Source organism: Actinoplanes sp. TFC3 (genome assembly GCF_001553785.1).
Taxonomy (GTDB): Bacteria; Actinomycetota; Actinomycetes; order Mycobacteriales; family Micromonosporaceae; genus Actinoplanes.
Genome location: NZ_LOJP01000001.1, coordinates 2,155,561 through 2,205,614, shown reverse-complemented (window position 1 = coordinate 2,205,614; position 50,054 = coordinate 2,155,561). Strand labels below are relative to the sequence as shown.

49 protein-coding genes and 3 pseudogenes are annotated in these 50,054 nt (G+C 69.0%); 25 read left to right on the top strand and 27 right to left on the bottom strand.

Translation table 11 applies throughout. From position 1 onward, the window contains the following. Positions 1-275: 275 nt before the first annotated feature. Positions 276-1,214, bottom strand: coding sequence for a carbohydrate kinase (locus tag TFC3_RS10125; RefSeq protein WP_067506374.1), 939 nt, complete (start codon positions 1,212-1,214; stop codon positions 276-278). A 108-nt stretch (positions 1,215-1,322) separates the two neighbouring features. Here TFC3_RS10125 and TFC3_RS10120 point away from each other — a divergent pair, with 108 nt between their 5' ends. The 3 genes from TFC3_RS10120 to TFC3_RS10110 all read left to right on the top strand — a co-directional run bounded on the left by TFC3_RS10120 (position 1,323) and on the right by TFC3_RS10110 (position 4,143). Next, a complete protein-coding gene (locus TFC3_RS10120; protein WP_236718057.1) occupies positions 1,323-1,997 on the top strand; it encodes a superoxide dismutase family protein in 675 nt (224 codons plus the stop codon). Positions 1,998-2,082: 85 nt separating this feature from the next. Beyond that, positions 2,083-3,552, top strand: coding sequence for an aminopeptidase P family protein (locus TFC3_RS10115; protein ID WP_067498568.1), 1,470 nt, complete (start codon positions 2,083-2,085; stop codon positions 3,550-3,552). 261 nt (positions 3,553-3,813) lie between these two features. Continuing rightward, the gene (locus tag TFC3_RS10110; protein ID WP_067498566.1) at positions 3,814-4,143 is read left to right on the top strand and encodes a hypothetical protein; all 330 of its coding nucleotides are present in this window, start codon (positions 3,814-3,816) and stop codon (positions 4,141-4,143) included. On the opposite strand, the gene TFC3_RS10105 is transcribed toward TFC3_RS10110, so the two are convergent. Beyond that, the gene (locus TFC3_RS10105; RefSeq protein WP_067498563.1) at positions 4,134-5,453 is read right to left on the bottom strand and encodes a serine/threonine-protein kinase; all 1,320 of its coding nucleotides are present in this window, start codon (positions 5,451-5,453) and stop codon (positions 4,134-4,136) included. The genes TFC3_RS10110 and TFC3_RS10105 overlap by 10 nt on opposite strands. Positions 5,454-5,482: 29 nt before the next feature. Between TFC3_RS10105 and TFC3_RS10100 the strand changes: the two genes are divergently transcribed. The 3 genes from TFC3_RS10100 to TFC3_RS10090 all read left to right on the top strand — a co-directional run bounded on the left by TFC3_RS10100 (position 5,483) and on the right by TFC3_RS10090 (position 7,170). Then, positions 5,483-6,028 carry an RNA polymerase sigma factor gene (locus tag TFC3_RS10100; protein ID WP_067498561.1) on the top strand — a complete coding sequence of 182 codons (546 nt, stop codon included), beginning with the start codon at positions 5,483-5,485 and terminating at the stop codon, positions 6,026-6,028. A gap of 187 nt (positions 6,029-6,215) precedes the next feature. Further along, a complete protein-coding gene (locus TFC3_RS10095; RefSeq protein ID WP_067498558.1) occupies positions 6,216-6,554 on the top strand; it encodes an MmcQ/YjbR family DNA-binding protein in 339 nt (112 codons plus the stop codon). A gap of 169 nt (positions 6,555-6,723) precedes the next feature. Further along, entirely contained in the window at positions 6,724-7,170 is a 447-nt protein-coding gene (locus TFC3_RS10090; protein ID WP_067506367.1) for a DUF6174 domain-containing protein, read from the top strand. Positions 7,171-7,336: 166 nt separating this feature from the next. Here TFC3_RS10090 and TFC3_RS10085 read toward each other — a convergent pair whose 3' ends face one another. From TFC3_RS10085 to TFC3_RS10075, 3 genes are all read right to left on the bottom strand, one after another. Next, on the bottom strand, positions 7,337-8,455 hold the full coding sequence (locus TFC3_RS10085; protein WP_067506364.1) for a permease: 1,119 nt from the start codon (positions 8,453-8,455) through the stop codon (positions 7,337-7,339). A gap of 74 nt (positions 8,456-8,529) precedes the next feature. Further along, the gene (gene pulA, locus TFC3_RS10080) at positions 8,530-11,649 is read right to left on the bottom strand and encodes a pullulanase-type alpha-1,6-glucosidase (protein WP_067498555.1); all 3,120 of its coding nucleotides are present in this window, start codon (positions 11,647-11,649) and stop codon (positions 8,530-8,532) included. A gap of 14 nt (positions 11,650-11,663) precedes the next feature. Then, a complete protein-coding gene (locus TFC3_RS10075; RefSeq protein ID WP_067506361.1) occupies positions 11,664-12,053 on the bottom strand; it encodes a hypothetical protein in 390 nt (129 codons plus the stop codon). 189 nt (positions 12,054-12,242) lie between these two features. Here TFC3_RS10075 and acnA point away from each other — a divergent pair, with 189 nt between their 5' ends. From acnA to TFC3_RS10060, 3 genes are all read left to right on the top strand, one after another. Then, the gene (gene acnA / locus TFC3_RS10070; RefSeq protein ID WP_067498553.1) at positions 12,243-15,017 is read left to right on the top strand and encodes an aconitate hydratase AcnA; all 2,775 of its coding nucleotides are present in this window, start codon (positions 12,243-12,245) and stop codon (positions 15,015-15,017) included. Between the two features lie 179 nt (positions 15,018-15,196). Further along, positions 15,197-16,822: an MFS transporter gene (locus TFC3_RS10065; protein ID WP_236718056.1), complete on the top strand. Its 1,626-nt coding sequence runs from the start codon at positions 15,197-15,199 to the stop codon at positions 16,820-16,822. A gap of 16 nt (positions 16,823-16,838) precedes the next feature. Then, complete coding sequence (locus TFC3_RS10060) at positions 16,839-17,396, top strand: hypothetical protein (RefSeq protein WP_067498550.1); 558 nt, start codon at positions 16,839-16,841, stop codon at positions 17,394-17,396. Here the strand turns inward: TFC3_RS10060 and TFC3_RS10055 are convergent. Then, positions 17,372-17,992, bottom strand: coding sequence for a maleylpyruvate isomerase N-terminal domain-containing protein (locus TFC3_RS10055; RefSeq protein ID WP_067498547.1), 621 nt, complete (start codon positions 17,990-17,992; stop codon positions 17,372-17,374). The genes TFC3_RS10060 and TFC3_RS10055 overlap by 25 nt on opposite strands. A 227-nt stretch (positions 17,993-18,219) precedes the next feature. Between TFC3_RS10055 and TFC3_RS10050 the strand changes: the two genes are divergently transcribed. Continuing rightward, positions 18,220-19,146 carry a serine protein kinase RIO gene (locus TFC3_RS10050; protein ID WP_067498544.1) on the top strand — a complete coding sequence of 309 codons (927 nt, stop codon included), beginning with the start codon at positions 18,220-18,222 and terminating at the stop codon, positions 19,144-19,146. Positions 19,147-19,195: 49 nt separating this feature from the next. Here TFC3_RS10050 and TFC3_RS10045 read toward each other — a convergent pair whose 3' ends face one another. From TFC3_RS10045 to TFC3_RS10035, 4 genes and pseudogenes are all read right to left on the bottom strand, one after another. Further along, entirely contained in the window at positions 19,196-19,441 is a 246-nt protein-coding gene (locus TFC3_RS10045; RefSeq protein WP_067498541.1) for a DUF2630 family protein, read from the bottom strand. A 46-nt stretch (positions 19,442-19,487) separates the two neighbouring features. Further along, positions 19,488-20,006 carry a redoxin family protein gene (locus TFC3_RS39195; protein WP_236718055.1) on the bottom strand — a complete coding sequence of 173 codons (519 nt, stop codon included), beginning with the start codon at positions 20,004-20,006 and terminating at the stop codon, positions 19,488-19,490. A gap of 259 nt (positions 20,007-20,265) precedes the next feature. Then, a pseudogene (locus TFC3_RS39190) lies at positions 20,266-20,388 on the bottom strand (MerR family DNA-binding transcriptional regulator); the annotation flags it as partial. Positions 20,389-20,428: 40 nt separating this feature from the next. Further along, positions 20,429-21,082, bottom strand: coding sequence for an HAD family hydrolase (locus TFC3_RS10035; RefSeq protein WP_067506355.1), 654 nt, complete (start codon positions 21,080-21,082; stop codon positions 20,429-20,431). Between the two features lie 152 nt (positions 21,083-21,234). Here TFC3_RS10035 and TFC3_RS10030 point away from each other — a divergent pair, with 152 nt between their 5' ends. The 7 genes from TFC3_RS10030 to TFC3_RS10000 are packed head-to-tail and all read left to right on the top strand — an operon-like array spanning position 21,235 to position 25,983. Next, complete coding sequence (locus tag TFC3_RS10030) at positions 21,235-21,810, top strand: TetR/AcrR family transcriptional regulator (RefSeq protein WP_067498537.1); 576 nt, start codon at positions 21,235-21,237, stop codon at positions 21,808-21,810. A gap of 33 nt (positions 21,811-21,843) precedes the next feature. After that, the gene (locus TFC3_RS10025; protein WP_067498535.1) at positions 21,844-22,755 is read left to right on the top strand and encodes a TIGR04222 domain-containing membrane protein; all 912 of its coding nucleotides are present in this window, start codon (positions 21,844-21,846) and stop codon (positions 22,753-22,755) included. Further along, a complete protein-coding gene (locus TFC3_RS10020) occupies positions 22,752-23,570 on the top strand; it encodes a DUF692 domain-containing protein (protein WP_067506352.1) in 819 nt (272 codons plus the stop codon). The genes TFC3_RS10025 and TFC3_RS10020 overlap by 4 nt, the downstream gene beginning before the upstream one ends. Further along, positions 23,567-23,959, top strand: a complete 393-nt coding sequence (locus TFC3_RS10015; RefSeq protein WP_067498532.1) for a hypothetical protein — start codon at positions 23,567-23,569, stop codon at positions 23,957-23,959. The genes TFC3_RS10020 and TFC3_RS10015 overlap by 4 nt, the downstream gene beginning before the upstream one ends. Before the next feature lie 10 nt (positions 23,960-23,969). Then, entirely contained in the window at positions 23,970-24,443 is a 474-nt protein-coding gene (locus TFC3_RS10010; protein ID WP_067498527.1) for a cupin domain-containing protein, read from the top strand. A gap of 6 nt (positions 24,444-24,449) precedes the next feature. After that, positions 24,450-25,208, top strand: a complete 759-nt coding sequence (locus TFC3_RS10005) for a helix-turn-helix domain-containing protein (RefSeq protein ID WP_067498519.1) — start codon at positions 24,450-24,452, stop codon at positions 25,206-25,208. Positions 25,209-25,224: 16 nt separating this feature from the next. Beyond that, a complete protein-coding gene (locus TFC3_RS10000; RefSeq protein WP_067498517.1) occupies positions 25,225-25,983 on the top strand; it encodes an SDR family oxidoreductase in 759 nt (252 codons plus the stop codon). 6 nt (positions 25,984-25,989) lie between these two features. Here the strand turns inward: TFC3_RS10000 and TFC3_RS39185 are convergent, their stop codons facing one another. Further along, positions 25,990-26,391, bottom strand: a complete 402-nt coding sequence (locus TFC3_RS39185) for an SDR family oxidoreductase (protein ID WP_236718054.1) — start codon at positions 26,389-26,391, stop codon at positions 25,990-25,992. Between TFC3_RS39185 and TFC3_RS39180 the strand changes: the two genes are divergently transcribed. Both TFC3_RS39180 and mug read left to right on the top strand, forming a co-directional pair. Beyond that, positions 26,377-26,931 (top strand): TetR/AcrR family transcriptional regulator, encoded by a 555-nt coding sequence (locus TFC3_RS39180; protein WP_236718053.1) that lies wholly within the window; start codon positions 26,377-26,379, stop codon positions 26,929-26,931. The genes TFC3_RS39185 and TFC3_RS39180 overlap by 15 nt on opposite strands. Before the next feature lie 26 nt (positions 26,932-26,957). Continuing rightward, positions 26,958-27,512, top strand: coding sequence for a G/U mismatch-specific DNA glycosylase (gene mug / locus TFC3_RS09985; RefSeq protein WP_067498512.1), 555 nt, complete (start codon positions 26,958-26,960; stop codon positions 27,510-27,512). Here the strand turns inward: mug and TFC3_RS09980 are convergent. After that, the gene (locus tag TFC3_RS09980) at positions 27,505-28,821 is read right to left on the bottom strand and encodes an extracellular solute-binding protein (protein WP_067498509.1); all 1,317 of its coding nucleotides are present in this window, start codon (positions 28,819-28,821) and stop codon (positions 27,505-27,507) included. The two genes, mug and TFC3_RS09980, sit on opposite strands and share 8 nt — an antisense overlap. Positions 28,822-28,947: 126 nt before the next feature. On the opposite strand from TFC3_RS09980, the gene TFC3_RS09975 reads away from it, so the two are divergent. After that, complete coding sequence (locus tag TFC3_RS09975; RefSeq protein WP_161952561.1) at positions 28,948-30,063, top strand: GGDEF domain-containing protein; 1,116 nt, start codon at positions 28,948-28,950, stop codon at positions 30,061-30,063. Between the two features lie 41 nt (positions 30,064-30,104). Beyond that, complete coding sequence (locus tag TFC3_RS09970) at positions 30,105-31,022, top strand: class I SAM-dependent methyltransferase (protein ID WP_082771952.1); 918 nt, start codon at positions 30,105-30,107, stop codon at positions 31,020-31,022. 133 nt (positions 31,023-31,155) lie between these two features. Here the strand turns inward: TFC3_RS09970 and TFC3_RS09965 are convergent, their stop codons facing one another. The 4 genes from TFC3_RS09965 to TFC3_RS09950 form a co-directional block, all read right to left on the bottom strand. Next, positions 31,156-33,087, bottom strand: coding sequence for an ABC transporter ATP-binding protein (locus TFC3_RS09965; protein WP_067498503.1), 1,932 nt, complete (start codon positions 33,085-33,087; stop codon positions 31,156-31,158). A 96-nt stretch (positions 33,088-33,183) separates the two neighbouring features. Then, on the bottom strand, positions 33,184-33,963 hold the full coding sequence (locus TFC3_RS09960; protein ID WP_067498501.1) for an enoyl-CoA hydratase/isomerase family protein: 780 nt from the start codon (positions 33,961-33,963) through the stop codon (positions 33,184-33,186). Beyond that, positions 33,960-34,187, bottom strand: coding sequence for a helix-turn-helix domain-containing protein (locus TFC3_RS09955; protein WP_015620263.1), 228 nt, complete (start codon positions 34,185-34,187; stop codon positions 33,960-33,962). Before TFC3_RS09955 ends, TFC3_RS09960 begins: the two co-directional genes overlap by 4 nt. Positions 34,188-34,688: 501 nt before the next feature. Further along, complete coding sequence (locus TFC3_RS09950) at positions 34,689-36,293, bottom strand: ABC-F family ATP-binding cassette domain-containing protein (protein WP_067498498.1); 1,605 nt, start codon at positions 36,291-36,293, stop codon at positions 34,689-34,691. 203 nt (positions 36,294-36,496) lie between these two features. On the opposite strand from TFC3_RS09950, the gene TFC3_RS09945 reads away from it, so the two are divergent. Together TFC3_RS09945 and TFC3_RS09940 are read left to right on the top strand one after the other, a co-directional pair. Next, a complete protein-coding gene (locus TFC3_RS09945; protein ID WP_067498496.1) occupies positions 36,497-37,387 on the top strand; it encodes a neutral zinc metallopeptidase in 891 nt (296 codons plus the stop codon). 157 nt (positions 37,388-37,544) lie between these two features. Continuing rightward, positions 37,545-38,138 (top strand): LysE family transporter, encoded by a 594-nt coding sequence (locus TFC3_RS09940; RefSeq protein ID WP_067498493.1) that lies wholly within the window; start codon positions 37,545-37,547, stop codon positions 38,136-38,138. Here the strand turns inward: TFC3_RS09940 and TFC3_RS09935 are convergent. Both TFC3_RS09935 and TFC3_RS09930 read right to left on the bottom strand, forming a co-directional pair. After that, complete coding sequence (locus tag TFC3_RS09935) at positions 38,127-38,819, bottom strand: histidine phosphatase family protein (protein WP_067498491.1); 693 nt, start codon at positions 38,817-38,819, stop codon at positions 38,127-38,129. The genes TFC3_RS09940 and TFC3_RS09935 overlap by 12 nt on opposite strands. Before the next feature lie 48 nt (positions 38,820-38,867). Further along, a pseudogene (locus TFC3_RS09930) lies at positions 38,868-39,517 on the bottom strand (acVLRF1 family peptidyl-tRNA hydrolase). Positions 39,518-39,547: 30 nt separating this feature from the next. Here TFC3_RS09930 and TFC3_RS09925 point away from each other — a divergent pair. Then, a complete protein-coding gene (locus TFC3_RS09925; protein WP_082771950.1) occupies positions 39,548-40,312 on the top strand; it encodes a DNA alkylation repair protein in 765 nt (254 codons plus the stop codon). Positions 40,313-40,370: 58 nt separating this feature from the next. On the opposite strand, the gene TFC3_RS09920 is transcribed toward TFC3_RS09925, so the two are convergent. From TFC3_RS09920 to TFC3_RS09880, 9 genes and pseudogenes are all read right to left on the bottom strand, one after another. Continuing rightward, on the bottom strand, positions 40,371-41,729 hold the full coding sequence (locus tag TFC3_RS09920; RefSeq protein WP_067498489.1) for a M20/M25/M40 family metallo-hydrolase: 1,359 nt from the start codon (positions 41,727-41,729) through the stop codon (positions 40,371-40,373). A 586-nt stretch (positions 41,730-42,315) separates the two neighbouring features. Further along, positions 42,316-42,702: pseudogene (locus tag TFC3_RS09915) on the bottom strand (metal-sulfur cluster assembly factor); the annotation flags it as partial. A gap of 170 nt (positions 42,703-42,872) precedes the next feature. Further along, positions 42,873-43,322 (bottom strand): Fe-S cluster assembly sulfur transfer protein SufU, encoded by a 450-nt coding sequence (gene sufU / locus TFC3_RS09910; RefSeq protein ID WP_067506345.1) that lies wholly within the window; start codon positions 43,320-43,322, stop codon positions 42,873-42,875. Then, the gene (locus TFC3_RS09905; protein ID WP_067498485.1) at positions 43,319-44,548 is read right to left on the bottom strand and encodes a cysteine desulfurase; all 1,230 of its coding nucleotides are present in this window, start codon (positions 44,546-44,548) and stop codon (positions 43,319-43,321) included. Before TFC3_RS09905 ends, sufU begins: the two co-directional genes overlap by 4 nt. A gap of 2 nt (positions 44,549-44,550) precedes the next feature. Then, the gene (gene sufC / locus TFC3_RS09900) at positions 44,551-45,315 is read right to left on the bottom strand and encodes a Fe-S cluster assembly ATPase SufC (RefSeq protein ID WP_067498483.1); all 765 of its coding nucleotides are present in this window, start codon (positions 45,313-45,315) and stop codon (positions 44,551-44,553) included. Continuing rightward, the gene (locus TFC3_RS09895) at positions 45,312-45,644 is read right to left on the bottom strand and encodes a non-heme iron oxygenase ferredoxin subunit (RefSeq protein ID WP_067498480.1); all 333 of its coding nucleotides are present in this window, start codon (positions 45,642-45,644) and stop codon (positions 45,312-45,314) included. Before TFC3_RS09895 ends, sufC begins: the two co-directional genes overlap by 4 nt. A 4-nt stretch (positions 45,645-45,648) precedes the next feature. Next, positions 45,649-46,782: a Fe-S cluster assembly protein SufD gene (gene sufD / locus TFC3_RS09890; RefSeq protein ID WP_067498474.1), complete on the bottom strand. Its 1,134-nt coding sequence runs from the start codon at positions 46,780-46,782 to the stop codon at positions 45,649-45,651. A 58-nt stretch (positions 46,783-46,840) separates the two neighbouring features. Beyond that, complete coding sequence (sufB, locus tag TFC3_RS09885) at positions 46,841-48,262, bottom strand: Fe-S cluster assembly protein SufB (RefSeq protein ID WP_067498471.1); 1,422 nt, start codon at positions 48,260-48,262, stop codon at positions 46,841-46,843. Further along, positions 48,259-48,990 (bottom strand): metalloregulator ArsR/SmtB family transcription factor, encoded by a 732-nt coding sequence (locus tag TFC3_RS09880; protein ID WP_067506342.1) that lies wholly within the window; start codon positions 48,988-48,990, stop codon positions 48,259-48,261. The genes sufB and TFC3_RS09880 overlap by 4 nt, the downstream gene beginning before the upstream one ends. Positions 48,991-49,139: 149 nt before the next feature. Here TFC3_RS09880 and TFC3_RS09875 point away from each other — a divergent pair. After that, the coding region (locus TFC3_RS09875) for a heme A synthase (RefSeq protein WP_236718052.1) at positions 49,140-50,054 on the top strand (915 nt) is incomplete at its 3' end.

Below are 50,054 nucleotides of genomic sequence, written 5' to 3'. Positions count from 1 at the left end.
AAAGCCATCCGATCAAGGTCGGTTTCCCGGTGTACCGGACGGCCGGAAGCTCCCCGCCGTACCGGGAAAGCGACCTTGATCGGATGGCTTTCGACCCCGAAGCGGCCGCCGCGCTGATCGGCCTGGCGCCCACCGCATCCTGGCGCCGCGGCGACCAGCTTGCCGGACGCCCCGGCCGCAGCGCTTCAGCACGTGGGACTTCGGCCTCCCCGCGCAGGAGACCTACGAGACCGAGGACGTCGTCGTTGCCCTGCTCGCTGGCATCGAGGGCTGAGTCAGACGAGCGCACCCCAGCGGGTGGTCAGCTCTTCCATGGTCGGCATCGCGACAGCACCACCGGGGCGCTCGCACACCAGCCCGGCTACGGCCAGCGCGAACGTCACGTACTTCTGCCAGCCGGCCAGGTCGGCCGGGACGCCGTCGGCGAGCAGGCGCCGCACCAGCGCGGCCATCACCGAGTCGCCGGCGCCGGTGGCGTCGATCGCGGCGACTGTGGGCGCCGGGAGCATGGTGGCACCCTCGGACGTGGCGACGTGGGCGCCCTTGGCGCCGCAGGTCACCACCACCGCGCGGGCACCGGTCTTGAGGATGTGCTCGGCGGCCGTGGCCGGGGTGGCGCCCTCCCAGAGGATTTCCGCATCGGCCGAGCTGAGCTTGACGAGGTCGGCGGTGGCGAAGAACTCCTCGACGAGGTCGCGCAGGTTGTTCACCGCTGCGGCGTCGGGGAGCAGCTTCGGACGTACATTCGGGTCGAAAACCCGCAGCGGGCCCGGCACCGACCAGGCAGCCTTGGCCGCGGCTTGGAACGGCTCGCGCATCAGGCTGATCGAGCCCGCGTAGAGCACCGCCGCGCCCGCTACCGCCTGCTTGTCAATGTCAGCGGGGGTGACCAGCGAATACGACGGGGGCTCGCCGTAGAACTGGAAGGTCGGCTCGGCGCCCTCGAACGTCGTCACCGCCAGCGTGGTCGGCACCGGCACGCGCAGGCTCGTGGCCATGCTGACGCCGGACTGGCGCAGGAACGCGGCAATGCGGTCACCGATGGTGTCGTTGCCCAGCGAACCCACATACTGCACTTCACCGCCGAGCCGGGTCGCGCCGACCGCCACGTTGAGCGGGGCACCTCCGATGGCCTGGCGATAGATCAACTCGCCGTCACGCTCGGCCTCCAGAAGGTCGACCAGCGCCTCTCCGAGCACCACCGCATAAGCCATCTTCCGCACCCCTCCCGGTCTTTTCCGCCAGCCTCGCGCCCGCCGAGCCAGAAAGCTAGCACTCCCCCGATGCTCGCCCGTTATGGACTGATTTGACATTATCTGCCCATGCGTCGCGCGCTTTTCGTTCTCGCCTTTCTGGTCCCTACGCTCGCCGGATGCACCTCGGCCGGGGTCGAGACCCCGATGACCACCGCCAACCCTCCCCCTGCGGCAACCCCGTGGATTGTGACGAGCGGCATACCGGATCCTGACGCGAGCCCCAGCAGCGGTCCCTCCGCATCCGCCGGGCAGGCACCGTTGACCGAGGGCACCGCTTCGGGCGCGTTCCAGCCGTTTCCCAAGGGCACGCAGGCCATCACGTACAACCCCGGAGTGGTCCCGGCAGGAGCGACGGCTCAGGTCTCCATCGCGACCACATCCCAAGGGGTACGGGTCCGGCTCGCGGTCACCGGCATGCTCGCGCGCCGGGCGTACGGTGCCCACCTGCACACCATGACCTGCACCTCCGTACCGGATGACGCCGGGCCGCACTACCAGCACCAGGCCGACCCGTCCAAGCCCTCGGTCGACCCGGCGTACGCGAACCCGGACAACGAGGTCTGGCTCGACTTCACCACCGACAGCAAGGGCGCCGCGACGGTGGCCTCGACCCACGCGTGGGTCTTCGACACCGGCCTGTCCCCGCATTCGCTGATCATTCATTCGGAGCTGACACGTACGGACAAAGGCAAAGCCGGCACCGCAGGCACCCGGGTGGCGTGCCTAACCCTGCGCCGCTGACCGCCGGAGCCCTCCCGGGGGCGCTTTGTGCGGGGGCCAGGCGGTAACGTCAGGAGGCAAGCGGCACAGACGGGAGGGCCACACAATGGCCGAGCAGGGCGAAGGCAAGCCGATGGCGAAGACGGAGTCGCACGACCCCGACTTCCCGGAGGCGTTTCTGCAGTTCATGCGCGGCGGCTGGCGCGAGGACGCGCTCGAGGTCACGGCCCGGCCCGAGGTGCCCAACTACGCCAAGCGCCGCGCCGCGCTCTCCGACGCCTTCCCCGGCGAGACGCTGATCATCCCGACCGGCCGCGAGAAGGTGCGCGCCAACGACACCGACTACCCGTTCCGCCCGGGCAGCGACTACGTCTACCTGACCGGCGACAGCGACCCCGACGGCGTGCTCGTGATGCGCCCCAGCGGCTCCGGGCACGACGCGGTCATCTACACCCACGACCGCAACTCCAAGGACACCGACGCGTTCTTCCGCGACCGCAACGGCGAGTTGTGGGTCGGTCGCCGGCACACGCTGAGCGAACGCTCCAGCGAGCTGGGCATCGAAACCGCGCCCTACTTCCTGCTCGGCACCGCCCTGGCCGACTGCGCCCCCTCGCGCACCCGGGTGCTGCGCGGCCTCGACGCGAACGTCGACCGCACGATCCTGGCCTACGACCCCGACCCCTCGGTGCGCCGCGACCGCGCGCTGGCCGGCGTGATCGCCGAGCTCAAGCTGGTCAAGGACGAGTGGGAGATCGCCCAGTTGCAGGAGGCCATCGACGCCACCGTGCGCGGCTTCGAGGACGTGGCCCGCGTGCTGCCGGCCGGCCGCCCGGTCAAGGAGCGACTGCTCGAAGGCGTGTTCGGCCTGCGCGCCCGCCACGACGGCAACGACGTCGGCTACGGCAGCATCGTCGGCGCCGGCGCGCACGCCACGATCCTGCACTGGGTCCGCAACACCGGCCTGACCAAGCCCGGCGAGCTGCTGCTCATGGACATGGGTGTCGAGGCCCGCTCCTTCTACACCGCCGACGTGACCCGCACGATCCCGGTGAACGGCACCTTCACCCCGCTGCAGCGCCAGGTCTACGACATCGTGCACGCTTCCCAGCAGGCCGGCATGGACGCCATCAAGCCGGGCGTGAGGTTCAAGGAGATCCACCAGACCTGCATGCGCGTTCTCGCCGAGGGCCTCAAAGACCTCGGCCTGCTCCCGGTCAGCGTCGAAGAAGCCATGTCCGAGCAGTCCACGGTCTACCGCCGCTGGACCCTGCACGGCTTCGGCCACATGCTCGGCATCGACGTGCACGACTGCTCGGCGGCCCGCAAGGAGAATTACCGCGAGGGCTCGCTGCAGGAGGGCTACGTGCTCACCGTGGAACCGGGCCTCTACTTCCAGCCCGAGGACGACCTGGTCCCCGAGGAACTACGCGGCATCGGCATCCGCATCGAGGACGACGTCCTGGTCACCGCGGACGGCTGCCGCAACCTGTCAGTTGGTTTGCCGCGCACCTCGCAGGACGTCGAGACCTGGCTGGCGACTCAGCGCGAGGCCGGCCCCCGCCTCCCGGAGTAAGCCAAGACGTAGCGGGTCGGGCCGGCGTGGGCTGGACCGGGCCGGCCCGAGGTACCTCACGTGGCAAGGGAAGTGCGGGAGCGCCAGGCAACCCACCACCAGCCGTCGCCCAGTTCGCGCCGGCTCCGCAACGCCATTTGCGCCTGCACACAACAGAGACGGAACGCAGGCCGTTATCGCTTCGTAACCTGGTTAGCCCGAACCAAACGCCAGGCACCCGCATCGCAGGGGAGGACACCACCTAGCTGCGAAGGGTTCCCGATGAAGCGCGCCACCCTGACCGTTGCCCCCACCTCGGCAGCTCCGTCCCTGTCGGCTGTCACGAGTTCCAGCCCGCCGGCCAAGGCCGAGCCCACCACGAAAGCCCCGCAACCCACCGTCCTGGGCCCGCAAGGAATGGGGTCCCTGCGGCTCGGGAGGAGTCCGGCCGACGCCACCGCGACCGGCCTGATCGGCAGGTGGTTCAAGCCGGTGAACGGACCGGTGACCGGGGACTGCCAGATGGTGGCGCCGCTGAAGGGAGCGCCGGGCGGTGAGGGCAAGGTCGTCCCGCTGGCGCTGCAGGACAACAACCAGCGCTGCTACGCGTGAACGGTACGCAGGATCGCGTCGGTCAGGTCCTCGTCGCCGATCTGCTTGATCTGCACGTAGAGCCGGCCGGCCGCGACCTCGCTGTAGGAGATCGAGGTGCCGGCGCAGCCCGTGTACCGCGTGGCCCGGCCGGTCGAGCCGTTCACCGTGACCGTCCGGCCGGGTTGCCGCGCACAACGGGGGTGCACGGGCAGGTCCGTCGCCTCGATCTCCCGTGGGGCGGTGCCGGCGAAGACACCTGGCCCGGCGCTGTCCTCCGTACCCCAGAGATTGATGTCCTGCGCTACGGACAACCCGGGTTGCTGAGCGGCCGGCAAACCGACTGCGGCCGGGTTCCATCCCGCGTCCTTGAGCTGCCCGGCCCAGGCGGGGGGCACCGCGAGCGACACGGCACCGGAGGCATCGCTGACCCACACCCACCGCTCGGTGTGCACGGATCCGGCGGTCAGCGCCAAGCAGGCCAGCGCGAGCACCGTGCCGGTCAGCCGTCCGACCGCTTGCCCGATCCGGTTGCGGTGCTGCCGGGGTGTGGCGAGTACGGCGTCCAAGGCGTCGGCGAACGCCGCGGCGGAGGGCCAGCGCCGGTCCCGCTCAGCCGCCAGCGCCCGCATGACGATGCGGTCCACCGCCCGGGAGACACCGGGCCGCAGCCTGGAGGGCTCGACCGGCTTGGTTGCGCTGGGCGGTTGTCTGGTGAGCATCTCGTACGTCAAAGCGCCCACCGCGTACACATCGGCGCGCACATCCAGTCCTCCACCGGGGCGGGACTGTTCGGGAGCCATGTACCCCGGGGTGCCGGCCACGACCGTGAACCCGGACGCGTACGCGATAGCCTTCGCCAGCCCCAAATCTGCCACCAGCACCCGCTCGGAGCCCCGGATCGTGGCGATGAGCACATTGGACGGCTTCAAGTCGCGGTGCAGCACACCGGATTCGTGCAGATCCTCGGTCGCCCGCGCGATCGCCACCGCCGTGCCCAGCGCCTCGCGCACCGGCATCGGCCCCTTGGCCAGCCGCTGCGCCAGCGTGCCACCGCCCGCGTACGTCATCACCTGGTACGGACGCCCGTCGGGCAGCTCCCCGACGTCGAGAATGCGCACCAGCCGCTCGGACTCCGCGCGGCGCAGCACCTGGGCCTCCTGCTCGAAACGCGCCCGCACATCCGGCTGGTGCGCCCAGTTGTCGGCCAGCACCTTGATGGCCACCCACGACTCAAGCTGATCGTCCTCGGCCAGCCACACCGTGGCGAACGCACCGGACCCAAGACGCCGCTCGACGCGGTAACGCCCGACCCGGGCAGGAATGGACACGGCTCATACTATGATCACCGGGGGAAACGATGCTGACCGATCACCACGAGGTTCTGGCCGGCCGGGCGGCCGCCGGTGACCGCACCGCGCTCAACGACCTGCTGGGGGCCATCCGCCCGGATGTGCTGCGCCGGTGCGCCCGGTTCCTGCCGTGTTACCAGGATGCCGAGGAAGCCTGCCAGGACGTGCTGGTGCAGGTGGCCCGGCACATCGGCGGGTTCGAGTCCCGCTCCCGCTTTTCCACCTGGCTGCACGTGGTGACCGCCAACAGCGCCCGGCAGACCTACCGTTCGCTCAAACGCCGTGCGGTGGAGCAGGCCCATGACGTGCTCCCGGTCGAGCCGGCCGATCCGCGCACCACCAGCGTGATCGCGGGTTCCCGGCTGGACCTGCTGGAGGCGCTCGACCGTCTCGAAGCCCGCCGACCGGATCTGGTTGCGCCGATGGTCCTGCGTGATGTGTGCCAGCTTGACTACCGCGAGATCGCGGCCCAGCTCGGCATTGCGGAGGGCACCGTGAAATCCCGCATCCACCAGGCCCGCGCCGACGTCCGCGAATACCTGCTAGCGGTTTGACAGCGCGGCCCGAAGACCAGAAGAACACCACGGCGATGAGCCATGGTGTCGGCCGCATCGGCGAGTTGGCGGCCCGGGCCCTGCTCGACGCGATGGCCGTCGCCGAACCCGCTGTCCACCAGGCGCCGGCTGCGCGGTTCGCGGCTCGGGGAGCACGCGCTGAGGGCCGCACGCGTAGGGTCGGCGCATGCATGCCGATGACGTACGGCGGATTGCGCTCGGTCTGCCCGGAGTTGAGGAGATTGCCAGCGACGGCTTCGACTTCCGGGTGGGCGGCAAGGGCTTCGTGTGGTCCTATCCGGAGCGCCGGCCGGGAAAGCCGCGCGTCATCCGTACCGATACAGCGGTGCTCTTTGTCGGTGATGAGGCCGAGAAGCAGGCGCTGGTTCTCGGGGAGCCTGATCTGTTCTTCACCATGCCGGGCTATGACGGGCTGCCGTTGGTGATGCTGCGGCTGGCCGAGGTGAATGCCGAGCGCCTGAAGGAATTGGTGACCGACGCCTGGCGAATGCGCGCACCCGGTTGAGCCGTGGGTGAACGCCGTGCACGACCGCCTGGGCGCCCCGGCGTCCTGAGGTGACGATCGCGGCTGGTGCTGGGCGGCGTACCCCGGATCACTTGTTCGTGGTTGCCGCTTGAGGTCTTCTCGGGGAGTATGGCGGGCCGGTGGTGTCTTCCGGCGGGAGTTGATCGACGTGCGTGCGTGGCCGACGGTGGGCGCTGCCTTGCTGCTGGTGGCCGGCTGTACCTCTTCCGCCGAGCCGGAGCGGGCGCCCAGGGCCTCCCAGCCTGCCGCCTCGCCGCCGGCGTGGACGGAACCGGCGAACTACACCTACGTGGTCGAGCGGCGTTGCGAGGGCAAGGAGTCGCTGGGCGTCTACCGGGTCACGGTGGCCGGCGGCGAGGTCGCCTCGATCGAGCGTACGGACGGCAGAACGGCCGCCGGCGAGGAGGAGATCGAGGTGCCGACGCTGGGCGGCCTGATGGAACTCGCCCAGACCGCGGCCGACGACGGCGGCCAGATGACGACAAGCGCCGACCCCGCCGACGGGCACCCGGTACGGATCGCGTTCGACGTCTCCGAGGACCAGAGCAACGAGGACAACACCTGCTTCGTCATCGCCGATTACGCCCCAAAATAGCCCGAATCGCGCGGAAGCTGTGGGATCTGGCCCGTGTACCGATTTCGGTTGGGTAGTCCAAGGCATTTCAGGATCTGGACATGCCCGGAGAAGATTTGCTGCGGCTGGCGCGCGACCGTTCGGTGAAGGTGCGTTCGTGGCTGAGCCGCTGAGCGATCTGGATTGGTTACAGCACGGTGAGCAGGCCGGCTCCGAGAACGCCGCCGGCGATGACCATCGCGGTGGTCAACGCGGTGGTGCGCCACCCCAGTGCCCGGCCGACCATGGCGATTCCGGGCAGGCTGACCGCGGGTAGCGTCACCAGCAGGGCGCCAAGGGGTCCCAAAGCGACACCGGCGAGAGCCAGGCCCTGCAGGATCGGGATCTCCCCGGCGGTGGGGATCACCAGCAGCGTGCCGGCGATCGCGGCGAGCATCACGACCACCACGCCGGAGCCGAGGGTTGTGCCGATCGGGAACAGCCAGCCGCGGAACGCACCGATGAGCAGGACCATGATCAGGTATTCCGGGATCAGTACGATGGACAGCCGCAGCAGGGCTTTGCCGAACCGCGCCGGGGCGCCGGCCAGCCATTCGCGGCCCACCGGCTCGGCGCTTGCGGCGTCCGCGACCTCGCCGGTCAACTGGGACGCCTCCATCCGGCTCGCGGGCTGCCGGCCCTCGACGAGCCGGGCCACCAGCGCCGAACCGCCCACCACGATCAGCACGCCGACGACGAGCCTGGTGACGGTCCATTGCCAGGGTGCCACGAGCACCAGGAAGATCAGCACCGCCGGGTTCAGCAAGGGATTGCCCAGCCAGTACGCCAGGGCGGCCGCCGTTGACACCCCCGAGCGGCGCAAGGTGACTGCCACCGGCGCAGTGCAGCAGGTGCACATCATCGACGGCGTGCTGCACAGGCCGCCGACGACCGCGCTGGTCACCCGCCCGCGCCGGTTGAGCACCCGCAGCAGCCACCGCCGGGGCACCAGCGATTGCACCGCGGCGCTGATCAGCAGCGCCGCGGTCAGTGCCTTCCACACCGCCGTGAGGTAAGCCCCAGCGAAGGACGTTGCGGCCTGCCACGACGGCGCATCGCCCGGTTGTACGCCGCCGACGCTCAGGATGCTCGACCCGCTCCAGGCGCCACTCGCGGCCAGGCTGCTCGTGCGCGTGGCATACGGCAGCCACTTCGCCCACAGCAGGACGACCACGAACAGCACGCCCGCCAGGAGGAGGCCGGCCACCAGCGCGGCCCGGGCGGTCTTCGGGTCGGGCAGCGACGAGGATGCACGATCAACCGACATGCCGGTCACCTCTCCCGAGCAGGGTACGCACCGAGATACCCGTCGATGATGGACCTACACGTACAGCCCGGTGATCAGCCGAGCGGGGCGGCGAACACCGCCACCGATCGGGCGGGCACCGTGAGCACGCCGTCCTGTGCGGAAGCCGTGCGCACCAGCGGATCCACCGACGCCACCAGCTCCGGGTGCAGGATCAGCGGCACCTCGGCCAGCGCCGGAACGGTTTCCACGGCCGTCGACTCCGTGGCGTTGAACACCGTCACCACCGTGCCCCAGCGCGGGTCCAGCCCGGTGCCGTCCAGGCACATCACGATGACCCCTGGCGTCTCGGTGGGACCGCCCAGCGGGAACGTCAGCCGCCGCTCCACCTCGTCGGCCGTCGGCAGGCCAAACACCGGTGAGGATCGGTGAATGCGCAGCAGCTCGGCGAAGCGGGCTGCCGTTGCGTCCATGTCCTGATCCGACGGGATCAGCGAGGGCAGCGCCAGCAGCGGTTGGGCCCACGGCCATCTGTCCTCGTTGTCGGGGGCCGGGGGCAGGCCGACGCCGAATCCGTTTCCGGCGGACCAGCGGATCTGGTTGAACCAGTCGCCGGAGTTGTAGGAATTGCGATCCAGCGACTTGGACCGCAGCCGTTCGCTGCCCAGCGCGAAGAAGCCGACGCCCTGCCCAAGGATCACCAGTGACAGCGCCAGGATCTGCAACCGCGAGCGCTCCTGCATCGCCAGCGTGGGCGGCAGCTTGAAGGCCATGGCGTCGTACAGGATTTCATTGTCGTGCGCGTCGACATACGACACACACTCCCCCGGCGTCACCGCATAACCGCCGGGCGAACCGTTGTAGTCGATCTGCGCGCCGCTGTACTCCACACCGGTATGGGTGATGAACCGGTACGTCGACAGCGCCCCCGACAGCCCCACCTTGATCCGGTCATGAACGCTCAGCGGGGTCGCCGAACCCAGCCCGGTGGCGAAACCCTGCACGCCGGGGTCATCACCGGACGAGCCGCCACCGCGAACCGCATCGCGCAGCCGGTCGTCGAACGTGCCGACCCCGGTGCCGGCCATGTTGACCTGGGTGGCCTGCGCGAACCGGGCGTCGTAGGCAACTTCGCCGAAATTCCAGCCCTCGCCGTACAGGTAGATGTCGTCGGGAAGGGATCTGCGCACGTCGAGGATGTTGGCGCGGGGGTGGTGGCCCATCAGGTCGAAGCGGAAGCCGTCCACCTTGTAGTCGCGCGCCCACGTGCCGATCGAGTCGACCACGAGCCGGCCCATCATCAGGTGTTCCGGCGCGGTGTTGCTGCAGCAGGTCGACTCGGCGACAGAGCCGTCGTCGAGCAGGCGGTGGTAGTAGCCGGGCACGATGCGGTCGAGCACGCTGAACGGGGCCAGGCCGTCGGCCATGGTGTGGTTGTAGACCACGTCCATGATGACCCGCAGCCCGGCGGCGTTGAGCGCGCACACCATGCGGCGGAATTCCAGGATGCGCGAGCTGCCGTTCGGGTCGCTGGCGTAGCTGCCCTCGGGGGCCGTGTAGTGCAGCGGGTCGTAGCCCCAGTTGAAGCCGTCCTGCTCGGCAACGGCCATGACCGCGCGCTGCTGCTCCGGTGAGCCGGGCGGGAACGACGCGAGATCGCAGGCCGGGGCCGCCTGCTCGGAGCGCCGGTCCGGCACGGTGGCGAAATCGAAGGCGGGCAGCAGATGGACGTGGGTCAGCCCAGCGTCCGCCAGCATCCGCAGATGACGCATACCCGTCGACTCTTCCTCCGCGAACGCCGAGAACGTACCCCGGTGCGCGGGCGGCACCGTGTCGTCGGCGATGGAGAAGTCACGAACGTGCAGCTCGGCGATCTGCATGCGCGCCGGGGCCACCGCCGGCGGCTTGCTCAGCGTGTCCCAGCCGGGCGGCTTGAGCACCGGATCGTCGAGATCGACAAGCTGGCTGTGCGTCGAGTTCGCAGACAGCGACACCGAGTACGGGTCGGTAACGCTGGTGGTGACAATGCGTTGCGCGGCCGGGTGCCACACTTCGACGCGGTACCGGTAATAGCGGCCCATCCATTTCGCCTTCACGGGAAGCGACCAGATGCCGGTTGCGGCGTCTCTTTCCATGGAGTGAATCTTGGGCTCGTCATAGGGGGTCTTCGACAATTCCAGCGACACGGTTCGCGCGGTTGGGGCCCAGACGCTCAGCACGCCGTCGTTCAGCCCGAGCGGCGCCTCGGCGGCGTCGGCATGAAGGTCGTCGAGCACGCCGGGCAGTTGCACGCTGGTCAGCGCGACGACCTGGCCCAGCGGGTCGCGGCCGGTCACCAGAAGCCGGCCACGCAGCAGCGATCCCAGCGCCGCGCCGGCCAGCTCGGGCACCGCGTAGGCACGGTAGGCGCGCAGGTGCGGGAACTGCCGGCTCTGCGCCTGGAACAGCCCGCCGGGACGCGGGGTGAGCGGCAGAATGGTGTGCTCGTCGGCCGAGGCGACCAGCGTGAAAGCGTCGGCGCGGTCGGCGAAATGCGCGGGCAGGGCGATCGTGGTGCGGTCCAGGAAAACGGCGAGCGCGCGAGCGGGGTCGAGCTCGGGGCCCAGCGAACCAAGGTCGGGGCGTACGACCTCCGGGGTGCCGGCGAGCATCCAGATCTCGCGGTGCGCGCTCAGGTCGAGGCGCTGATCGTCGGGCAGATCTTTCTCGTCGCCGCGGTGGAGGACAAAGCGCAGGCCTACCGCGTCGGGACGGGTCGGGACGCGGAACACGGCGCCGAAGGAGTCGAAGGCATCGGGGGCTGCAGGCGTACCCCATCGAGGTTTGTGGAATGTGCCTTCCCAGGCGTGCAGGCCCCACCCGGCGTAATTTCCGTCGGGGCGGCGGTAGTGAATGATCGCATGGTCATCGGCGACTTTTCCGGGCTCGGGCGGGGTCGGGTAGATCTGCGGATCACCGGGACGCAACCAGATCTCAGGGGTGACGCCGGGGTCCACGTGCCGGTCCTCGGCCACATCCTTGGTGCCGTCCGCGTCGATGACCAGGAAACCCACGTCGGTCGCCCGCTCGGCCAGGCGCACCCAGGCGAAACGTCCCCAGTCGTCGGCGCCGGCGAACGGCTGCCCGCCCGGGAAAGTGGTCTTGGCCGATTCGTCGATATCGCCCCAGACGTAGAGCAACCGGTCGGACGGGTAGTGCACCACGAGCCAGGTCATGGATACATGATCGCTCAACGGGTGGCGATGACCGTGGTGATCCTGGGTCCGGCGGCGTCGCAACGCAGCAGATAACGGTAGCTTTCGCCGGGAACCGCGTTGCCCAGGCTGTCGAGATATTCCCATTCCACCTCGACCATCGCCAGGGCCGTGCTCAATTGCTGCACGTCGCGAAGTTGCGCGTGGGCGGCCACGATCTGCTGTTCGTTGTACGCCGGAGCCGCGCCGAGAAACGACAACGCCACCGCAGCCGGAGAAGTGAAGGTGAAACTGTACGAGTCGGCGATGACCATGCCGGGCAGCGCGTAACACCCAGCGATTCCGGCGACGTCACCGCGAGTGAGCGCGGAACCGTAGCGGTCGAAGAAGTCGGTGAGCCGGTCCAGATCCGTGGGTGCCTGCACGGGGCGTGCGATACCCGGCCCGGCGCGGCACGAAACCACTCGTCCGGGTTGCGTCAAATAACAAGACGGACGTACGGTTTACTCGTCGAGATGAACGCTGAGTTAGGTAAACCTAACCGGCGAGCGGTCGTTGCCGGTGCGGGAGACTGCTGAGGACTACTCACGGTCGCTGGGTGTGAAGGAGTTGACGTGGCCAGCCTGGACACCTTTGGTGCGAAGAGCGAGCTGCGCGTCGATGACGCGAGCTACGAGATTTTCACGATCGACAAGGTTGAGGGCCATCAGCGCCTGCCCTACTCCTTGAAGATCCTGCTGGAGAACCTGCTGCGCACGGAGGACGGCGCGAACATCACCGCCGACCACATCCGCGCGCTGGGCGGCTGGGACCAGACCGCCGACCCGAGCGTGGAGATCCAGTTCACGCCCGCGCGGGTGCTGATGCAGGACTTCACCGGCGTGCCGTGCGTGGTCGACCTGGCCACCATGCGCGAGGCTGTCAACGACCTCGGTGGCGACCCCACCAAGGTCAACCCCCTCGCGCCGGCCGAGCTGGTCATCGACCACTCGGTGATCGCCGACCTGTTCGGCCGCGAGGATGCCTTCGCCCGCAACGTCGAGCTGGAATATCAGCGCAACCGCGAGCGCTACCAGTTCCTGCGCTGGGGCCAGACCGCGTTCAACGAGTTCAAGGTCGTGCCCCCGGGCACCGGCATCGTGCACCAGGTCAACATCGAATACCTGGCCCGGACGATCATGGAAAGGAACGGCCAGGCCTACCCCGACACCGTCGTGGGCACCGACTCGCACACCACGATGGTCAACGGCTTGGGCGTGCTCGGCTGGGGCGTCGGCGGCATCGAGGCCGAGGCTGCCATGCTGGGCCAGCCGGTCAGCATGCTGATCCCGCGCGTGGTCGGCTTCAAGCTCTCCGGTGAGATGCCCGCCGGCACCACCGCCACCGACCTGGTGCTCACGATCACCGAGATGCTGCGCCAGCACGGCGTGGTCAGCAAGTTCGTCGAGTTCTACGGGCCCGGCGTGAGCGCGGTGCCGCTGGCCAACCGGGCCACCATCGGCAACATGTCCCCGGAGTACGGCTCCACCGTCGCGATCTTCCCGATCGACGAGGAGACCATCAAGTACCTCAAGCTGACCGGCCGTTCCGAGGCGCAGGTCAAGCTGGTCGAGGCGTACGCCAAGCGCCAGGGCCTGTGGCTCGACCCCACCGCCGAGCCGGACTACTCCGAGAAGCTCGAGCTGGACCTGTCGACCATCGTGCCCTCGGTGGCCGGCCCGAAGCGCCCCCAGGACCGGGTGAAGCTGAACGAGGCCAAGCCGATGTTCCGCGACGCCCTGCAGAACTACGTCACCGCCGAGGCGGGCCCGGTCGACGAGTCAGTCGAGGAGACCTTCCCGGCCAGCGACCCGGTCGCCAACCACCGGGACTCCGAGGCCGACAAGCCGCACGTGTTCAGCGCAGCGAAGGGCTCGAACGGGCGAGCGAGCAAGCCGACCCGGGTGGTGGCCGAGGACGGCACGGAGTTCGAGCTGGACCACGGCGCAGTCGTCATCGCCGCCATCACGTCCTGCACCAACACCTCGAACCCGCAGGTCATGATCGGTGCCGCGCTGCTGGCCCGCAACGCCGTCGAGCGGGGCCTGAGCCGCAAGCCGTGGGTCAAGACCACGCTGGCGCCCGGCTCCAAGGTTGTCTCGGACTACTACGACCGCGCGGGCCTGACGCCCTACCTGGACAAGCTGGGCTTCAACCTGGTCGGCTACGGCTGCACCACCTGCATCGGCAACTCCGGTCCGCTGGCTGACGAGATCTCCGCCGCGATCAACGAGCAGGACCTCACCGCGGTCAGCGTGCTCTCCGGCAACCGCAACTTCGAGGGCCGGATCAACCCCGACGTCAAGATGAACTACCTGGCGTCCCCGCCCCTGGTCGTCGCGTACGCGCTGGCCGGCACGATGGACCTGGACATCACCACCGAGCCGCTGGGCACCGGCGCCGACCGCCAGCCGGTCTACCTGTCCGACATCTGGCCCAGCGCCAAGGAGATCGACGACACCATCGCCTCGGCGATCGGCGCGACCGGCTTCGAGGCGGCCTACCAGGACGTCTTTGCCGGTGACGAGAAGTGGCAGTCGCTGCCCACACCCGAGGGGAACACCTTCGACTGGGCGTCGGAGTCGACCTACGTCCGCAAGCCTCCCTACTTCGAGGGCATGGCGGCCCAGCCGTCGGACGTCGTGGACATCTCGGGCGCGCGGGTGCTGGCCAAGCTGGGTGACTCGGTGACCACCGACCACATCTCGCCGGCCAGCTCGATCAAGCCGGACTCCCCCGCGGGCAAGTACCTGGCCGAGCACGGCGTGCCGCGGCACGAGTTCAACTCCTACGGCTCGCGGCGCGGCAACCACGAGGTGATGATCCGCGGCACGTTCGCCAACATCCGGCTGCGCAACCAGCTCGTGCCCGGTGTCGAGGGTGGCTTCACGGTCAACCACCTGACCGGCGACCAGGCGACGATTTACGACGCGTCGGTGGCGTACAAGCAGGCCGGCGTCCCGCTGGTCATCCTGGCCGGCAAGGAGTACGGCTCGGGTTCGTCGCGTGACTGGGCAGCAAAGGGCACCATGCTGCTGGGCGTGCGCGCGGTCATCGCCGAGTCCTACGAGCGCATCCACCGCTCCAACCTGATCGGCATGGGCGTGCTCCCGCTGCAGTTCCCGGCGAAGACCACCACCGAGTCGCTCGGCCTGACCGGCACCGAGACGTTCACCATCACCGGTGTCACGGAGCTCAACAACGGCACGATCCCGGCCACGGTCAAGGTCCGCACGGACACCGGCGTGGAGTTCGACGCCGACGTGCGCATCGACACCCCCGGCGAGGCCGACTACTACCGCCACGGCGGCATTCTGCAGTACGTCCTGCGGAAAATGCTCAACAGCTGATTTCGGTACGTTCAGAGCAAAGCCCCGTCACCGGACCTCGGTGGCGGGGCTTTGCTATACGCAGAGTGACTTTACCGGGCGGTTTGCGTGGCTTCAGCCGGAAGTTGTAGGCAGTCTCACGCAAGATCGGCTCTGCGGATGATGCGCTGGAGCGGGCCGACCCCGCAGAGTTAGCCGCCGTGCCCCCCGTCATCACCGCCCCTCTGCCGCACGAAGACGGCGACCGGGCGACCAGCCCCACCGAGTGGATCCCCGCCCGGCTGCGGCCCATCGCCCTGGCCGGGCTGCTCGCCGGTGTGCTGAGCCTCGCCTGGGCGGTGTGGGTGGCCCGCGACGCCGGTGACCTCGCCGCGCAGTACGCCTGGACCGCGTTCGTCCGCCAGCACCCCGGTTCGGCCTACAACTTCTCCTGGTACGGCGGCATCCACCCCGCTTCGTACAGCGTCATCTCGCCGTACCTGATGGCCTGGCTCGGCGTGCGCACCACCGGCGTGCTCGCCTGCACCGCCGGTGCCTGCTTCGGCGCCCTGCTGCTCATCCGCTGCGGTCTGCGGCGTCCCCTGATGCCGGCCCTCTGGCTGGCCGTGGCGATCTGGGCCAACCTCGCCGCGGGCCGGGTCACCTACCTGCTCGGCACCGTGTTCGTGCTGATGGCGGCCATTGCGCTGGTCCCCGGCACCGGCTCGCGCCGCCCGCGCCCGGCGGTGGCGGCAATCCTCGCCACGGTGGCCACCCTGTGCAGCCCGGTCGCCGGCCTGTTCATCGAGGTCCTGGCCGCAGCGCTGTTCCTGACCGGACGCCGCCGGCACGCCTACTGGCTCGCGCCGGGGCCGCCGCTGGTCATCGCCGCCACCGCACTGCTGTTCCCCTTCTCCGGGGTGCAACCCTTCCCCTGGTACGCCGCCCTGCTCACCGTGGCCGGCTCGGTTGCCGTCGCCGTACTGGTCCCGGCGCAATGGCGACTCGTACGCTCCGCCGCCTGGGTCTATGCCGCGGGCGTCGCGTTGTGCTGGGCCCTGCCGACGCCGATCGGCAGCAACGTCGAACGGCTCATCATGCTGGCCGGAGCGGCGGTGCTGATCTGCGCCGGAGTCGCGGGCCACCAGCAGGGCCGCAAACTGGCCATCACCTCCCTGGCGGCCACCGCGATCGCGATCGGCACGCTGGCCCAGCCCGTCCGCGACATCGTGCGCACCGAGCCGACCGCCGACGCCCAGCCACTGATCACCGAGCTGCTGCGCCGCAACGCCCAGGAGGGCCGGGTCGAAGTGGTGCCGATGCGCACCCACACCGAGGCGTCCAGCATCGCGCCGCACGTCAGCCTGGCCCGCGGCTGGAACCGGCAAGCCGACGTGCAACGCAACCCGCTGTTCTACGACGGGACGCTGACCGCGGCGGCGTACCGGGCCTGGCTGCGTACCGTGGGAGTGGGTTATGTCGTGCTGCCCACCGCCGAGCCGGACAGCGCCGGTCTGGCCGAGGCCGAGATCATCACCACCGGACCGGCCTGGCTGTCGCTGGTCTGGCAGAACGCCGACTGGCAGCTGTACCGTGTCGCCGATTCGGACTCGCTGGTCTCGGCCCCGGCCACCGTCAGCTACGCGGGACCGGACGCGCTGACCGTGCACGTTCCCCACGGCGGCTCGTCGCTGATCCGCATCGCCTGGTCCCCCTGGCTCGTGGTCAACGGCCACGGCGCCTGCCTGGCCCGGAGCGGCGAATGGACCGAGCTGATCACCCCGGGTGCGGGCACGTTCACCATCGAGGCCCGGTACGCGCTGAACCGCGGAACCCCCTGTGCCTGAGGCTGGACTCACGTCGATGGAACTCGATTCCGGCTCGGACCTGAGCGCAGCGGACTGGCTCCTCCGGTCCGGCACGCCCGCCCTGCAACTGCTCACGTTCGGCCCCCAGGGGTTCGAGGCGTACGCCCGGCTGCGCTTCATTCCCGACCCGGTCGAGCCGGGTCAGGACGAGGCCGACGTCGAGGTCGCCGACGATCACCCCTCGGACCTCGAACAGACCAGACACGCGCTGCGGGTGCTCTCCGGGTTCACCACCACCCCGCAGGATCTTTTCGCCTGCCTGTGGGACGGCTACTCGGATCAGCAGTTGCTACCCGGTCCTCGCGTCGAGCTGCCGTACCGCAGCTGTGCCTTGCTGCGCGGCTTCGACATGTCCACCGCGGTACACCCGCCCGCGTTCGTGTGGCCGGCCGATCGGCGCTGGTGTTTCGTCAGCGACGTCGACCCGCACTGGGCCGGCATCGGCGCCGGCCGAGCCGCCATCGACGCGCTCATCGCCGACCCGCGACTTGACGTCGTACCGGCTGATCCGGCCCAGCGCCAGCCCGCCTACGGCTTGTCCACGACCGAGTAGTTCGCCGGAAGCTGACCCCGGCCGGTCAGGGCGCGCAGCAGCAGCGTGGGGTCGGCAACGCGGGCGGCCTGCAGCGTGGTATCGGTGAGCACCTCGGCCGCGAACTCAACCGGCACCCCGGCAGCACCGGCGACGTCGAGGCCGTGCACCACCAGCTCGAACGTCCGCGTGGCGATCCAGTCCCGGACCCGCATGCCGCCGCCCGCCGTGGCAACCACGTCGCTGTCCCCTGCCGCGGACAAGGCTTGGGTGGCCTTGCGCGCGAACTCGGCGACGGCACGCGCCGGCTCGTCACCGAGGGACTCCCCCGCCTTGCGGGCGTCCTGCGTCGAGGCGGCAGTTGCGGCTGCGTAGATTTCCGGCGGAACTGTGCGGGTGAGCCCCCAGTAGGCCTCCGGCGACTCGAGGGTCACCGTCGGCGCGGGCGACGCGAGCACGCCGGGAACCTGGTGCAGGGCCGAGCTGACGGTGTGGCCGACCAGGTCGCGCAGGCTCCACTCGCCGAGGCCCGGGCCGGCCCAGCGCTCGTCCGGGATGCGAAAGACCAGGTCGGTGAAGACGGTGACGGCCGACTTGTAAGCCCAGCGAAAATCCATACTTCCCATCCTGCCCCAACACCGTCGTTGCCCCGCCCCGCGGTGGTCTGAGCGACCGATGACCGGCCGATAAACAGGTTGCGACGCCGGTAGCAGGTCCGGCAGAGTCACCGGGACAAGGTTTCCGTAGGTCCGCAGATGAAGGGGGTGAACCTCATGGCTGTCGCTGTCATCCGCCGTGCCCAGGTTCAGACGACTTCCCGCTTTATCTCCGAGGAGACCCTCCAGTGCGAGAGCACGATTCTTTCCGCCCGGCCACCGCGCGCCGCGGCCGTCGCAAGTTCGACGACGACTCTTTTGTAGACAACGGTGAGCCCGCCTACCAGAAGCGCGGGCGCCTCACGCCGCACCTGAGCGAGGAACCGGACCTGCCGGAGACCGGCGACCGGTGGTCAACCTGGGATGGCGCGCTGCACGGTCCCAAGCCAAGGCCCGATTGGGTACGAACAGAGTACGGCGCCGTGGACACCGAGCTCGGCATGCTCAAAACCGGCAAGGAAGCCGACGTGTTCCTGGTGCGCCGGTCCAACCCCACCACCGGGCTGAGCAGCATGCTGGCCGCCAAGCGCTACCGCGACGGCGACCACCGCCTGTTCCACCGTGACGCCGGCTACCTCGAAGGCCGCCGGGTCCGCCGCTCCCGCGAGATGCGGGCCATGAGCAACCGGACGTCGTTCGGTAAGCAGGTGATCGCCGGACAGTGGGCAGCCGCCGAGTTCGACGCGCTGTCCCGGCTGTGGCAGACCGGCGCGGCGATCGCGGTGCCGTACCCGGTGCAGATGCTGGGCACCGAGCTGATGCTGGAGTTCATCGGCAACTGGGAAACCGGCGAGGCGGCTCCCCGACTGGCCCAGGTACGCCCGGACCGGGACGAACTCGAGAACCTGTGGCGGCAGATGCTCGACGCCTTCAGCGTGCTGGCCCGCTCACAGATCGCGCATGGTGACCTGTCGCCGTACAACATCCTGGTCCACGACGGTCGCCTGGTCATCATCGACCTGCCCCAGGTGGTCGACCTGATCGCCAACCCCCGCGGCGGCGACTTCCTCGCCCGCGACGTACGCAACGTGGCCGCCTGGTTCACCTCGCGCGGCCTGAGTACCGGCACCGACCGCCTGATCGGCGACCTCTGCTACGAGGCGGGCCTGACCTGACGCGCCTGCTCCGCTGGGCCGGGCGTAGGTCCCGGCCCGCGGGCTGGCGTCACTGAATGTAGCCCTCAACCTCGCCGACGCTGTGCGCCTGCTCGGTGTCCGGGTTGTTGCCGGCTGCACGGGCGGCGCGGCGCCGGCGCAGCAGATCCCAGCACTGGTCGAGCGCCTCTTCGAGCTCCTTCAGGCGCGCGTGCTCCTCGGCGGCGCTGAGCGTGCCCCGGCTCAGCTGCTCGCGCAGCTTGTGCTCCTCGTCAACCAGGCCGTGGATCCGGCCCAGGACCTCTTTGTCATCCATGGGCCGAGCTTAGGGCCTGTCCTGCGCCGTACGTACGACCGCGGGTTCAGCAAGCTTTGGTGCGGCGCTTGGTGAGCCAGCGCATGACCTCCATGGCATGCGCGGCAGGGTCGGGGATCGGGTGGAAGACGTGTTCCACCACGTCGTCGCAGACCACCAGGGTCAGGCGCTGGTAGAGGGTCAGGTCGCCGGCGCTGTGCAGGGGCAGGCCGGTGGCGGCGGCCAGGAGCAGCTTCGGATCGGGGATCAGGGGGTACGGCAGGCGGAGCCCGTGAACGAGTTCGCGTTGGTAGCCGGTGGACTGGGCGGACAGCCCGAACACCCGGGCCGCGCCGGCTGCCAGGAGTTCCGCGTGGTGGTCACGTAGCCAGACCGCTTGCTCGGTGCTGCTTCGCGCGCCGTGCACTTCCAGCAAGCCCCGCGGCAGGTCCACGCCAGGGCGGCCGGTCAGCGGGTAGACGAACACGACGGTGCGCCCAGGGCCGGGTGCGCTCAGGTCGACGCGCCGTCCATCGGTGGCGTAGAAGGACAGCGCCGGCAGCGGCTCCCCAACCCAAGCAGCCACATCCTGCCGACCGGCAACCCCCTGCCGAACCGCTCACGACCTGGTGGGCGGCGGCGTCGATGCGGGCGTCAAGGGCGTCGCGTTGGGCGCTCAGTTCGCCGATGCGCTGCTGCAAGCCCTTCACCGTGCTGCGGAACGTTGCCACCGCGGCCGCGCATACGTCGTCCCCGCCGGCTATCGACTCGACGAAGGGACGCGTCTCCTCCACCGCCAACCCGAGCGCCATCAGCTCCCGGATCTGCGCCACCTGCTGCACGGCGACCGGCTCATACTCCCGGTAGCCGTTGCTCAGCCGCCGGGGCACCACCAGCCCCACGGCTTCGTAATAGCGCAAGGCCCGCACGGTCGTCCCGGTTAATTGCGCCAGCTCCCCCACCCGCATGCGCCGACCCTAAACCCGCACCCTGGGGTACAGGTCAAGCTCAGCGGGCCGGCGCCGACATAACCGCCGACAAGCCCTGAATGACGTTCCCGACCACCCGCGTCGGAGCGAACCGCCCGTCGATCCAGCTACGGCCTCGATGCAGCCATACGCTGGGCAGACCCATGGCCGCCGCCCCACCGATGTCGGCTTCGGGGCTGTCGCCGACGATCCAGGCGCCGCCGAGGCGCATGCGGACGCGCTGGGCGGCCAGGGCGAAGATGCGCGGGTTGGGTTTGCTGACCCCGGCCTGTTCCGAGATCACCCAGTCGGCCACGTAGCGGTCCAGGCCGGTGCGGCGGATGCGGGTTTCCTGCTGCTCGTGCGGGCCGTTGGTGACCACAACCGGCACCCAGCCCGCGTCGCCGGCAATCTGCAGGGCGCAAGCTACCAGCGGGTCCAGGCGTTCGTAGGCCAGCGGGCCTTCGTGCAACTCATCGAGCAGATCGATTGACGGTACGTTCAGGTGATAGCGATCCCGAATTGCGTCGGCCAGGTCCCAGCGTGATGTCAGACCGTCGGCATCCACGGACAGCAACCAGTCGAGATCTTCGTGCGGGGCCGCGATGTCGTCGAGGAAACCCTTTGCCCACAGCTTGAAGGCACCGCTGCGGTCGAGCAGGGTGTCGTCCAAGGCCAGGAAGACGAGGGGCACCCGGGCACTGTACGTGAATGAATACGGCACCGGACAGTCCAAGAGTGTTAACAAAACGCCGCCGGATCGGGTGTTTTCACGGATGACGGGATGAGCCGCAAGCCGTACGTACGGATTGCAAGCTTTGACCGTGACGTGACACCATCGGTCGCGTGCCCAGGGTTAGCCAGGACCAGCTAGAAGCCCGCCGCCACGAGATCCTCGGGGCGGCCCGCGGGTGCTTCGCGCGCTACGGCTATGAGGGAGCGACAGTGCGCCGCCTTGAGGAGGCTACCGGACTGTCCCGCGGCGCAATTTTCCACCATTTTCGTGACAAGGATTCCCTGTTCCTCGCGGTAGCCGAGGACGACGCGGCCGCCATGGTCGAAACAGTGGCCCGCAACGGCCTCGTTCAGGTGATGCGCGACCTCCTCGAACGCGCCAGCGGCAGCAGCGACACCGCCGGCTGGCTCGGCACCCAGCTCGAGGTCTCCCGTCGCCTGCGCACCGACCCCGAGTTCGCCGGGCGCTGGGCCGAGCGCTCCGCGGCCATCGCCTCAGCCACCCGCGACCGGCTCAAGCGCCAGCGCGACGCCGGCGTGCTGCGCGACGACGTACCGGTTGAAGTGCTCACCCAGTTCCTTGAGCTGGCCTACGACGGCCTGGTCCTGCACCTGGCCACCGGGCGTCCGGCCGGTGAGCTCAGCCGGGTTCTCGACGTCGTTGAGGAAGCTGTCAGGCGGCCGTGACCGTGCTGTTGCATTGAGTTGCACAATGAGGTCATGACGCAGCCCACCTGGGGAATTTCGGGTCCCACCTTTCTCCTGCTGTACATCGGCGCGCTGATCGCGGTCGCCGGGCTGGCCGCCATCCATCGGAGCATCCTGTTCCGGGGCAACCGCAGTGCGGCCGTCGGCTCGCTCGGACCGCAGCAGGTCGCCTATCTCAACGGCGGACCGCGGCTTGCGCTCTACGCCTCGCTCGCAGGGCTGCGCAGCGCCGGCGCGATCAGCACAGCGTCGGACAAGACGCTCAGACAGACCGGTCCGCTGCCGTCCGGGGTCACCCCGCTGGACACCGCGCTCTACAACGCCGCGGGTCAACGCGTCCGGGCCCGCGAGGTGCAGAACGAGCCGTGGGTGGCCTCGGCGATCGAGCAGCTCGGCACCGGCTTGCAGTCGCAGGGGCTGGCGGTGAGCCCGAGCCGGGTTCGTACCGCTCGACTCTGGACCTGGGCAGGGGTTGCCCTGATTCTTCTCGCCATTGCGCGGCTGGTGGCCGGGCTGGGCAACGGCAAGCCCATCGGTTTCCTGCCGTTCATGATCATCGCGTCGATCGTGCTGACCCGATCGTTGTGGGCGAAGGCGCGGTGGGCGACCACCTCGGCCATGCAGGACATGCGGGGTCTGCGCCGCCAGCACGACTACCTCTCCCCCCGGCAGTCTCCGTCCTACGCGACCTACGGCGCGGCCGGGGCGGCGATGGGCGTGGCTCTCTACGGCGCGGCGTCACTGTATGACATGGACCCGGCGTTCGCCGCGGAAGCCGAGGTCCAGCGTCAGGCCGCCCTCAGCGGGGGCTCCAGCAGCTGGATCGGCGGCGGCGATTCGGCAAGCAGCTCCAGCTGCAGCGGCGGAAGCTCGTGCAGCGGGGGCAGTTCCTGCGGCGGCGGTGGCGGCGGGTGCGGCGGATGACGAGCTACGGCGTGGGGATCGGGTGGCGTCCGGAGATTTCCGGGTACGTCGCCAAGCTGGAGAACTTGCGCTTCGCCGAGGTGGTGGCCGAGTCGGTGCATGCCCACGGCGAGCTTCCGCTGGGCCTGGCCGGCCTGCTCGACCGCGGTGTTGCCGTGGTGCCGCACGGGGTGAAGCTGTCGCTGGGCGGCGCCGAGCCGGTCGAGCCCGAGCGGGTCAGCCATCTGGCGGGCGTGGCCCGGCGGCTGCGGGCACCACTGGTGAGCGAGCACATCGCGTTCGTACGAGCCGGCGGGGTTGAGGCCGGGCACCTGCTGCCGGTTCCGCGTACGCGTGAGGCGGTGGACGCGGTGGTGGCGAACGTGAAGCGCACGCAGGCCGAGTTGGACGTGCCGCTGGCCTTGGAGCCCATTGCCGCATTGTTCGACTGGCCGGACGACGAGTTGGATGAGGGCGCGTTCCTGACCGAGATCCTGGAACGTACCGATGCGTTGTTGTTGCTTGATGTCGCCAATGTGTATGCCAATGCGCTGAACCGCGGCGGTGACCCGGCGGAGTTGTTCGACCGTATCCCGTTGTCGCGCATCGCCTACTGCCATGTGGCGGGCGGGTCGTCGCACGACGGGGTCTACCACGACACGCACACCGACGCGGTGCCGCCGGAGGTCCTCCAGTTGGTTGCCGAGCTGTGTTCCCGGCACCGGCCGCCGGCCTTGATGCTCGAACGCGACGGCGACTACCCGTCGGCCGCGGAACTGACAGCGGAGCTGGACGCCATCGCCGCCGCGTCCGGATATCCCGCGGTGACGCGGTGAGTTCGCTGGCCCAGCGCCAGGCCGAACTGGTGGCCGCGCTGACCTCGGGCGCTCCCGTGCCGGCCGGCTTCGACATCCGGCTGGTCGAGATCGCCAGGGTCGCCCTGCTGCGCAAGCGAGCCGGCGAGGTGGCCCGGTTCTGGCCCGCCCTCGCCGGCTCGTTCGGCCGGTCGTGGATCCGCGAGTGGTCGGCGTGGGCGGCCACCCGGCCCACCCAGGGCTCCCTGCGCGACGGCTGGGACCTGGCCCGGGAGTTGCGGGCCCGCAATGCCCTGCCCGAAACGGCGGTTGACGAGCTGACCGCTCGCGAGAAGACGCTGCGCTACGACGGCCGATCAGCGCCCCGCCCGCGTCGCTTGGCCGCCCTGCGACGGCTGGTGATCCGCTAGCGTCGCGGGCATGTCCTATCCTGACGCGCACTACTCCGGCGACGGCGAGGCGTCGGCCACGGTTCGCCTCGGCACGGCACCGCCGGAGCTGGATCGGCCCGCGAACACCGGCAGCTACCTGGCCACCGGGGCGAGCACGGGCGGCAAGTTCGGCCTGTACCGCTGGGATTTCAAGGGGCCGGCGACCGGGCCGGGGCCGCACTTTCACCGCACCCTGTCCGAGTCGTTCTTCGTGCTGAGCGGCACCATCCAGCTCTACGACGGCAAGAAATGGAGGAACGGCGAGCCCGGCGATTTTCTGTACGTACCGGAGGGCGGCATTCACGGTTTTCGCAACGAGTCCGGAGAGCCTGCCTCGATGTTGATCCTGTTCGCCCCGGGTGCGCCGCGTGAGGACTACTTCGAAGGGGTGGCCGCAGCCGCGCAGATGCCGGAGGACGAGCGGGCCGAGTTCTACCTGCGCCACGACCAGTATTGGGTGTGACGGGTCGTGAGCGAGGTCGGTGTGCTCCTGCGGCAGTGGCGCGGTAACCGGCGGCTCAGCCAGTTGCAGTTGTCGGCGCAGGCCGGTGTGTCGGCGCGGCATCTGTCGTTCGTGGAGACCGGGCGCTCGCAGCCGACGCGGGAGATGATTTTGCGGCTGGCCGAGGAGCTGGGGGTGCCACTGCGCGCGCGGAACACGCTGTTGCTGGCGGGCGGGTTCGCTCCGGCGTACCCGGAAAGCGCCCTTGATGGTCCTCAGCTCGGCACCGTGCTGGCCGCGCTGCGCGATGTGCTGGCCGGCCACGAGCCCTATCCGGCGCTGCTGGTCGACCGGCACTGGACCATGGTCGACGCCAACGCCGCGGTCGGGTTGTTCCTGCGCGAGGTGCCCGCTGAGCTGCTCGAACCGCCGGTCAACGTGCTGCGGCTGTCGTTGCACCCCCGCGGCCTCGCACCCCGGATCCGCAATCTCGCGCAGTGGCGCACCCATGTGCTGCACCGCCTCGACCAGCAGCCCACCACGACCGCCGATCCGGTGCTGCGCGCGCTGCACGACGAACTGCTGACCCTGCCCGGCGACCGGGATCCACAGGCGCCGAACGGTCTGGTCGTGCCGTTGCGCTTCGACGCCGGCGGCCGGGAGCTGACGTTCATCAGCGTAACCGCGATGCTCGGTACGCCGCTCGATGTCACGCTGTCCGAGCTGGCGATCGAGTCATTCCTTCCGGCGAACGACGAGACAGCCCGCCACCTGCACAAGCGCTAGTGGCAGGATCACGACCATGGATCTGGGACTCGCCGACCGCGTCTACATCCTCACCGGCGCCGCGAAGGGACTCGGCTTCGCCACCGCCGAGGCCCTGACCGCCGACGGCGCCCGCGTGGTGATCGCCGCGCGCACGCAAGCTTCCGTCGACGAGGCGGTGGCTGCCCTTCCGGCGGGGATGGCCCACGGCGTTGCGGCTGACATCACTGACGCGGGCACGCCGGAGCTGCTTGTGCGCACGGCCATGGACACGTTCGGCCGCCTCGACGGCGCGTTGATCTCCGTGGGCGGTCCCCGGCTGGGCTCGGCCTTCGAGCTGACCGACGATCACTGGCGGGAAGCCTTCGAAACGCAATTCCTAGGAGTGGTACGGACAGCGCGCACCGTTGCCGCAGCGCTCACCGGCGGCGGGGCGATCGGGTTCGTGTTGTCCACCTCGACAAAGGTGCCGCTGCCCGGCCTCGGCTTGTCGAACGGGCTGCGCCCCGGCCTGGCCGGCGTGGCCAAGGACTTGGCCGACGAGCTCGCACCGCGCGGCATCCGGGTGCTCAGCCTGCTGCCGGGTCGCGTGCTGACCGACCGTAACCGGCAACTGTTCGCGGCCACCGGTAACCCTGAGAAGGCTCAGGCCGAGGCGACCGCTTCGGTGCCGTTGCGGCGCCTCGGCCGGCCCGAGGAGTTCGGCAAGGTGGCGGCGTTCGCGCTGTCCCCGGCCGCGAGCTATCTCACCGGGCTGCAGATCCCGGTCGACGGCGGGCTGCTGCGCACGCTCTGAGCAGCCTCAGATCTGGTTCTCGCCGCCGTCGACGTACAGGTTGGCGGCGAGCATGAAGCTGCTGTCCGCGGAGGCGAGAAAGGCGACGGCGGCAGCGGCTTCCTCCGGACGCCCGATCCGCCCGATGGGGAGCCGGGAACCCTGGCCGGCCTTGAACTGCGCGGCGTTGTCCTCCCCCATCAGCTCGGTGATGCCCGAGGTGTCGATCGGGCCGGGTGAGATGGCGTTCACCCGGATGCCCCGGCCCTTGAGCTCGGTGGCCCAGGTGCGGGTGAAGGTGCGCAGGGCCGCCTTGGACGCGGAGTAGGCACCGAAGCCCTCGGTACCGCGATCGGCAGCGGTGGACGCGTTGATGATCACCGACGCGCCCTCGTTGAGCACCGGCAGCGCCTTTTGCACGGTGAACACGGTGCCCTTGACGTTGACGCCGAGGATCTGGTCGAGGTCCGCCTCGCCGACCTGACCGAGTCCATGGGCATCTCCCGCAAGAGCATGTATGCGGCCTTCGGCAACAAGGAGGAGCTGTTCCAGAAGGCGTTGCAGCTCTACTCGCAAGGCCCCAGCGCCTACATCGCCGAGGCGTTGCGGGCGCCCACCGCCCGCGAGGCCGCCCGGATCTTCCTCACCGGCTCGGTGCAGTCCAACACCCAGTCCGGATATCCCGCGGGCTGCCTGGGAGTACAGGGGGCGCTGGCGGTCGGCGAGACCGGCCGGCCCGCGCGCGACGCCCTGGCCGAGTGGCGCCGGCGGGGCCAGCTCCACCTGCGCGAACGCTTCCAGCGAGCCGTCCGGGAGGGCGACCTGCCCGTGAGCGCCGACCCGGATCTGATCGCGCGCTACGTCATGACAATCGCCAACGGCATGGCCGTGCAGGCCACCGGCGGCACGACCCGCGAGGAGCTGCAGCAGGTGGCCGACGCCGCGCTGCTGAACTGGCCGCCGGGCTGAACGTCGGCCTTGGCTAACCTGGGCCGATGGATGCGCTGCGACGCCCGACGCCCGACGAGGTGGCCGCCGCGGCCGGGCGGACCATTCCCGATCTGGTGGGCCCGGGGTTGCGTGTGCTGTTCTCGGGCATCAACCCGAGCCTGTACTCGGCGGCGACCGGCCACCACTTTGCCCGGCCCGGCAACCGGTTCTGGCCGGCGCTGCACCTGGCCGGGTTCACGCCCCGGGTGCTGCACCCCTCGGAGCAGGGAATGCTGCCGGACCTCGGGCTCGGCATCACCAACGTCGCCGCTCGGGCCACCACGCGCGCCGATGAGCTGTCCACCGACGAGTTGCTGGAGGGCGGCGAGATTCTGCGCGCGCTCGTGACGGCCTGGCAGCCGCGCTTTCTGGCGGTGCTGGGCGTGACGGCGTACCGGACCGCTTTCCGGCAGCCGAAAGCGGTGACCGGGCCGCAAAGCGAGACCATCGGCGAGGCCCGGATCTGGGTGCTGCCCAATCCGAGCGGCCTCAACGCGCATTACACCCGGGAAACCCTGGGGCAGGCGTACGCCCACCTGCGCTCAGCCGCCGCTACTTGATGCCGGTCTGGGACGGGTCCTTGAGCGCCGCGTCGATGTCGGTGGACGTGCGGCTCAGGATCTTCTGCACCTCGGCCCGGGACAGTGCGCCGTTGGCATGCCACAGGTCGGCGAGGTCCTTGGCGATGATGCTCTCCACCACGATCCAGGCCGGGATCGACGGGTACATCCGACCGACTTTGATCATCTCGCGGAAGGCGGCGTAGGCCGGGTCGGTTTCCAGCCGGGTGCCCGCGATGGCGGCGGTGCGCGCGGGCCACAAGCCGGAGCTGACTCCGTACCGGCGCTGGCTTTCCTCGCTGGTCAGGTACTTGACCCATTCGAAGGCCGCGTCCGGGTGCCTGGCCGACTTGAGGATCGCCAGCGTCGAACCGCCGAGGAAGCCGAACCGGCCGTCCTTGCCCGCGGGCATCGGCGCGGTTCCCCAGCCCGGCTTGAGCCCGGGGCGGTCCGGGTCGGCGAGGTAGTCCCCCACCGACTGCGAGTTGTCGATCGTGATGGCGCCGGTGCCGTTGGCGAACGCCGCGGGCACGTCGCTGGAGGTCAGCTTCATCGCCTTCGGGTCGTCGTACATGCCGACCAGGCGCTGGTAATAGGCGACGCCGTCCACCGCCGGGGCCTCGGCCAGCAGCGACCGGTCACCGGCGTCGGTGAGCAGGTTGCCGCCGGCGCCCCAGATGAAGGGGGCCACGTTGTGGATGATGCCGAAGTTGTTCTCGTTGCCGATGGCCAGCGGCCACACCGGGCTGCCGGAGTCCTTGATCCGCTTGAGGGTGCGCTCGAAGGCGGCCCAGTCGGTGAACGCCGCGGCCGGGTCGATACCGGCCTTGGCCAGCACGTCCTTGCGGTAGAACAGCGCGCGGACGTCGGTCAGCCAGGGCAGCGCGGTGATGTCGGAGCTGCCGAGGCGGTGACTCGCCGACCAGCTCGCTGCGGCGAACACGTCCTGCCCGCCGACCGCGGCGATCTCGGCACCGGTGTACGGCCGCAGGGCATCCAGCGCGCTGAACCCGCCAACCCAGGTGGTGCCCAGGACCGTGACGTCCGGTCCTTCCCCGCTGGTGGTGGCGGTACTGAGCCTGGTCAGCGCCTCGCTCCACTGGATTCGTACCGGATTGATGGTGATGTTGGGGTGGGCCTCATGGAACTTCTGGATCTCCTGCAGCACCGCGCGGTCCTGGATCGGCCCGCCGTACGGCATGTACCAGAAGTCAAGGGTCACCGCAGGCCGGTCGGCGGCATAGCCCACGCTCGCCTTCGATGAGGAAGATTGCGATGCGCACGCCGTCAGCACAAGGGCGGCGATCACCGCGACGGCAGCATGTCGGACAACACCGGGCCTGCTCATGCCCTCCCTATCGGCACCCGTACCGCAACGACTGAGCCACCAGCAACCCTGAAGGTCTGCGATTGACCGGCCGATGAGCAGAGCATGATGGGCAGAATCGCACGGGCGTTGTCGTGGCGCTGGCCACGCATCCTCGCCCTCACTGCGCTGCTGCTCGGTGGCGTGACGATCGCCAACGTCATGCTGCACAGCCGCAGCAGCGAACACGAGCTGTCCCGCTCCCGGCTCAACGAGCTGAACATGCTGCTGCACGAGGAAAGCTCACTGCAGTGGAAGACCCTGTCCAAGGGCAATACGCCGGTACGGGTGGCGCGCGAGCTCGGGGCGATCAGGGGCCGCGAACGCACCATCCTCGACGAACTCGACGCCAGCTCGGCGCTGCGCACCCAGGTCACCGGCTACCACACCGCGCTCGACGCCGAGCTCGGGTTGCTCGGCGTGGGCAAAACCACCGAGGCGCTGGTCCTGGAGCAGCAGCAGACCGACCCAGCCTTCGTCGCGCTGGCCGCCGAACTGGAGGAACTGGGCAAAGCCGAGACCACGGCCGCCAAGCTGGCCAAGCACATCGCCGACATGACGCTGATGCTGGCCATGGGGGCCGCGGTGGCGGGCATGGGGGTGCTGCTGTTCCGCTTCGAACGCGAACACCGGATCTCGCAGCGGGCCACCGAGGAGATGCTGCAGCAACAGCAGATCGCGTTGGACACGCTGACCGAACACGAGGCGCTGGTCCGGCACCAGGCCCTGCACGACCCGCTGACCGGGCTGCCGAACCGGCGGGCGCTGAGCGAGCTGCTCGCCGCGGACAGCCGGCCGGCGCTGCTGCTGGTCGACCTGGACAACTTCAAGCCGGTGAACGACCGCCTCGGCCACGCCGCCGGCGACGACCTGCTGATCCAGGTGTCGCGGCGCCTGCTGGGCACCACCCGCATCGAGGACACCGTCATCCGTCTCGGCGGCGACGAGTTCGCCGTGGTCATCCACGACGGCGACCAGATCGCCGCTATCCACGTGGCCGAACGCATCGTCAAAACCATCGGCGAACCCTTCGACATCGGCCACGCCGCGGTCAGCATCGGAGCCAGCGTCGGCGTCGCCGTAGCCTCCGCATCAGCCGACGGCGACCAGCTCCTGCGCGAAGCCGACGAGGCGATGTACCGGGTCAAGCAGGCGTCAAAGGGCGGCTACGGCATCTTCGTCTGAGCACTTCAAGAGGGGCTGGCCGCTGCGGGCATGATGGGGGCATGGGCGACCTGCGCTGGACGACTGTCCTGAACTATGTGATCGCCGCCCTGCCCGAGCGCTGCGATGCGGTGCTCGTCGAAGGCTCCGCATCCCGGTCCGCGCTGTTCGCCGAGCGGCTGCGCGCCATCAGCGGCGTGCACGTGGTAACCGACCGAACCCACCTGCGCCCCGACGCCACCATCTTCACCGTGTCGGCACGCGGACCGGACGGCCGAGGCGGCGCGAGTCTCGTCGGCGATGGGCGCGCGGACGCCGTCATCGACCTGCACGACGTCACCTGGCCGGTGCTGCGGCACCTCGACCGGGCCCACGCCGAGTACGACCACTGGTACAACACCGAGTCCCGCGCCTTCTTCGCCGCCCGAGCCGCCACCTGGGACACCAAGTTCGGCGCCGACCTCCCGGCCTACGCCGCCGCGGTAGCCGAGGCCGGCCTGATCCCTGGAAGTGTCACGCTGGATGCCGGCTGCGGAACCGGGCGAGCGCTTCCCGCGCTGCGCGAGGCGCTCGGACCTACCGGCACAATCATTGGCGTCGACCACACCGCGCAGATGATCGCCGCCGCAACCGACCGCGCGCGGGCCTGCGGTGCAACCCTGCTGCTCGCGGACGCCTGCAGGCTGCCCCTGGCGGATCACTCGGTCGGCGCCGTCCTGGCCGCCGGCCTCATCCAGCACCTGCCCAACCCCGAAATCGGCCTGACCGAACTGGCCCGCATAACTCACCCCGGCGGCCGCCTGCTCATCTTCCACCCCACCGGCCGAGCCGCCCTGGCCGCCCGCCACGGACGCAAGCTACGCCCCGACGAACCCCTCGCCGAAACGGTGCTGCGGGCAAGCGCCGCTCGCACCGGCTGGGAGGTTACGGGTTATGAGGATGGAGAGAGTCGCTTCTCCGCCCTCGCAATCCGTCGGTGAACGGTGATCGGGCTGGGAGCTTCGCCTTCTGATCCCCTGACGCCTGCATTCCCCACTGCGCCGGACATCAAGCACCCGACCCGGCCTTGCTGCCGATCGGCCTGTTGCTGGTCGGCGCGCTCTTGGGACCGGCTCAGGGCTCGATGCGCTCCGGGACGGCGATGATGACCGGCTCGACGTCGGCGGCGATCAGGGGGCGGACGTCGGCGAACTGGGTTCGGTAGAGCTCGGCGTACAGCCCGCCCGCGGCTACCAGCTCGTCGTGGCGGCCGCGTTCGACGATGCGGCCGTCGTCGAGGACCAGGATGAGGTCGGCTTCCCGGACGGTGGAGAGGCGGTGGGCGATCACCAGGGCTGTGCGGTCCTTGAGGGCGGTGGTGAGGGCGCGTTGGACGGCGGCTTCGGATTCGCTGTCGAGGTGGGCTGTTGCTTCGTCGAGGATGACGATGGAAGGGTGCTTGAGCAGGAGGCGGGCGATGGCGATGCGTTGTTTCTCGCCGCCGGAGAAGCGGTAACCGCGTTCGCCGACCACCGTGTCGAGTTGCTCGGGCAGGGACCGTACGAGATCAGCCACCTGGGCCCCGCGCAGCGCCTCCCACATCTCGTCGTCGGTGGCGCCCGGGCGGGCGTAGCGCAGGTTTTCGGCGATGGTTTCGTGGAACAGGTGGGAGTCCTGGGTGACCACGCCGATGGTGTCGCGCAGAGAGTCGAGGGTGGCGTCGCGCACATCCACGCCGCCGATCCTCACCGCGCCCTCGGTCACGTCGTAGACGCGGGACACCAGCATGGACGTGGTGGACTTGCCGGCTCCGGAGGGGCCGACCAGGGCGACCATCTGGCCCGGTTCCACGGTGAAGTTGACGCCGCGCAGCACCGCGGCGTTCTCGGTGCGGTCGAGCGCGGCCACGTCCTCGAGGGTGGCCAGGGAGACTTCGTTGGCGCTGGGGTAGCGGAAGTGCACGTCGCGGAAATCGATGCGGCCCGAGCCGGGGGCGATGGCCACGGCGTCCGGTTTCTCCGCGATGCCGGGCTTGAGGTCGAGCACCTCGAAGACGCGGTCGAAGGACACCAGAGCGCTCATCACGTCGACGCGGACGTTGCTCAGGGCGGTCAGCGGACCATAGAGGCGGGTGAGTAGCAGCGCCAAGGTGACGACTGTGCCGGCGGTGACGCTGCCGGTGACCGCGAGCCAGCCGCCCAAGCCGTACGTGAGGGCCTGGGCAAGCGAGGCGACCAGCAGCATCGCGACGAAGAACGTGCGGGAGAACATGGCCTGCTGCACACCGATGTCACGCACCCGGCTGGCGCGTTCGCCGAAGCGGTCCGCCTCGGCGTCGGGGCGGCCGAACAGCTTGACCAGCAGGGCGCCGGAGACGTTGAAGCGCTCGGTCATGGTGGCGTTCATGGCCGCGTCGAGGTTGTAGGACTCGCGGGTGATCTCGGCCAGCTTCTTGCCGACCCGGCGCGCCGGGATGATGAACAGCGGAAGCAGCACCAGCGACAGCACGGTGATCTGCCAAGACAGGCTGAACATGACGGCGGCGGTGAGCACGAGCTGGATCACGTTGCTGACCACGCCGGACAGCGTGGAGGTGAACGCGCGCTGCGCCCCCGTGACGTCGTTGTTGAGCCGGCTGACCAGGGCTCCGGTCTGGGTGCGGGTGAAGAACTGCAGGGGCATGCGCTGCACGTGGTCGAACACCCGGGTGCGCAGGTCGAGGATGATGCCCTCGCCGATGCGCGCCGAATACCACCGCTGGGCCAGCGACAGCAGCGCGTCGGCCACGGCCAGCCCGGCGATCAGCAGGGCCAGCCGGATGATCGTGGCCGCGGCGTCCGAGCCCGCGCCGGTGATGGCGTTGATGACGTGCCCGGCGAGCACCGGGGTGGCCACGCCGATGCCTGCCGACACCACGACGGTGACCAGGAAAACCGCGATGTCACGCCGGTAGGGCCTGGCGAAACGCAGGATGCGCCGGGTGGTGCCGCGGGTCAGCCGGTGCTGCGTGACCTTCTCGGAATTCTGGATCGAGCGCAGCATGCTCCAGCTGGATCCGCCGGACATGGGTCCCATGCGTTCATCTCCCCCGCAGCGTCGAACTCGGCGGGCATCAGTGTGCCCGCCGGGTATGACAACTTTTCCGCGCTGCGGGTTGTTCCTTTATTCGAGGCCGGCCAGATCGCGCAGGCGCCGGGTCTGCGCCTCGCGTTCGGCTCGGTCCTGCTGCTCGTAGGTGCGGGTGGCCGCACCGGCCAGCAGGGCCTTGATTTCGGCGGCGGCACCGGCGGGGGCAGCCAGTACGGCGGCGGTGAGGTCGTGCACGGCGGCGTCCAGGTCGCCCGGGGCCACCACCGCGGTGGCCAGTCCGATCCGCTCGGCCTCGTCGGCGGCCACGCGGCGCCCGGTGAGGCAGATCTCCAGGGCTCGGGAGGCTCCGACGAGATCGGTCAGCCGTTTCGTGCCGCCGAGATCGGGTACCAATCCAAGAGTTACTTCGGCCATCGAGAACTTTGCGTCATCGGTGAGCACTCTCAGGTCGCAGTTCAGTGCGAGTTGAAAACCGGCGCCGATCGCGTGTCCGTGCACCGCGGCGATGGTGATGAGAGAGGGCCGGCGTAACCACGTGAATGCATCCTGGAACGACGCAATGCGTTCCGCGCACTCCGGCTCCGGCAACCGCGCTAGTTGAGACAACGAGGAATCGCCATCGCCGCGTGCCACCGACAAGTCGAGTCCGGCGGAAAAAGCGCGTCCCGCACCGCGGACAATGACGACTCGTACGTCGCCCGGCAATTTCCGCGAAATGTTGCCCAGCTCTGCCCACATGGCCGGTGTCTGCGCATTGAGGACGTCGGGCCGGCTCAACGTCACCGACGCTACCGGCCCGTCCTGCGCGTACCGGACACCGGCCTCGAATGTGGAGGCTGCGCTGGTCGTCACGCCTTCTTACGGCGGCGGGCACCGCCCCGCTGCCGGAGCTGAACGCCCGACTCGGTGAGCACCCGGTGCACAAATCCGTACGACCGTCCGGTCGATGCGGCAAGCGCGCGAATGCTCTCTCCGGAGGTGTAACGCTTCACCAGGTCCTTGGCGAGCGTCTGCCGCTCGCTTCCGACGATTCGACGACCCTTCTCAGTGCTCGTGGCTGTGCCTGTGGCTGCCATGTTGAATCCTCACGTCCCACCTGTGCGGTTCGATACGGTCACACCTATTAGACCGCCTTCAACGATCATGCGCTAGGCATCCCGGCTTAGTAGACGTGCCCGTTTATCGGTGTCAGGAACCCGACGATGACCACTGCCATCAATGTCAGACAGTTGCCGGACGAGTCCGATCGGGCGCAATAAGCCATCGAGGACAACGATATGTGAGCGCTCACCCGATCGGTGAATTCCCCCGGATCGGTCGTGGATCACGGGCGGATGACCTGCACAAACATCATCTAACGGAAACGCCGACAACGATGTCACTCAGCGTGCACCGGATCCCTACGGCGGGGCTCGGTCAAATGCCCGATCGGGCATCCGGCACCGCTGGCCATACGCCCGATCCCAGTAGCTCAGTGACCAGTGCCGGGCAGAAGTCGCACTGTCTGTGTGGGCACCAGTTGACAACTGACGATGTCGATGATTCTGGATCTCGCCCGCTGACCGGCCCTGCGGACCTCAGGCCAGCTCGACGAGCTCCAGCAGGTCGTCGCTCCACGCGTCCTCGTCGCCGTCGGGCAGCAAGATCGCCCGGTCCGGCTTGAGCGCCTGCACGGCTCCGGCGTCGTGGGTGACCAGCACGATGGCGCCCGGGTAGTTGGCGATCGCGTCCAGCACCTGCTCGCGGCTGACCGGGTCGAGGTTGTTCGTCGGCTCGTCGAGCAGCAGCACGTTGGCCCCGGAGCAGACCAGCGTGGCCAACGCGAGCCGGGTCTTCTCGCCACCGGACAACACGCCCGCCGGCTTGTCCACGTCGTCACCGGAGAACAGGAACGCACCCAGGATCTTGCGCAGCTCAGTGTCGGTCTGCTCGGCCGCGGCACTGCGCATGTGCTCGAGGATCGTGCGGTCCACGTCAAGCGTCTCGTGCTCCTGGGCGTAGTAGCCGAGGCGCAGGCCGTGCCCTGGACGTACCTCTCCGGTGTCGGGCTGAAGCAGACCACCCAGCATGCGCAGCAGTGTGGTCTTGCCGGCGCCGTTGAGGCCCAGGATCGCGACCCGGGAGCCGCGGTCGACCGCCACGTTGACATCGGTGAAAATCTCGAGTGAGCCGTAGGACTTCGACAGCCCCGCCGCGGTCAGCGGGGTCTTGCCGCACGGCGCCGGGTTCGGGAAGCGCACCTTGGCCACCCGGTCGGAGGTGCGCACGTCCTCCAGGCCACCGAGCAGCTTCTCAGCGCGGCGGGCCATGTTCTGTGCAGCAACCGTCTTGGTGGCCTTCGCGCGCATCTTGTCGGCCTGCGCCATCAGGGCGCCGGCCTTCTTCTCGGCGTTGGCGCGCTCGCGGCGGCGGCGGCGCTCGTCGGTCTCGCGCTGCTCCTGGTACTTCTTCCAGCCCACGTTGTACATGTCGACGACCGAGCGGTTGGCGTCGAGGTACCAGACCTTGTTGACAGCGGCCTCGAGCAGGTCGACGTCGTGGCTGATCACCACCAGGCCGCCCTTGTGCTGGGCCATGTAGCCACGCAGCCAGGCGATGGAGTCCTGGTCGAGGTGGTTGGTCGGCTCGTCGAGCAGCAGGATGCCCTTGCCGTTCTGCCCGGAGTTGGCGAACAGGATGCGGGCGAGCTCGATGCGGCGGCGCTGACCACCGGACAGGGTGCCGATGGTCTGGGCGAGGGCGCGGTCGGGCAGGCCGAGGTTGGCGCAGATCCGGGCCGCTTCGGACTCGGCCGCGTATCCGCCGAGCGCGGCGAACTGGTCCTCGAGGATGCCGTACCGGCGTACCAGTTTGTCGTCGGCACTTTCCTCGAGTTTGATCTCCAGCTTCTGCATCTCGCTGAGGATGACGTCGAGCCCGCGGGCCGACAGCACGCGATCGCGCCCGGTGACGTTGAGGTCACCCGTTCGCGGGTCCTGCGGCAGATACCCGACCTCGCTGGTGGTCTCCACGGAACCCGCGTAGGGCTGCCCCTCACCGGCCAGGACCTTGAGGGTGGTGGTCTTGCCGGCGCCGTTGCGCCCCACCAGGCCGATCCGGTCGCCGGGCTGCACCCGCAGCGTGGTCGGGGAGATCAGGATGCGGGAACCGGCGCGCAGTTCGAGTCCGGTGGCGGTAATCACGGAAAGTTTCTCGCTCTCGGGAGGAACGCTGGCTCAGGCACACGGAAGCCCCGTCTGGCAGGTGGTTGAGCCAGGCGGGGCGGGGCAGGTCAGCCTTCGCAGAGCAGCACGCGCCAATTGTACCGGGCGCCTCAGGACACCTCCCACCCGATTAAGTCGCAAGATCATCGGGTAATCGCCGCACACACGCCCGGGGGGACTGGATGGAACTTAACGAGAACGCACGGATCGACACCAGCCAGATCGACGACGAGCGTTCCTCGGGTGGCGGCGGTGGCGGCGGGATCGGCGGATTGCCGATCGGTGGCGGCGGCCTGACGGGGATCATCGTCACGGTGCTTATCGCGCTGGTTGGCGGCTACTTCGGGATCAACAACCTGGGGGGCGGCGGCGGCTCGACGCAGACTGGCGACAACAAGACGCTGGCCCAGCAGTGCTCGCAGGCCGGCAAGCTCGACAAGCTGGAATGCCGCAACGCGCTCTACGTGAACTCGATCCAGGACTACTGGAAGGACGCGTACCCGCAATACTTCAAGGGCCAGTACGAGCCCTCGACGACCGAGTTCTTCTCCAACCGGGTGAACACGGGTTGCGGCGCCGCGGACTCCGGCGTTGGGCCGTTCTACTGCCCCGCCGACGACAAGGTCTACATCGATCTGACCTTCTACCAGGTGCTGTCGCAGCAGCTTGGCGCGCCGGGCGAGTTCGCCCAGCCCTACGTGCTGGCCCACGAGTACGGGCACCACATCCAGGACCTGGCCGGCAAGGTCAACGCGCAGAACAACCAGACGTCGGTGAAGGTCGAGCTGCAGGCGGACTGCTACGCGGGCGCCTGGGCCAAGAACGCCACCGGCACCGACGATGGCAGCGGCCAGAAGATCTTCACCAGCATCACCACCGAGGACATCCAGCAGGGCATCCAGACGGCCGGTCAGATCGGCGACGACACCCTGCAGAAGAAGTCCGGCGGCACTGTCAACCCGGCGGAATTCACCCATGGCACGAGCGCGCAGCGCCAGAAGTGGTTCAGCGAGGGCTACAACAGCGGCAACCCGCAGAACTGTGACACCTTCGCGGCCGGGGCGGTTTCGTAGGGCGGTTGAAAAAAGCGGTGGCGGGCGCGGCGGCACGCCGACACGATGACGGCATGCTTGGGCTGGGGAAACTCCGGGGTTCTGGTCGCGTCGTCACTGGGTGGGGCGCGGGGCAGCAGCCGGTGCTTGATGACCGGGCGGTGTCCGTACCAGTGTCATGATCTCGGCTCTGGTGTCGGGGGTGGTCGCCGGTTATGGGGTTGCCCTGCCGGTCGGGCCCATCGCGGTGCTCATCGCCGGGCTCAGCGCTCGGGAATCGTTGTGGGTAGGCGCGGCCGCCGGGATGGGGGCCGCGACCGCTGACCTGGTGTATGCCGCGCTCGCTGTCCTCGGGGGCGCGGCGATTGCCGGGGTGATCGAGCCGGTTGCCACTCCCCTGCGCTGGGCCGGAGCTGCGGTCCTCATGGTGATGGCCGCGCGGATCGCCTGGTCGGCGCGCTCGGCTGCTTCGGTGGATCGGCGACTTGGCCGGACTACGCCGCTGGGGGCGTACCTCGGCGTTCTCGGATTGACTTTGCTCAACCCCGCGACCATCGCGTACTTCGCTGCCCTGGTGCTCGGCCGGGGCGGCGAAGGTGGCGGGCTGTGGTTCGTGGTGGGCGCGTTCCTGGCGTCGGCAAGCTGGCAACTGGTCATCGCAGCCAGCGGCGCCCTGGCCGGCCGGTACCTGACCAGCCCGAAGGCCAAGATGATCACCGCCCTGGGTTCCAGCGCGGTGATCGTGGCGCTGGCTGTGGGCCTAATGCTCTGACAGATGCTTGACCGAGGTGTACGTGTCGAGCACGAGTTCGCCCGAGCGCCCGTCGAACCGGGTGATCGACGCGTTCGGCACGCCACCCTGCGCGGCGACGGCTTGAATACCGGGCCAATCCAGGTGCTCCACCACGTACCGCATCATCATCACCACGGCATCATGCGCAACCACCACGACCCGCTCGCCCGCATGAGCGCGGTTCAGATCATCCAGGAACGACTGCAACCGTACGGCGATGTCAGCGAACGTTTCCCCGTTCGGCGGCTGGTAGTGCCACGGACCCGCCTCTTGCAGCCGTTCAGGCTCACCCGGAAAACGCTCGGCGATCGCGGCGCGGGTCATCATCTCCAGGTCTCCGAGCAGCCGGTCGACCAGCCGGTCATCGGTCTGCGGAGAAGGAAACGACAGCCCGGAAGTCTCCGCCGCGATGCGCCAGGTCTCCCTCGCTCGCAGGTACGGGGATGTGATCACCACCTGCGGAATGAGGTCGGTGGGCAGGCCGGCCAGCCACTGGCCGACCGCCTGGGCCTGCTCGACGCCTACCTCGGTGAGTTCGACGTCGGTGTCACGGCCGGTCAGCCCGGAATCGGCCAGGCCGGCGGCATCCGCCCGGGGGAACGCCACGTTGGAGGCGCTCTGGCCGTGTCGGATCAGGATCAGCTCGGCAACCACACCCATGATCGCGACTTTATCGCGGGGTTCGGGTACGCGGCTGCGGCGCGCGCCTCAAGCCGGGCTGTCGCGGATCAGGATGCGGATGGCGCGGGCCTGCGTAACGGCCTCTTCCAGCACAGCTCGACGCGGTTCCGGTACGTCGAGGAAGCGCTCGTGGCGCAGCGCCAGCAGGGGCGCAAGCTGAGGCACTTCCAGGATCGCGTCAACGGCGGCCCGATCACCGCCCGTGACCAGGGCGTCGAGCGTCCGTACCGAGGGGAGCAGGATGCGGCCCGCAATGGCTGCGCCGTCGGCGGTTGCCGCCTTGGCTTGGTTGTCGCGGCGGCGGGCGAAGCGTTGCTGGGACCAGCCGCCTGCCGCGGTTCGGCCCTGGACGTAGTGGGTGTCGACCTTGGAGGTGACAAGGTCGGGGCCGTCCGCGATTCCTACGGCTACGGCTCCCTTGCGGGCGAGCAGAAGGCCGAGGCGGCGGGGTTCTGTGGCGACGGTGGTGAGTTCGGGCAGGTCGGCGGGGGTGGGCACGGGGTGGGGGCGCCGGGTGGGGCGGAAAGCTCGGCGGTTGCTTTGTCCGTACCGGTGACGATCAAGCCTTGGGTTGTGCAGCCGCCGTGGCGGGGGGCGAAGTTTTCGAGCCAGCGTGGCAGGCGTTCCGGGGCGACGTCGACCCATCGTCCGCCGCCGGCTGCGGGTCGCGCGCTCATGGGGTCAGCTTACGGTGGGATGATCGCGGCATGACCGGAACGTGGGCGGCCGGCGTTGTGCCGAGGTTGGTCCGGACGTACGACGCGGCTCGTGACCCTGAGCGGGCCGTTCACGCTGCTGCGTACATGCGGGATCAGTTTGCTTTTCTGGGGTTTCCGGCCGCGACGCAGCGGGCGCTGGCTCGCAGCATGCTGGCGGGTGTGCCGAAGCCCGGCGAGGATGACCTCCGCGACGTTGCGCTGGCGTGCTGGGAGTTGCCCGAGCGCGAATACCAGTACTTCGCGTGTGATCTGTTGCGGACACACGTGAAGGTGCCGGGGCCGGACTTCCTTGCCGTGGCCCGCACCCTGATCACCACCAAGTCCTGGTGGGACACCGTTGATGCGCTGGCTGCACGCGTCGTCGGGCCGTTGGTGCGCCGGCATCCGACGTTGACGACAACCATGGATCAATGGCTGGAAGACGACAACCTCTGGATTATCCGTACGGCCATACTGCACCAGCTGCACTACGGCGCGGAGACTGATCGGGACCGGCTGTTCGGCTACTGCACCCGGCAGGCGGCGCACCCGGACTTCTTTGTACGCAAGGCGATTGGGTGGGCGCTGCGGCAGTACGCGCGGACCGACCCCAACGCGGTACGGAGTTACCTGGCTACGCACCGCTCGGAGTTGTCGCCGTTGTCGGTCCGCGAGGCGGCGAAGCACCTCTCTGGTGAGGACCAGTTCCCCAGGTCGGCCACTACCGTCTCGTCGCCTTCGACGCTCGCAGCGCTGGTGCGCCCGAAGAGGTAGAGCAGGCAGTCGCTCGCCGAGCCGTGAATGGTGGCATGCCGGCATTCTCTCGAATCGATCATGCCGGCAGCCTCTCGATGAGGGTCCGGTACCAGCCGATGCCGGCGAGGAAGGCGTCCACGGTGATGTGCTCGTCGTGGGCGTGGATGGCCTCGCGCTGGGCCCGGGTCATAACGAACGGGGTGAAACGGTAGACCCGCTCGCAGATGGTGGTGAAGTGCCGGGCGTCGGTGGCGGCCATCATCACGTACGGCGACGTCAACGCCTCGGGAAAATGCTCGGCGGTGATTGCCTCGATCAACTGGAAGGCGTCGTCGAGCGGAGAAGACGGGGATGGCTCGCCCTGCTCGACGACGCGGATGCTGACCTGCTTGTCGTTCACCGCTTTGCGTACATGGGCGAGTACGCCGGCCACGGTGTCGCCGAGCAGAATGCGAATGTTGACGCCTGCGGTCGCCGTGGAGGCAATGACGTTCAACGCCGGCGATCCGCGCAACGTGGTGATGGCGAACGTGGTCCGTACCATCGCGGCAGCTTCCGGCCCGGCGGCCAGCAACAGGCGGGTGAGGGCGGGACGGAAGGTGGCGGCGGCACTGAGGGCGTACCGCAAAGGAAGCGCAGCATGCGGAGCCGCGCGGCGGAACAACTCCACGGTGGCCTCCGGAATCCGAGCCGGCATCGACGTGCGATCCAACCGGGTGACCGCCCGCGCCAGCCGCGCAGTCGGCCCGTTACGGGCGGGGGTCGACGCGTGCCCACCCCGCCCGGTCGCGGACAGTTCGAGCGAGGTCAACCCTTTCTCGGTGACGCCAATGGCCGCTATGGGTTTCGAAACACCGGGCAGGACGCCGTACGCCACAGCGCCACCCTCATCCAGCACGAACCACGGTCGCACCCCACGCCGGCGCAACTCCTCCACCGCCAGCGGTGCCGCCTCCCCCGCGATCTCCTCATCGCACCCGAACGAGAGCCAGATGTCCTGGGCGGGCACATAGTCGGCGGTCAGCAGATCCTCCACCGCCTGGCAGATGGCGACCAGGCTGCCCTTGCAGTCGAGGGTGCCGCGCCCCCAAATCACCCCGTCCTCGAGCACCGCGCCGAAGGGCGGGTGGGTCCAGGCCCCCTCCACGGGTACGACATCAATGTGCGCCATGAGGACGACGGGCTTCGCTGAGGTTGTTGTTTCGGCCGAGCCGGCCTCGTCGGCTGGCTGGGTCGCGGATCGTGCTGGCCAGTGGAAGAGCAGGCCATGGCGGCCGATGCGGGTCGGTGGCAGGCGTTCATGCAGCAGGGGGAACTGTTCGCGCAGCATGTCGAGGAAGGCATCGAAGGCTGCGTGGTCCCAGTCAGCAAGGTCCCGCGTGGAGACAGTGGGAATGCGCAGCAATGCCCGTAACTTCTCCACCGGCGGGATCATGACCCCATCTTCCGCCTCACCCCGCCCCTGAGAAAACGGAACCGCCGGGTGCGGCAACACCCGGCGGTTCTTTGTACCTGTGAGCAAGGTCTTCGGTTTTATGGTCCTGAACCACATGGCTTGGTTTCGGGAAGCGGCTTGCTGGCTAACCCCTGGAGCTTAGCGCTACGAATGGACTACGGGGAGTCATTCGATGCGGCTTTCTATCGACGCTTGATCGCTGGGGGTTTGTTCTGTGAGCCTGGCTGCACACCTCACCAGGTGCCTTCGGCGGCTGTGCGCGGGCTGAACGCCGCGGTTGATCAGTGCCGCTTCTTCCTGTCCAGCCCCGCTTGCGGGGGACGCGGCTCCCACCGGACAACGTCTACAGCGGACTCCGGGTCTTGCACCAGCCCAAGAAACGACAGGCATCGCATGACCCGCCCACATCCCCGGTCATGCCCCAAGTGGCCGGGGGCGACTTCAGGAACCGCCGGTCGCAAGCAGCGCACGGCTTGGCGGCAAGCCGTGCGCCGCCGCAAGTTGTTGCGGCAGCGCGCGGCCTGGCCGGAGGACCGCATGACCCCGTCAGGTCGTGAGCTGCAGGTCAGACGTTGAAGCCGAGGGCGCGCAGTTGCTCGCGGCCGTCGTCGGTGATTTTGTCGGGGCCCCACGGCGGGAGCCAGACCCAGTTGATGCGGAAGTCGTTGACCAGGCCGCCGCCGGGGCCGGTGGTGAGGGCCTGACGGGTCTGGTCCTCGATGACGTCGGTGAGCGGGCAGGCCGCCGACGTGAGCGTCATGTCGATGGTCACCACGTTGTCGTCGTCGACGAAGGTGCCGTAGACCAAGCCGAGGTCGACCACGTTGATGCCGAGTTCGGGGTCGACGACGTCCTTCATCGCCTCTTCGACGTCCGCGAGCGACGCCTTCTTGCCGCCTCCAGCCGGTGCCGCCTCGGCAGAACCCGCAGCACCCGGCGCATCCGAGCCCGCAACAACCGAGCCCGTAGCCGCCGTGGACGTGGCGGAAGTGGAAGCGGGGGCTACGCCGGGTCCGCCGGTGAGGACTGACGGGGTGGCGTCGTCGGAGAGCGGGGAGGTGGCGTCGTCGGGCGCGGCTGTGGCGGCCGCGGTGTCGGCGATTTCCTCGATGGTTCGGTCGGTCATGCCTTTACCTCCGGGTTGACGCTGACGCCCGCGCGAGCGGCCGCGTCCTTGAATGCCATCCACGGCAGCAGGGCGCACTTGACGCGCGCCGGATATTTGGCCACGCCGGCGAAGGCGATGCCGTCGCCGAGGACGTCCTCGTCGGGTTCGACCTGGCCGCGGCCCTGCATGAGCTCGACGAAGGCTTCGTGGATCTCGTTGACCTCGGCGGGCGTGCGGCCCTTGAGCAGCTCGTACAGCACGGAGGCGGATGCCTGGCTGATCGAGCAGCCCAGTCCGTCGTACGAGATGTCGGAAAGATCGTCGCGGACGCGCAGGGTGATCTCGTCGCCGCAGGTCGGATTGACGTGGTGGGCTTCGCCCTCGAACGGGTCGCGCAGGCCGCGGCCGTGCGGGTGCTTGTAATGGTCCAGGATGATTTCCTGGTAGAGCTGATCCATCATCAGGCGAACACCTTCCGCACCTGCTCCAGACCGCGCGCCAGGGCGTCGATCTCGTCGGTCGTCGTGTAGAGGTAGAACGAGGCCCGGGTCATCGCCGGAACTCCGAACCGTGTGCACACCGGTCGTGCGCAGTGGTGGCCCACCCGTACCTCAACACCGAGATCGTCGAGAATCTGCCCGACGTCGTGCGGGTGCACGCCATCGACGCCGAAGGACACCGTGCCGCCGCGGCCTTCCGGGCTGGCCGGGCCATAGATGCGCACTCCCGGAACCTCGGCGAGGGCCTTGAGGGCGTACGCGGTGATGTCCTGCTCGTGGCGGTGGATGTCGTCCATGCCCAGGGCCGTCAGGTAGTCGACCGCTGCGCCGAGACCGATGGCGGCGGTAATCGGCGGGGTACCGCCCTCGAAGCGGGCCGGCGGGGGCGCGAACGTGGTGCCGCCCATGGTCACCGTTTCGATGGTGGAACCGCCGGCCAGGAACGGGGGCATCCGCTCAAGCAGCTCGGCGCGGCCCCACAGCACGCCGATGCCGGTCGGGCCGAGCATCTTGTGGCCGGTGAAGGCGATGAAGTCCACGCCGAGCTCGGCCACGTCGACCGCGAAATGCGGGACCGACTGCGAGCAGTCGAGCATCACGAGGGCGCCGACTTCGCGGGCCCGGGCGACGAGGCGCGCCGGATCGTTGATCGTGCCCAGGATGTTTGACATGTGCACGACCGACACCAGCTTGGTGCGCTCGTTCACCAGCTCGTCGAGCTGGGACTCGTCGAGGCGGCCCTCGTCGGTGACGCCGAACCAGCGCAGGGTGGCACCGGTGCGCTCGCACAGCAGCTGCCACGGCACAAGGTTGGAGTGGTGTTCCATCTCCGAGACCACGATCTCGTCGCCGGGGCCGAGCGACAGGAACTGCCCGGCCGTCCAGGCGACGAGGTTGATGGCCTCGGTGGAGTTCTTGGTGAACACCACCTCGTCCGGGTTGGCCGCGCCGATGAACGTGGCGACCGTGGCGCGGGCGCCTTCGTACGCCTCGGTCGACTCGGTGCCCAGAGTGTGCACCGAGCGCGACACGTTGCCGTTGTGCCGCTCCTGGTGCACCTTCATCGCTTCCAGCACCTGGCGCGGCTTCTGCGACGTGTTCGCGCTGTCCAGGTAGACCAGCGGATGCCCGTTGATCTCCCGGCTGAGAATGGGGAAGTCGCCGCGGACGCGGACCACGTCGAAGGACATCGTCAGGCCTTCACACCTGCGACGTAGCGCTCGTAGCCCTCGGCTTCCAGCTGTTCGGCGAGCTCGGGGCCACCCTCTTCGACGATCTTGCCGGCGACGAAGACGTGCACGTAGTCCGGCTTGATGTAGCGCAGGATCCGCGTGTAGTGGGTGATCAGCAGCAGGCCGGTCTCGCCGGTGGCACGGACCCGGTTGACGCCCTCGCTCACCACGCGCAGCGCGTCGATGTCGAGGCCGGAGTCGGTCTCGTCGAGAATCGCCATCTTGGGCTTGAGCAGCTCAAGCTGCATGATCTCGTGGCGCTTCTTCTCACCGCCGGAGAAGCCCTCGTTGACATTGCGCTGGGCGAACGTCGGGTCCATCTGGATGCGCTCCATCGCGGTGCGCAGCTCGCCTGCCCAGGTGCGCAGCTTCGGCGCTTCGCCGTCGATGGCGGTCTTGGCCGTGCGCAGGAAGTTGGCGACCGACACACCGGGCACCTCGACCGGGTACTGCATGGCCAGGAACAGCCCGGCGCGGGCGCGCTCGTCGACCGTCATGGCCAGCACGTCATCGCCATCCAGGGTGACCTGTCCGCCGGTGATCTCGTACTTCGGGTGGCCGGCGATGGAGTACGCCAGGGTCGACTTGCCGGAGCCGTTGGGGCCCATGATGGCGTGGGTCTCGCCCGACTTCACGGTGAGGTCGACCCCGGCCAGAATCGGCTTCAGGTCGCCATCGGGCAGCTTGACCGAAACCTGCAGGTCGCGGATCTCCAGGGTGCTCACGGTTCTACTCCATTACTGGGTGTGGTCGAAACGTAGATGTCGCCGTCGCGGATCTCGACGGGGAAGGTCGCCACCGGCTCGGTGGCGGGCAGGCCGGACGGCTCCCCGGTGCGCAGGTCGAAGCGGGACCCGTGCAGCCAGCACTCGATCATGCAGCCCTCGATCTCACCCTCGGACAGGGCGACCGCGGCGTGGCTGCACTCGTCGTGCACGGCGTAGAAGGTGTCGTCGTCGGCATGCACCACGGCGACCTCGACCCCGTTGATCTCGGTCTGGATCGCGGTGCCCTTGGCCACGTCGGCAGCGCTGCCGACCAGCTCGAAGCCCATGCGGTCAGGCTCCGGTCTTGGCGAGCCGGGCTTCGATGGCGTCGCCGAGGCGCTCGCGCAGCTCCTCGACGGGCACCTTGTTGATCAGCTCGGCGAAGAAGCCGCGCACGACCAGCTTGCGGGCCTCGCGCTCCGGGATGCCGCGGGCCATCAGGTAGAACAGCTGCTCCTCGTCGAAGCGGCCGGTCGCACTGGCATGCCCGGCCCCGACGATCTCGCCGGTCTCGATCTCCAGGTTGGGCACCGAGTCGGCGCGGGCGCCGTCGGTCAGCACCAGGTTGCGGTTGATCTCGTAGGTGTCCGTGCCGGTGGCCTCGGAGCGGATGAGTACGTCGCCGACCCAGACGGTGTGCGCCGATGCGCCCTGCAGCGCGCCGCGGTAGCCGACGTAGCTGCGGCAATCCGGGATGGCGTGGTCCACCAGTTGGCGGTGCTCCTGGTGCTGGCCGGCGTCGGCGAAGTAGAGGCCCCACAGCTCGGCGTCGCCGCCGCGGGCCGCGTATTCGACGCTGGTGAACTGGCGGACCAATGCGCCGCCCAGCGTGACCTGCACGTGCTGCACGCGGGAGTCCTTGCCGACCCGGAACTTGATGTGCTGGGCCTGCACCGACGCGTTGTCCCACTCGGCGATGGTGACGAAGGTCAGCTGCGCACTGTCGCCAAGCACGACCTCGACGTTGTCGGCCACCGTGGCGGTGCCGGTCTGCTCCAGCACGATGGTGATCTTGGCGAAGTTGCCAACCCGTACGTAGGTGCGCGCGGCGGCGGCCTCGCTACCCTGCCCGACGACGCGGATCACGGCCGGAGCGTCAGTAACGGTGTCCGCCGTGACGTCGATCAGGGTCACAGCGGCGGCCGAGCCGTAGGCCAGGGCGCTGATCCGGTCGAAGGGGGTGAGGACGTCCTCCACCTTGCCGGCCTCGACGCTGGTCACCGAGATGCCGGCCGGCAGGTCACCGGGGGCGAACCCGGGGGCCGTGCCGGCCAGCGACGTGGCCGTGATCAGCGAGCCGAGCTGCTTGATCGGGGTGAAGCGCCACTCCTCCTCCAGGCCGGTGACGGCCGGGAAGTCGGTGACGTCGAAGGAGCGCAGCACCTGCGACTTGGTGCTCGGCGGTGCCATGGCCTCGGTAGTCATCTCGTCCTAATTCGTTTTCGTCTCGTAGCTCGACCCGGACAACGCTGGCAAGGGGGCGTCAGCCGACAGCCCCCTCCATCTGCAGCTCGATGAGGCGGTTGAGTTCGAGGGCGTATTCCATCGGAAGCTCCTTGGCGATCGGCTCGATGAAGCCGCGCACGATCATCGCCATGGCCTCGTCCTCGGTCAGGCCCCGGCTCATCAGGTAGAAGAGCTGGTCCTCGCTGACCTTGGAGACGGTCGCCTCGTGGCCCATGTTGACGTCGTCCTCACGGATGTCCACGTAGGGGTACGTGTCCGAGCGCGAGATCGTGTCGACCAGCAACGCGTCGCACTTGACCGTGCTGGCGCTGTGGTGCGAGCCGTCGAGCACCTGCACAAGACCGCGGTAGGAGGTGCGGCCACCACCCCGGGCGATCGACTTGCTGATGATCGTCGAGGAGGTGTGCGGCGCGGCGTGCACCATCTTGGCGCCGGAGTCCTGGTGCTGACCCTCGCCGGCCATCGCGATCGAGAGCACCTCGCCCTTGGCGTGCGCGCCGGTCATGTAGACGGCGGGGTACTTCATCGTCACCTTGGAGCCGATGTTGCCGTCGATCCACTCCATGGTCGCGCCCTCTTCGCAGGTGGCGCGCTTGGTGACCAGGTTGTAGACGTTGTTCGACCAGTTCTGGATGGTCGTGTAGCGCACCCGGGCGTTCTTCTTCACGACGATCTCGACGACCGCGGAGTGCAGCGAGTCCGAGGAGTAGATCGGTGCGGTGCAGCCCTCGACGTAGTGCACGTAGCTGCCCTCATCGGCGATGATCAGCGTGCGCTCGAACTGGCCCATGTTCTCGGTGTTGATCCGGAAGTAGGCCTGCAGCGGGATGTCCACGTGCACGCCCTTCGGCACGTAGATGAACGAGCCACCGGACCACACGGAGGTGTTCAGCGCGGCGAACTTGTTGTCGCCGACCGGGATCACCGTGCCGAAGTATTCCTTGAAGATGTCCTCGTGCTCCTTGAGGGCAGTGTCGGTGTCGAGGAAGACGACACCCTGCTCCTCCAGGTCATCACGGATCTTGTGGTAGACGACCTCGGACTCGTACTGGGCTGCGACACCGGCGACGAGGCGCTGCTTCTCGGCCTCGGGGATGCCCAGCCGGTCGTACGTCGCCTTGATGTCCTCGGGAAGCTCTTCCCAGCTCTGGGCCTGCTTCTCGGTGGAGCGCACGAAGTACTTGATGTTCTGGAAGTCGATGCCGGTGAGGTCGGCGCCCCAGTTCGGCATGGGCTTGCGGCCGAACAGGCGCAGGCCCTTGAGGCGAAGGTCGAGCATCCACTGCGGCTCGCTCTTCTTCGCCGAGATGTCACGCACCACGGCCTCGGACAGACCGCGCTGCGCGGCGGCACCCGCGACGTCGGCGTCGGCCCAGCCGTACTCGTACTTGCCAAGAGCGGCCAGGTGCTCTTCCTGAGTGACGATCTGGTCGGTCATCTATCCGTCCTAACCGTGGTTACTTGAGTTACTGGTGCTGGGGTCGCGCACTGCGGAGCGGGAATGTGCGTGGTGCACACCCCGTCGCCGTGCGCGATGGTGGCAAGACGCTGCACGTGGGTGCCGATGAGCCGCGAGATGACGGCGGTCTCGGCGTCGCACAGCTGGGGGAACTCGGCGGCCACGTGCGCCACCGGGCAGTGGTGCTGGCACAGCTGCCCACCGGAGGCGATCGTGGTCGCGTTGGCAGCGTAGCCCTCGGCGGTCAGGGCCTCGGCGAGAGCCTCGGCCCGCGCGATCGGGTCCTCCCCCGCCTCGAGCAACGCCGCCCGGCAGCGCTCCTCCAACGCGGAGACCTGGGTGGCGGCGAAGGCGTCGACCGCCTCACGACCGCCGTGCTCGGCGATCCAGCGCAGCGCCGCGGTGGCGATGCCGTCGTAGAAGTGCGGGAAGCCCTCGCGCGCGGTGGCGGTGAGCACGAACAGCTTAGCGGGACGTCCCCGGCCGCGCGGGCCGCGCTGCGGCATCTCGCGCGCCTCCACGAGGTGCTCGGCGAGCATCGCATCGAGGTGCTTGCGGATGGCGGCCGGGCTCAGCCCCAGCTGGACGCCCAGCTCGGCGGCGGTCGCGCCACCGCAGTCAAACAACAACTGGGCGACCCGGTCACGAGTGCGGCCGTCAACCGCGGCCGTCGAAGGTGTGCGGGATCGGGTGGCCGGATTGACCAGCCGCCTGCTCCCCGCGATCACCTCGTTTTTCACTACGCCAACGTTACGTATTTCGGCGCGCCCCTGCAAACCGGCACCCCGGTGATACAGGACACCGCCCCGTGGAGGCCCTGAGCTGCAAGATCAATATCGGGCGTAGCATTCCCGGAGTGAGCAGTCCCACCCTGTTGCGACGGTTGGCCCTGGCGTCCCTGATCGCCAACATCGCGCTGGTCGTCACCGGCGCGGCGGTCCGGCTGACCAGTTCGGGGCTGGGCTGCCCGACCTGGCCGCGGTGCACCGACGCGTCATATGTGACCACCCCGGAGATGGGCGTCTACGGCGTCATCGAGTTCGGCAACCGGGTGCTGGGCATCCTGCTCGGCCTGATCGCGCTCGCCACGTTCGTCTCGGCGCTCCTGCAGAAACCCCGGCGCAAGTCGCTGGTCGTGCTGTCGCTCGCGGCCGGCCTGGGCATCCCCGGGCAGGGCGTCATCGGCGGGATCACGGTCCTCACGGACCTCAACCCCTGGGTGGTCGGGCTGCATTTCCTGCTCTCGATGGGTCTCGTTGCCATCACGTACGCCCTCTGGCAGCGGGTGAAGCAGGGAGATGAGCCGGTACGACCGCTCGTCCCCCGCCCCCTGCACCAACTGGCGCTGCTGACCACGCTGGCCTCGACAGCCGTGATCGTGGCAGGCGTGATCGTGACCGGCAGCGGGCCGCACTCGGGCGACGCGGGCGCCAAGCGCAACGGCCTCGACCCGGCCGCCATCTCCCAGGTGCACGCCGACCTGGTCTTCCTGCTCATCGGGCTGTCCGTGGCGCTCTGGTTCGCGTTGCGCGCCGTGCGCGCCCCGGCCACCGCAATCCAGGCGGCGGCCCTGTTCATCGGGGTGGAGCTGGGCCAGGGGCTGATCGGCTTCGTGCAGTACTTCACGCACCTGCCGGTCATCCTGGTCGGCTGCCACCTGCTGGGTGCGGCGCTGGTCTGGACGGCCACGCTGAACGTGCTGTGGAAACTCCGCGAGCGCCCGGTGCCCGCTGCGACCGGCTCCCCCGCGCCGGTCGCAGCGGGCACCGGG

Bases quoted from the DNA above. Each gene is read 5' to 3' on its own strand.
- TFC3_RS09925 (WP_082771950.1), top strand. From the start codon at position 39,548: ATGACCGGAACGTGGGCGGCCGGCGTTGTGCCGAGGTTGGTCCGGACG.
- TFC3_RS09920 (WP_067498489.1), bottom strand. From the start codon at position 41,729: ATGATCCCGCCGGTGGAGAAGTTACGGGCATTGCTGCGCATTCCCACT.
- TFC3_RS10120 (WP_236718057.1), top strand. From the start codon at position 1,323: ATGCGTCGCGCGCTTTTCGTTCTCGCCTTTCTGGTCCCTACGCTCGCC.
- sufD (WP_067498474.1), bottom strand. From the start codon at position 46,782: ATGACTACCGAGGCCATGGCACCGCCGAGCACCAAGTCGCAGGTGCTG.
- TFC3_RS10100 (WP_067498561.1), top strand. From the start codon at position 5,483: ATGCTGACCGATCACCACGAGGTTCTGGCCGGCCGGGCGGCCGCCGGT.
- TFC3_RS10115 (WP_067498568.1), top strand. From the start codon at position 2,083: ATGGCCGAGCAGGGCGAAGGCAAGCCGATGGCGAAGACGGAGTCGCAC.
- TFC3_RS09965 (WP_067498503.1), bottom strand. From the start codon at position 33,087: ATGTCCGGCGGATCCAGCTGGAGCATGCTGCGCTCGATCCAGAATTCC.
- TFC3_RS10045 (WP_067498541.1), bottom strand. From the start codon at position 19,441: ATGGATGACAAAGAGGTCCTGGGCCGGATCCACGGCCTGGTTGACGAG.
- TFC3_RS10095 (WP_067498558.1), top strand. From the start codon at position 6,216: ATGCATGCCGATGACGTACGGCGGATTGCGCTCGGTCTGCCCGGAGTT.
- TFC3_RS10010 (WP_067498527.1), top strand. From the start codon at position 23,970: ATGTCCTATCCTGACGCGCACTACTCCGGCGACGGCGAGGCGTCGGCC.
- TFC3_RS09940 (WP_067498493.1), top strand. From the start codon at position 37,545: ATGATCTCGGCTCTGGTGTCGGGGGTGGTCGCCGGTTATGGGGTTGCC.
- TFC3_RS09895 (WP_067498480.1), bottom strand. From the start codon at position 45,644: ATGGGCTTCGAGCTGGTCGGCAGCGCTGCCGACGTGGCCAAGGGCACC.
- TFC3_RS09945 (WP_067498496.1), top strand. From the start codon at position 36,497: ATGGAACTTAACGAGAACGCACGGATCGACACCAGCCAGATCGACGAC.
- mug (WP_067498512.1), top strand. From the start codon at position 26,958: ATGGATGCGCTGCGACGCCCGACGCCCGACGAGGTGGCCGCCGCGGCC.
- TFC3_RS09975 (WP_161952561.1), top strand. From the start codon at position 28,948: ATGGGCAGAATCGCACGGGCGTTGTCGTGGCGCTGGCCACGCATCCTC.
- TFC3_RS10000 (WP_067498517.1), top strand. From the start codon at position 25,225: ATGGATCTGGGACTCGCCGACCGCGTCTACATCCTCACCGGCGCCGCG.
- TFC3_RS10125 (WP_067506374.1), bottom strand. From the start codon at position 1,214: ATGGCTTATGCGGTGGTGCTCGGAGAGGCGCTGGTCGACCTTCTGGAG.
- TFC3_RS10020 (WP_067506352.1), top strand. From the start codon at position 22,752: ATGACGAGCTACGGCGTGGGGATCGGGTGGCGTCCGGAGATTTCCGGG.
- TFC3_RS10060 (WP_067498550.1), top strand. From the start codon at position 16,839: ATGGAACTCGATTCCGGCTCGGACCTGAGCGCAGCGGACTGGCTCCTC.
- TFC3_RS10025 (WP_067498535.1), top strand. From the start codon at position 21,844: ATGACGCAGCCCACCTGGGGAATTTCGGGTCCCACCTTTCTCCTGCTG.
- TFC3_RS09955 (WP_015620263.1), bottom strand. From the start codon at position 34,187: ATGGCAGCCACAGGCACAGCCACGAGCACTGAGAAGGGTCGTCGAATC.
- TFC3_RS09905 (WP_067498485.1), bottom strand. From the start codon at position 44,548: ATGTCCTTCGACGTGGTCCGCGTCCGCGGCGACTTCCCCATTCTCAGC.
- TFC3_RS09970 (WP_082771952.1), top strand. From the start codon at position 30,105: ATGGGCGACCTGCGCTGGACGACTGTCCTGAACTATGTGATCGCCGCC.
- TFC3_RS10110 (WP_067498566.1), top strand. From the start codon at position 3,814: ATGAAGCGCGCCACCCTGACCGTTGCCCCCACCTCGGCAGCTCCGTCC.
- TFC3_RS09935 (WP_067498491.1), bottom strand. From the start codon at position 38,819: ATGGGTGTGGTTGCCGAGCTGATCCTGATCCGACACGGCCAGAGCGCC.
- TFC3_RS10085 (WP_067506364.1), bottom strand. From the start codon at position 8,455: ATGTCGGTTGATCGTGCATCCTCGTCGCTGCCCGACCCGAAGACCGCC.
- sufB (WP_067498471.1), bottom strand. From the start codon at position 48,262: ATGACCGACCAGATCGTCACTCAGGAAGAGCACCTGGCCGCTCTTGGC.
- TFC3_RS10055 (WP_067498547.1), bottom strand. From the start codon at position 17,992: ATGGATTTTCGCTGGGCTTACAAGTCGGCCGTCACCGTCTTCACCGAC.
- pulA (WP_067498555.1), bottom strand. From the start codon at position 11,649: ATGACCTGGCTCGTGGTGCACTACCCGTCCGACCGGTTGCTCTACGTC.